The following is a 57,671-nucleotide window of genomic DNA, read 5'->3' as shown; positions in this document are numbered from 1 at the left end:
GTGGAGTGGAAACTGTCCGCAGCGAATTGGGACACATCTGTTGCCTGGTGAACAACGCCGGCATCGTCAACAACATCGCGCCCCTGGCCTGGATGGAACAATCTTCCTGGGAGCGGGAGTTGGCGGTAAATTTGACCGGGGCCTTCAACATGATCCGGGCGGTGATCGGGCCGATGGCCGAAAAGGGTTGGGGTCGCATTGTCAACATGGCTTCTGGGGCGGCTCGCGGCGGGTTGTATCACCAAGTGGGTTACGCCGCGACGAAGTCCGGCCTCCTTGGGTTGACCCGGAACGTCACTTTGGAATATGCCCGCAAAGGGATCACCTGCAATGCTGTTTTACCCGGCTTGATCGGTACGAAAAACGTTCTGGCGATGCCGCAGGCTATCACCGAGCACGCTGTTTCTATGACGCCGGCACGGCGCATTGGAACGCCGGAAGAGGTGGCACACCTGGTGGCCTTCCTGTGCTCTGAGGAGGCAGGCTTCATTAATGGAGCTGAGATTGATATCGATGGCGGCGCGAGGCTAAACACAGTTGTGCTGGGTAGCCAAAAGGAAATTTCAGGTGGAAAGCAATTTTAAAACATGTTTATAGAAACCCGCCTCTGAAATCCACCCCACAAGGGGGTTTTCAGAGGCGGGTTTCTATTAAGATTCGCCCAGAGGACTCCCGCCTCTATAGGCGGGAGAGGCTTCACCTTATTGCTACCATAACGTACTGCAGGAGATAAAATAACATTGACAGATAAAAATTAATATGATAATTTTATATTGAACAATCATTATAAAAAGGAGACTCAAATGCCCAAGGTAGGGATGGAAGAAATACGCAAGCAACAAGTAATCGAAGCCACGGAAAGATGTATTATTGAAAAAGGTTTTTCAAATATGTCGGTAAAAGATATTGCGATGGAAGCGAACGTAAGCACAGGCATCATTTATCATTATTTTAAAAACAAAGAAGATGTTCTTCTTCAGGTAATCAAAAGGTCATTCGCCAAGTCGCATGAAAGAGTTATGGAGACAGTCGAACCTCTTGAAACCTTTGAAGAAAAACTACATAAACACATTGAAAATATTAACTCTGTACCTAAAGACAACCCGGATTTTTATGCGGTTCTTTTGAACTATTTAGGACAGGCAAAAAATAACCCTGAAATAAATATGGTTATAGCGAAATTTTTTAAAAATTTAAGAAAATACATTGAGACATACTCTCAAAACGGTGTAACCAGTGGAAAGGTCAATCCTGATAAAATAAAACATTTACCCGCATTGGTAATTGGCTTGGGTATGGGAATAGGAATACAGTGGATTATTGATCAGGATGCGTTTGATATTGATGATATTGAAAAAGCCTTTATAAATATAATTAATGTTTATATAAACAAATAAAATCTTTCTTTTTGCAGTTATTTATAATGAATGTTCGATATAAAAGGGAGGCTAGAAATGATAACCTTTCATTATTGATATGTCACCAATTGCGGTTTAAAAGGTTGGTTTTCCCGATCATTTGTTAAGCAACGGGTTTTCCTGGTTTGCCGAAGTGTTTGACAATAACTAAAAGGAGAAAATCATGGAAGTATTGGTAGAAAAAAAAGGTAAAGTATATACCGTTATCATAAATCGGCCAGAAGTTAAAAATGCGGTCGATAAAAAAACGGCAGATCAGCTTGCGGACGCTTTTCACGCTTTTGAAAAAGACGACGGTGCACATGTTGCCGTATTGTGGGGAAGCGGTGGTAATTTCTGCTCAGGTGCGGACTTAAAAGCCCTTTCCAGGTTTCACGAAGGGTTGGCCAATCGCCTTGAAACCGACATGTCCAGGAACGGACCAATGGGTCCCACCAGGATGCATTTATCTAAGCCCGTCGTGGCGGCTGTTTCCGGCTATGCCGTAGCCGGCGGGCTTGAGCTTGCCTGCTGGTGCGATTTAAGGGTCGTCGAACGCGATGCGGTGTTCGGAGTTTTCTGTCGCAGGTTTGGCGTTCCACTGGTGGATGGAGGCACCCAACGCCTGCCGCGCCTAATTGGCTTGAGCCGCGCTCTAGACATGATACTTACAGGCAGACCGGTTGCAGCGGAGGAAGCTTACCTCATAGGGCTTGCCAACAGGCTCGTCGAACCCGGAACTGCCAGGGAAGAAGCAGAAAAACTGGCTGATCAAATAGCCAGTTTTCCTCAAAACTGCTTGCGTAGCGATAGGGAGTCAGTTTACCAGGGTTTCGATATGGACTTTGCAAAAGCAATGAAACTGGAATTTATGAACGGTCTACAAGTAATCAATAGCGGTGAGAGCATACAAGGTGCACAGCGTTTTGCTGATGGATCAGGACGGCATGGGAATTTTGAGTGAAAATAGAGGTGCTTTATGGCTTTCGACTTTTCTCCAACTAACGAACAGTTAGGAATTATCAGTATGGTTCGCAGGTTTGTTGCAAAAGAAGTAGTACCGGTAAGATCCTACTATGATGAGGCGGAAGAATTTCCTTGGCCCGTTATTAAAAAAATGGCTGAAATTGGTATCTTGTGCATGTCCGGACCGGAGGAGATTGGCGGTTATGCATGGGACAATCTTACCAGGTGCATGGTTATGGAAGAATTGGCCAAAGGTTGCGGCGGCATCGCCGCAACTCCCATGGCAAACATTCTGGCATCAGAGCCTCTAGAGATAGCAGGCAATGATGAACAGAAAAAATGGTGGTTTTCCGGGCTATGTCAAAACGGAGAACTGGGGGCTTTTTGCGTAACTGAACCTAATGCAGGTTCAGATGTGTCGGGTGTATCAACTTCGGCCCGTAAGGACGGTCAATATTATATCTTAAATGGTACCAAATGCTTTATCAGTAACGGGAGCGTTGCTTCCAAATACGTGGTGTTGGCAACTTTGGACAAAAACAAAGGCGCCAGGGGGTTAACCTTTTTTCTAGTTGATCGTGAATGGGACGGAGTAAGCATCGGCAAAAAAGAAAAAAAGATGGGCAACCGGGCGGCTGATACCAGTGAAGTTATTTTCACCGGCGTAAAGGTTCCCCAAAATTTTCGCCTTGGGGAAGAAGGTGGCGGGTTCAAAATTGCTATGCAGTCATTCAACGTATCGCGCCCGGTGATAGGCGCAATGGCGGTGGGCATCAGTCTTTTCGCCCTGGAGACGGCCAGGGCTTATGCCAAGCAACGTCATCAATTCGGTACTTCCATAGCAAACATGCAGGCCATTCAGTTTATGCTGGCGGAAATGGATATGCAAATAGAAGCGGCCAGGCTACTGTATCAAAAAGCCGCTTGGCTGCTGGACAGTGGCAAGGACGTTATTCGCAACAGCGCAATGGCCAAATGTTTCGGGGCGGACATGGCTCAGCAGGTTACTAGCAACGCCGTACAGATTTTGGGCGGTTACGGTTACATGCGTGAATACCCGCTGGAAAAGGCTATGCGTGACGCTAAATTGCTGCAAATTGTTGAAGGAACATCTCAAATTCAAAAAATGATTATAGCCAGGGAGCTTCTCAAATAATTGATTAAATAAAACAATTATAGGAGAATGACTGACGTTCCACCTCTTGGATAAGCAGGACGAAGGAAATTAGGACGAAGACCCAGGAAGACATGGCAGGTTTGCTGCCGGGAGACGATGTGGAATCCCACTTGGCCATGATATAAAAACATGCGGCCTTTGGTAAGGTCGCCATTGTTGTCCAAAATTACACATTGATGTAAATAACAAAAGATTTAGCTATCCGAACATATTGTGAAAGACTAAAAAAATGAAGATATTTAAAGATAACCGAAGTCTATTAAGGGAGGTTCTAAGGTTTAATGACATTGTTTACTATTAACAAGGTTGGTGTTCTGGGGGCGGGATTAATGGGACATGGTATTGCCCAGCTTGCGGCCCAGGCGGGTTGTGAGGTAATACTGGCTGATACGGCGAAACAAGCCCTTGATAATGGTTACGCGAAAATTAAAAAACTACTTGACAAAGCTGTTCAGGCTGGCAAGCTGCCCCAGGAAAAATGCGCGGAAATAATTGCAAGAATCAAAACCACTACGGACATAAAAGCATTGTGTGACTGTGACGCTGTTATTGAAGCCGTTCCGGAAATCATAGACACCAAAAAGCAGGTGTTTTGCAAACTGGATGAAGTTGTCAAGAGGGAAGCAATACTGGCTACAAACACGTCCCAATTAAGCATTACAGAAATTGCAGCCGCTACTACAAGGCCCGATCAGGTTATCGGTATGCATTTTTTTTACCCTGCACAGGTAATGAAACTTGTTGAGATTCCTGTGGGTGAACATACCTCAGAATGGTGTGTGCAGGCTATAGTTGATCTGGCCCAAAGGATGGGTAAAGAAACCTGCGTTTGCAAAGATACACCGGGATTCATTGTCAACAGACTACTGGCAGGTTTCATGGTCGAAGCCACAAAGGTCTATGATGAAAAACTTGCAAGCGTGGAAGAGATCGATAAAGCAATAAAATACGCCCTTGGTCACCCCATGGGTCCCTTTGAATTATTTGATTTCAGCGGTATAGATACCATGGTGAGAGTTGCAGATGGGCTTGTCGAAGCATTTGGAGACAGGTTCAAGGTTGGTATCGGAGTAAGAAACAAAGTCAGGGCCGGTGACTTCGGACAAAAAACCGGCAGGGGCTTTTATGATTACAGGAAGGACTAAATATAGCTTTTTCGCGTTACATTCGGGTTATATATAACCATAAAGGAAGTGTTATAAATCATGGTGGGCATAGTGGCATATGGTGCATATATTCCCTTTAACAGGCTGGATCGCAAACATATAAAAGAATTTTACGGTATAACGGTGCCACATGGATATAAAGCCGTGGCAAATTATGATGAGGACAGCCTGACCATGGCGATTGCCGCTGCCCTGGATTGCGCCTCGGGGTTTGATTCAAGCACTTTTGATGGAGTTTATTTTGCGACAACCACCCCACCACACGGAGAAAAACAGAGCGCGACAATGATCGCAGGCACCTTGGACATGAAAAGAAATGCCAGGACACTGGATGTCACCGGTTCCCTCAGGTCCGGTTCAAGTGCGATGATCGCCGCTTTCGACGCTGCAGCAAGGGGAGAAAGGATTATGGTTACGGTCAGCGATACCCGGCTGGGCGCAGCGGGCGGGCTCCACGAGAGTTTGTCAGGTGATGGCGCGGCGGCATTCCTTTTGGGTAATGACGACGTTATAGCCAGTGTACTTGGGTGGCACAGCGTTGCTGTGGATTTTTACGATAACTGGCGATTTCAAGGGGATCGTTTTATTAACAGTTGGGAAGACAGGTTCTGTCATACGCAGGGTTATACAAGGTTCACCATGGAAGCAGCACATGCAATTATGAAGAAAACAGGGCTAAATCCGAGTGACTTTGCAAAAGTAGCATTATACGGCCTTAAACCTAAAGATGCAGTGGCTGTTGCCGTTAGAATGGGCTTCAGCCCCGGGCAGGTCCAAAGCAATCTAATTGAAGAGATTGGAAATGCTGGTGCTGCTTGCGCTCCCATTGCCTTGGTCGCCGCGCTGGAAGAATCGCGACCGGGCGATAAAATTTTATTTATTACTTATGGCGAAGGCAGTGACGCTATAGCTTTTGAAGTAACGGAAAGCATTTATAAGTTACCACCCCGCCGGGGAGTTGGGAGTTACCTCACAAGTTGCAAAACGGATATGAGTTACGGCAAGTATTTACGTTGGCGGCAACTACTTTATTTTGAACCCCAGCGCAGACCACCCCTTGTTCGGCCTTCTTTACCCGATCGCCATAGAAATCTGAAAAAAATTTTGGGTTTTTATGGTACTAAATGTAAAGTATGTAGCACTCCTCAATTTCCACCTCACAGGGTTTGCATTCAATGTCAATCCATTGACCAGTTTGAGGATTATAAATTCCTAAATAAAAAGGCTACTTTGACTACATATACCTATGATTATTTGGCCCCTTCCCCCGACCCTCCAACGGTTATGGCCGTGGTAGATTTTGAAGGGGGAGGTAGATTTGTATGTTTAATGACCGATTACGATATTAAAAAAATTCGGGTAGGAATGGAACTTGAGTTGTCTTTCCGGCGATTATTTGAAGCCGGAGGGATAGTGACTTACTTTTGGAAGGCTATGCCGAAAAGGTAGAAAGGGGGGATAAAATGGCCGGAGGCATTAAAGACAAAGTAGCGATAATCGGTATGGGTTGCAGCAAATTTGGCGAGAGGTGGGATTGCAGTTTGGACGATCTGATCATAGAAGCAGTGAGCGAATGCTGCAGCTCTTCCGGAGTCGACCTTAAAGATATTGAAGCTTACTGGTTTGGGACGTTTTCATCCAGTACCACCGGGGCTTTACCATTTTCCATGTGCATGAAAATACCATACAAGCCGGTTACCAGGGTGGAAAACATGTGCGCCACCGGTTCCGACGCCTTTAGAAATGCCTGCTATGCCGTGGCTTCCGGAGCTTATGATCTGGTAATGGCCATTGGTGCCGAAAAATTAAAAGATAGTGGGTATAGCGGTCTTGAAACTCCCATGGTGCATTCGGACCGCACCGCTCCGGAACCGACTGCGCCGGCGCGATTTGCTTTACTGGCGCCTGCTTATGCTGAAAAATACAAAATCGACATGAAAAAATTAAAGGAAATAATGGCCAAAATTGCCTGGAAAAATCACCACAATGGCGCGCTAAATCCAAAGGCACAGTACCAGGAGGAAATTCCCCTTGAAAAAATCATTAATTCACCTATGGTGGCTTACCCGCTGGGTGTTATGGACTGTTCCGGGGTGGCGGATGGAGCATCATGCGCCATAATCTGCAGGGCTGAGGACGTCCATAAATATACAAAGCAGCCCATTTATGTCAAGGCTCTGTCGATAGTTGCAGGCTCTGGTTATGGTGAGCGTCACCGGGACTATGACTATACGGTTGTTTGGGAAACTTACCATGCGGCTCAATATGCGTACCAGGAAGCGGGTATTAAAAATCCTCGCCAGGAAATAAGTTTTGCTGAAGTTCATGACTGTTTCACCATTACTGAACTGGTGCTGTATGAAGACTTGAGGCTAAGCCCCCGGGGTAGTGGTTGGAAAGACGTCGAAAATGGTTTTTTTGAACTGACAGGCATGTTACCCGTTAACCCGGATGGCGGCCTAAAATCATTCGGACATCCAATAGGTGCAACAGGATTACGCATGCTATATGAATGTTTCTTGCAATTCAGGGGTGAGGCAGGAGACAGGCAAATTGCAAACCCGAAACTGGCCCTGACTCACAATTTAGGAGGACAGCCGGCCTACTGTGTGTCTTCAGTGTGTATCGTAGGCAACGAACCGGGTTGAGTTGGAAAATTACCCCGGAACAGCTGGTGCTGATTCAACCCTATTAATATTTATTATGACTAGGAGGGAGAAAATATGAGCAAAGTTCCTCTTGAATTTGGTCAACCAAAAACAAGGTATTCAAATAATCTTGTGGATAGCATGAAAATGAACCTGGCCAAAAACCCGAATATGAAAGCAATTATTTGTGAGGATAGGATGGAAACATGGGCTGAAATGTGGGAACGGACCAATCGCCTGGGTAACGGTCTGTATAACCTGGGACTGGAAAAAGGCGACCGGGTGGCAATGTTGCTTAATAACTGTTTTGAATTTCCAGAAACCTTTGTTACGACCACAAAAAGCGGGTTTATAATGACTCCCTTAAACCGCCATTTGAAGGCTGGCGAGCTATTATATCAACTTAATGATTGCGGCGCAACTGCGGTGGTTATAAATCCGGAATACCTGGAACTCATAAAATCAATTCAAAGCGAAGCATGTAACTTGAAACATGTTATAGTAACAGGGGATAACAAATTTGAAGACACCATATCATATGAACAATTAATCACCCAATCAAGCCCGGAGGAATTGGATGTTCAGATATCGCCTCTTGATATACACATGATATTATACACTTCCGGTACAACCGGCAGACCTAAAGGAGCGGTCAGGGGGTATATGGAAAACTACCATATTGGTGTCACAGTGTGTATCGAATGGAGGGTACGTTCCGGTGATGTGCAACTGGCGGTGGCTCCTTTGTACCATGCAGGCCCTTGCGCCTGGTACTGTGCAACACTTGTATCCGGGGGAACTTTAGTGGTAATGCCGGCTTTTGTGCCCGAAAAAGTATTGCAAAATATCGAAAGGCACCGGGTAAATTGGATGATGATGGTTCCAGTAATGTATAATGCATTATTAAACCTGCCTGAAGACGTTCTAAATAAATATGATATTACATCGTTAAAAATGGTTATTTCCGGTGGAGCGCCTTTGCACACCCCCACCAAGCTAAAGATCAAGCAATACTTTAAAAATTCAGAATTGAACGAGTTTTACGGAAGCACGGAATTGGGGGTTTCAACAACACTTCGTGATGAAGACCAATTAAGAAAAGAACGCTGTGTAGGAAAGCCATTACAAGATGTGGAATTGAGGCTGTTGGATCAAGACGGAAAAGAAGTCAAGAAGGGGGAAGTTGGCTTACTTTACTCCAGAGGATTGGGAGGATTTAGAGGATACTGGAATAACTCAACAGCGACAGAGGAAGCTTTTATCGACGGTGAATGGGCAACAGTCGGTGACATGGCGCGCCAGGATGAAGATGGTTACTATTATATAGTTGATAGGGCAAAGGATATGATCATAACCGGCGGTGTTAATGTCTATCCCTTAGAAATTGAGGAAGTATTACTGAAAATGGATGAAATCCAAGATGCTGCGGTTATTGGAGTACCCGATGAAAAATGGGGTGAAGCGGTTAAAGCCATTGTGGTCCCTAAACCGGGTGTAAAAATTACCCAAGAAGATATTATTGAATTTTGTAAGGATAATCTTGCAGGATTTAAAATTCCCAAGTCTATTGACTTTGCTGAAACAATCCCAAGAACACAAACGGGGAAAATACTGAAAAAAGAGTTAAGAAAAGCTTATTGGGGCGATAATTATATTCAAGTATCGTAAAAATGGTATAGAACGGAGGTTATACATGTGCACAGTAACAAATTCCCTCCCAACCCCACGCTAAAGGAAGGATTTTTCTCCAGGTCTGTTTATGAAGAAGCGATAAATCGCTACCCGACAGTTGTCGAACTGGTTAAAAAGAAAGCCAAAGAAAACAAAGATAAGACCTGGCTTATCTTTGAAGATGGCAGAAGCTTCACTTATGAGGATATAGACATTTTAAGTGACTCGCTGGCTGGAGGTTTTTATGAACTTGGGGTGCGTGAAAATGATAAGGTGGCCATTTATGCATACAATTCACCGGAATGGATATTCTCATATTTCGGCATCTTAAAAACCGGAGCCATACCGGTTACTGTCAACACCGGCTTTATTAAAGATCCGTTGATTTATAATTTATCCGCTTCAAATTCGAAATTTTTAATTATAGATTACAGGCTTCTGAAAGCGTATAAAGATGTGGAGATAGAATTGAATAATATTGATACTGTTATAATCATCGGAAATGGGAATATTTCCTACGGTCATTTGCCCATAAAACCATATGTATATTTTGATGATGTAATGGCCAAACAATCCAGTACAAAATTAGAAATAATGAAGTACGCTAAGGACCCTTGCGCCATGATTTTAACCTCCGGTACTACAGGACCTTCAAAAGTTGTGGTAGATGCCAACGCTCAATTTATATCCACGGCCCTGTTTATGGCAGATGCCGGTGGGGTTACAGAAGATAGCACCGTTTATGTTTACTTGCCACTCTTTCACATTATGGCTTTAGACTTGGCAACTATATCGTCCATGCTGGCTAATGCTAGAATGATACTGGTAGAAAAATTTACGGCGTCTTCTTTTTGGCATGATATTAAAAAATATGACGTTACTCATTTTCACGCAGTAGGCCCAATATTGGAAATGTTATTTAAAAATCCGCCTTCCCCGCTGGAAAAAGACCATGGTCAGCTTGTTGCCATCGCTTATTGTTCAAAAGAAGTATGGAGCTTGGCTAAAGAAAGGTTTAATATTTCAATAACCGGCGGTTACGGAAGTACAGAAGTCGGAATTCCTGTCTCCTCACCATATAACTTGGTAATCAGTGGGCATAACCCGCCGGGAAGTTGTGGCCGTGTAGGTCCTCATGTAGAAGTTAAAGTTATGGATGATAATGGGCGCATTTTGCCAAGCGGCCAGATTGGTGAAATCGTTGTAAGGCCGGGAATGCCCTGGACAATATTTTTGGAATATTATGAAATGCCTAAACAAACAGTGGAAGCTTTTAAAGGACTGTGGTTCCACACGGGTGATGCGGGTTATTTTGACGAGCAAGGTTATCTTTATTTTGTGGATAGGGTCAAGGATGCTATTAGAAGAAAAGGTGAAAATATATCATCTTACGAAGTTGAACAGGTGCTCCTTAAAAATCCTGATGTAGTTGAAGCGGCTGTAGTACCTGCTCCTTCCGAAGTAGGCGAAGATGAAGTGATGGCTGTTATCGCGACAAAACCCGGTGAAGAGGTTAGCCTGGAGAATATATTTAACTTTTGTTTGGAAAACATGCCTTCCTTCTGGGTACCAAGATATATAAGAATAGTTAAGGGTTTACCCAGAACACCTACAGGGAGAATTGAAAAATTTAAATTAAGAAATGAAGGCGTTACTGAAGATACTTATGACATGAAGAACTATATAAGAAAATAAATTGTTAATTGCATAGTTCAAAGAAGTTGCGCCAAAAACACTATACAAGAAGTGCTATTCTCTTTATCTTCGCATTCTTATATGGTATATTTAAAATAAGGTACTTGTCCAAGCTGGAGGACCTTAAAAAAACAGCGACATTAACTGCGGTTTCAACCGCGACATATTTAAATCCTTACAAAAGAGCCGTATTCAACATCTTTGTTGAGTGCGGCTTTTTTTATTTTTTTGCCGAAAGGAGGTCTATTAAATGCCCTGTGACGGTATTGCCGTGGCAAACATGAACGTCAGGCTGGCAAAAGAACTGCTTGCTTCCCCGGAAGCAATAACGGCGGTCGCCAATCTGTTGAAAAGTACCGGCTTGGTTTAGCAAGTTCAGCAAACACTACGGGTAAACGGGTACCCGGTATCAATCAACAACAAAGGTCAGATTACCGGCTACAATGTTCCGCAAGACATTTTAGACGCTGTTAGAGAAGCCTGTGAATCCGTTGCCGGCGTCCTTACTCAGCAAAAAGTGGCCGAGCGAATTGCGCAAAGCTGCCAGGTAAACGAACAGCAGTACACAAGCAACGGCTATCTGGTAATTAAGGTTAATTTGTAAGAGGTGTGCTATGAAAGCGGAAATTGCAATTTCCCCGGACGGCAAGGTGACCGTCGTCACTCGCGAAGGCACCTTCGCAGGGGGAACGGAAAGGTTATCGCAGCTGATTGCGAATTTAAGGAAGGGCGGAATAGAAGTCGAAGACGTTCGTTTTGAGCAGCACCGCCACGATTGTTTTTAACAACGAAAAAAAACCATAAAGAGCGGCAAATTTTTCACAAAGAATTGCCGGGAGCATTTCCAGCGGATAAAATAAAAAAGTGCTTCCCCGATTCCTGGCAGAATCAAATCGAAGGGGAAACACTTTTCACATAAAAGCAATTTGAGAGTATACAATTTTGGCTGTGATGTCAAGACCTACATGCAAATCATATATACGGTGCCAATCGGAATCCACTGCAACACCTGCGGTACGGAGATGGTCTATCATGCCTGTTATACGGTGCAATACAAATCTAATACCCTACAAACTGAAATCGTCATACTTCGATACAAATGCAGGCACTGTAACGTGACGCACGCAATAAAGCCGGAATTTCTGGCATCCCGTCACCAATATGACACCTTCGAACGGCAAGCCTTCGTACTTCAATACACCTACTCCCATGAAACAGAGTGCAGCTTACGGAAGCTCCAAAACAAGCTTTTCCCCCAGGTTCCGGTTTCCCATACCGTTATGTATTATTGGGTACGTATAGTGGAGGTCAAGAAGCAAAAAGTGGAACCCCTTCTCCTGGCTGACCTGCAACAGATACTTCCCCCAAATGACATTGTAGAAGAACTGGCTCAAGAGTCCCAAACGGTGCCACCTACCGTCCGGAACAAAGAATACTCGCGAAAAACAGTGGTACTATTGCAATGGACAAGCCTTTATACCCGTGCCGTTGGTGCCTGGTTACGATTTCCGGCATCCGATATTGCCAGTTGGCCTTACCGCTACCTTAACCGGATTTTAGACTTGCTAAAATCCCACACCTTTTTATAATTTCTCACTGCCAAAGCCGCTGATATTTCCCATAGTTTTCAACCTCAGCCTTCTTATCGCCGGAGTAGAATGTTTCTATTCCAAAATACATGCGACAAGGAGGTAAAATCATGAATAATGACCATGATATGGAACGTGCCTTGTTCCGATACGGTCTGATCCACCCTTTACCGGATGACAGCCTAAAACAAAACGTTTGCAAACCATCTGTGCAGAACTGGGCAGCCAGCTAAAATATTGTTTACCCTACTCTCCCCAAAGCAAGGGTTACGTTAAGACTTTGATTATGTAAAGAAATATGCTTCTAAACCAAAGGGATTCCTGTATTGGGTGTATATTTCTTTACATAATCAACCATCCGTGTTACAAAATAACCAAACATTTTAGGGGATTTGGTTATGGTAATAGATTTTAAAAAGCTGGTTGCTTTGTGTGAAGATGAATTAATCAGTCGTGAGTATGCCAGCATGCATTATCAGAAAATCAGGACAGAATGGAGCAGGTTAAATCAATGGATGGAAGACATCAATACACGGATTTTTCTGAGCCTATTGGCTTTGCATACTGTGATGAGGTTTTTGGGGATCATATCCTGACGGAAAAAATAAGCAAAAAAAATCAGATAAGACTCAGAGCAGTACGAATGCTGATCTCATATCAGAAAGATGGGGATTTTGAATTCCGTACTCCAAGCGTTAAACGGATTTTTTCTGGTGATATTGGTGAAACCATAGAATTGTATCTGTCATATACCAGAAATATCCTGTCTCTATCCAATGAAACGATAAAAAATAAGGAACAGTATTTATACAAATTTCATTCATTTCTCAATGAGCGTGGCTTGTATCTGGATGATTTGAATGTGGACATAGTAGAAGGCTTTTTTGCATCTATGGGATATTCGCTTGCCTCAAGGCATAACGGTGGATAGACTCTACGGATTTCTCCGTTATGCCTATGATAACGCACTGACTAAAAAAGACTGCTGAACCTACCCCGAATCAATAGACACTAAAAACGCATAATATCTAATTATCCCGCAAAATTGCTTAATATTTTATGTTCTGGGGAGATCTGTGATTGCAACCGTTATTTTAGACCGGCTTGTCCGTAACAGTGACTTTTTAATATGACCGGTGAAAGCTACCGCTTAAAATACAGAAATACGTTGATTAGCGCATAAACCCCAAAATCACAGCTTGAGGGAGGAAGGGAGGGAGGGTTGTTCCCCTTCCCAGCCTTACGTAATTTAGGTAACTTAGTCCGGAAGGCCAACCGCGGCAGCGGCGCAGAACGAAGTGAAGCGGCCTTGACTTGGTATGCTATACTTCCATAACCCGACCGGCCTGAATTTAGCTTCAGCCATCGGTCGTCGGTCGGTCGGGTGCCCACCGCATAGCATACAAAGTCAAGGCTTGGCCTGGAGGACGTCGCTTGAGCGGTAGATGTATTGCGATAATGTATCACGCTGCCTTTATAACTTCCATCGGTATTTTGTAACAGTTGCTAGAATGTATGCGCCGTCGGTTGTAGAAGACTTCGATATATTCAAATATTGCTGCTTTGGCTTCGGCCCGTGTCTTAAACCGCTTACCGTACAACCACTCTTGTTTGAGCTTGCCCCAGAACGATTCCATGGGAGCGTTGTCATAGCAGTTGCCTTTGCGGCTCATGCTACATATAAATTTGTTTTTATTCAGTATGGCCTGGTATTCTCTGCTGGCATATTGAACACCACGATCAGAATGCACCAATAGCCCTTCTTTCGCGCCAGTTCTGCCAATGGCCTGGTTGAGGGCTTCTATGACAAGGGACTTTCTCATGTGTTCGGCCATGGCAAAGCCAACGATTGGTCTGCCGCACAAATCCATAACACCGGCGAGGTACAGCCATCCTTTATCGGTTGCAACATAGGTGATGTCACTTACCCACTTTTGATTTGGTTTATGTGCTGTAAATTCGCGGTTAAGCAGATTTTCAGCAACCGGAAGGTTATGATTTGAGTTTGTTGTTGCCTTATATTTTTTTACGGTCTTTGATTTGATGCCGTTTTTTCTCATCAGCCTGTATACGCGATTTTTACTAGGTGCTCCATCGTTCTTTAGTTCGTTGGTTATTCGAGGATATCCGTATATACCGTGGTTCTTCTTGTAGACAGCCTTTATCTTTTCGAGCAGCAATTCATTTTCCATTTCTCGATTGCTTTTGGGTCGCTTTAAATATGTGTAAAAACCGCTCCTTGATACCTGGAGCACCTCAGCCATCTTCGCAACCCGAAATTCGGAGCGGTGCGCCTTCATGAAAAGATAGCGTTCTATTTCTGGTTTTTGGCAAAGTAGGCTGCCGCCTTTTTTAAAATGGCGTTTTCCTCCTTCAGATCCATATTTTCTTTACGAAGCCTACGTAACTCATCGTCAGCCTTGTGCAGGTGACCGCTTCCAGGAAAGGCATTTTCGCCGTGTTTACCGAACTTCCTGATCCACCCATATAGCGTGGTTGGACTTAAATCTAGTTCCCGGGCTACCTCAGCGGCGGATTTTTCGCCCGCCTGCACACGATTGACAGCCATAATCTTGTATTCTTTATCAAACGTTCTCATTTAGGACACCTCCGTGATTTTATTGTATCACACGTTCTGTGTGTCCATAAAATCGCGGTAAGGTCAGTTGGCCTCGCTCCTTTTTGATTGTACTTGTAAGCTTATAATTCTTCGCCCAGGGCCATGCGGCACAGGTCACTGATCAGCAGTGGTTTAAGACCCCTGCCGGAGATCATGTCTTTCATGGTCATATAGCAAAACGGGCAGTTGAATATGCACACTTCGGCGCCGGCGCGCACCATATCGTCCAGGTTCCGCTTGTTTACATCTTCAGCCAACTCTTTACGGCCTTGCATCTTGAACACCGCTCCGCAGCAGAGTGCGTTTTCCCGGTCATACTCCCGGAGGACTCTGGTAACGCCGACAACGTCAAAAAGTTGGTCGAGCAGCGGTTCTTTTTCCGGCGTCAACCGGGAGGAGCATGGACGCTGGTAGGCCGCCTGCAGCCCCAGTTTGCGGATCCGGGGAGCGTTTTCCGCCAGCCGGTCCAGCAGGTAACGGAACAGGTGCACCGGCCGGAAGGGCACGTCGTAACCGTATGCCGGTGCCCAGGAGGCGTAAAGGGCGTAGCACTCGTCGTGAAAACAGACCAGTTCTTCAATACCGCACCCGGCCAGTTTTTCCAGTACACCGGGCACCCGTTCGTTGATCAGGGAGCTCACACCAAAGTGCAGGTAGATGAGGTTGCAGAACAGGTCTTTACTCATCAGCACTGTGCTATCCTCGAAAAGGATGCCTTTCAGGTGTGGTTTCAGGTCGGGAAAAAGGCACAGGTTAACCGCTGTGTTTGTAATCGTCGCGGGTGTAAAATCACCCTTGGGCGCAAATACCCGAACCATTTTTTCATAAAAAGGTACGGGGACCGGGTGAATACCTTTTTGTTCCTGCAGATCAACCAGTTGGTAGAAGGGGTGGTTGCCCCGGGGGCAGTACTCCTCGCAGGCATAACAGGTAACGCAGTCCCGCAGCACAGGGGAGTCCTCTCCCCGGTTCAGTTTTGCCCGTTCCCTGCGGGCGGTTTCTCCGTCGTAGCCCAAGTACCTGCACCTGGTTAAGCAATCTGTGGTCTCACACCCGGTACAGATTTCCGGATCGAATTTTAGATTTCCCATGTTTCGGACCTCCGGCATTTTGGTTTCGTTTTATTTGGACTCACCGTAATAATCGTTAAACTGTTTTCTTAATTCGTGCTTTTTGATTTTGCCTGTGCTGGTGCGGGGTAGATTATCCGTGAATATTATGGACTTGGGCACCTGGAACCCGCCCAGTTCCTGCTTGCACCACTGGATCAATTCTTCCTCGGTTAGTCCGCTGTCTTTTTTCGGCACCACCACGGCGGTTACCGCTTCGATCCAGCGCTGGTGGGGCAGTCCGATCACGGCGGCGGATTCCACTTTCGGGTGAGCCATGATTACAGTTTCCACCCTGATGGACGGTACGTTTTCACCACCGGTTTTGATAATATCTTTCTTGCGGTCTATAAACACCAGCATGCCGTCCTCGTCCATATAGCCCTGGTCCCCTGAATGGTGCCAACCGAACTTCCCGGCTTGTTCCGTAGCTTCTTTGTCCTTAAAATAACCTTCCATGACCCCGGGTCCGCGCCACACTATTTCGCCCACTTTTCCGACCGGCAGCAGGTTTCCTGCATCGTCCATAACCGCGGTGTCGTATGCAGATAGGGACCTTCCCCAAACGTTTCCTTCCTTGCCGGAGAACCAGTCGGGGTTGAAATAGTTGGTGCCGGGGTAGGCCTCGGTCTGGCCGGTGGCCAGGTAAAACGTGGCGTTGATTCTCTTCCGGGCGTCGCTCAGGGTTCTCCTGTCCATGGGTGTCATGGCGTACAGGCAGGTTTCCAGACTGGACAGGTCGTAATTATCAATAACCGGGTGGTCCAGCATTCCCCTGTACATCATGGGCAAGGCGAACATCCAGGTGACCTTTTCATTTTGAATTGTTTTCATCAGCCTTTCGGGATCGAACCCACGTATGACGACAATCCTTGCGCAGGCCACCAGAGCGGTGGTGAGCAGGGCGTGCTGGGCGCAGTGGAATATGGGCATCATTGCAGTGATTACGGCCTTCGAGTTAATCTGCAGGTCTATTGTATTTTGCAGCGCGGTAAAATAAACGTTCAGGTTGGAAATGGTGACGCCCTTGGGCATGGCAGTGGTGCCGCTGGTGTACATGATCTGCACGATGTCTCTGTCTTCGATAATCACGTCTTCCACCTCGGAATCGTCCAGCCCTTTGATGAACTCGTGAAAGTCGATAAAAGGTTCAGACGCCTGGCCGCCGGAGACCGGTATGGAAATATAGTGTTTAATGTTCGGCATTTTATTCAGGTGGTTAGCCAGGAAAGGAACAAACACATCGTCGATAATCAACACCTTGGACTCGGAGTGGTTCAGTACGTAGGCCAGTTCCCTGGGATCCAGGCCGGGATTTACTGGCACCGACACAAAACCGCCCTTGGCAAGGCCGAACATGGAAATGACAAACTCGGTTGAATTCAGACAGATAACTGCCACCCGGTCCCCCTTGGATAACCCCAGCCCGCGGATGCCCCGGGCAAAACTGCAGCAGGCCCGGTTGAACCGGTCAAAGGTCAAACTGTTCCTGGAGCCCCCCCGGTATTCCACCAGGGCTTCCTTGTCCGGCCAACGGCCTGCCGAACGGCGCGGGATGTCTCCCACCGCAACCCTATGGATTAAATTTTTGTCCAACACGGTATCCATTTTACTTATCCCCCTTTTTTAATACTATCCTTTGGTTCAGCCCTCGAGTTTTCCAAGTCCCGCAGTTTCCTCTTCAATACCTTACCAACAGCGCTTTTGGGTAGTTCATTCATGAATTCGAATAACCTGGGGCGTTTGTAAGTAGCCATATTTTCCCTGCAATACCGGTCGATGTCCTCCACGGTGATTTGGTTGCGGCTATCTGATTTCAGTGTTATAAACGCTTTAACCGTTTCTCCGCGGTAAGGGTCGGGTATGCCTATAACCGCCGATTCTGCTACGGCCGGGTGCTTCATAAGCACGGATTCAACTTCGAAGGGGGAAATGTTATAACCGGACGAAATAATCAGGTCCTTAATCCGATCCACGAAGTAGATAAAACCGTCCTGGTCCATGTAGCCCGCGTCGCCGGTATACAGCCAACCGTCCGGGTCAAAGGCGCGGGCCGTTTCATCGGGCTTCTTCCAGTAGCCCGCGGCCACCTGGGGCCCCCGGAAGCATATTTCCCCGACCTCGCCCCGTGGGAGCGTTTTACCGTTCGGGTCGATAATTTTAACTTCACCTGCCACCGGCACCCCGATGGAGTCCAGGTTCTTTTTATTGGGCAGGGACATGATGCCGCCGCAGTTAGTTTCGGTCATGCCCCAGCCATTGGTCAAGTCAACACCGGTCAGTTCCTTCCATTTTTTCTGCAGCGCAGTGGGTACCGGGGCCCCGCAGCCCGTGGCCAGTTTGAAATGGCCCAGGTCGTATTTAGGCAAGTCAGGGTGGTTGATAAGGGCCACGAACAGGGTGGGGGGTGCAAATAAGGTGTTTATCTTGTAGCGGTCGATGATTTTAAGCAGTTCACCCGGGTCGAACATGGGCACAAGGACGACCGTGCCGCCCTGGTAAAGCACCGGGTGCAATCCAAGGAAATAGCCCGAGGTGTGGAACATGGGCATGATCTGTAAATTAACATTCCCGCTGTTCAGGTTCATCAGGTGTGAATGGCTCAGGCAGTTGTAAACCATGTTGTAATGGGTTTCCATTACACCCTTCGGAAAACCGGTGGTCCCCGCCGTGTACAGGATCAAAGCCAGGTCTAGGAATGGTGTTATTTCCGGTCTGGGTACTTCGGATACCGGTGTGTTTAAAATTTCCATGAAGTCCCGGGCGCCGGGGATGGACATCTTGTCGTGTTTAAGCGTTGGCGGCACCCACGCATCTGGGGTGCTGAAATCCTTGAGGTGTACGGTGATAATATTTTTAACCGGTATCTTGGGCAGCAGCGCCTGAAAGAGGGGGAAAAACAGGTCCAGGCAGATAACTGTTTGGGCTTCGCAGTCGTTTAACAGGTAGGCCAGTTCATCGGCTTTGAGCATCACGTTGCAGGGCACTGATACAGCGCCTGTCTTGATTATACCGTGGAAGGCTATGACGTGCTGGGCGCAGTTGGGCAGCATGGTAGCCACCCGATCCCCCTTTTTCACTCCCATGGCGATGAGGGCGACGGCCAAACGGTCCGAATACTCGTCCATCTGGCCGAAGGTTATTTTATGATTCAGGGATATCAAGGCGGTTTTATCCCTATATACCTCCACAAACCGCCGGATTAAATCCTGGAGCGGTATTTCTGGCACGGGGGGCATTGCTTCGTAACCCCAGGCGGGGTTAAAAGCAATATACGAGAGGTCCACAGCCTGATTCATTATTACACCTCCCGAATATTTTTACAATATTCAGATTTTTTCATGGAATATATATTTAGCTTTAACAACCACCGGGAGCCAGGTATTTTTCCTTAAGCAAGGACTTGTGTATTTTACCTGCGGGAGTTAGAGGCAAATCATCCGCAAATTCAAACTGTTTCGGTATTTTGTAATCTGCTAAATTCTGCTTACAATAATTAAACAGTTCTTCCTCAGTCAATACTTCGCCGGGCTTGGTCACAATGTAAAACCGCCCTACTTCTCCAAATACCGGGTCAGGCACTCCGAATCCTGCCGCCATGGCAACCTTTGGATGACGTGTGAGTACGTTCTCTATCTCAACCGGGTATACATTAAACCCCCCTTGTATATACATCTCCTTTTTACGCCCCTTCAGGTAGATGTGCCCATCGTTATCTATATAACCCATGTCTCCTGTATAAACCCATCCGTTCCGGAAATTGTCAGCAGTTTCCTTTTCCATGCCAAGGTAACCGCTGATAACACAATCTCCTTTAAAGACAAGCTCTCCAATTTGCTCGGCAGGGAGTTCATTTCCATTCCCGTCCACAACTTTAACCTTAAAATTATCTATTACCACGCCTATACTTTCGCTTACTTTTTCGACCCCGTCATCCAGGCTGGATAAAACGCAGGCCCCGGAAGTTTCACTAAGACCATAGAGGTTTAGTAATTTGGCACCGGGGAAAGTTTTGGATATGGCTGTACAAAGTTGTGGCTCTACGTTCGACCCACCTGCAATGCAGTATCTTACGGAAGAAAGATCGTATTTATCAATACCTGATACATTCAACATCATTACATACATGGTCGGAACTCCTGCCATTATAGTAATTCCATATTCGGCAGAAGCCTGTAATACCAGGTCGGGCCTGAAACTGGGAATCAGAACCACACTTCCTCCGCAGATTAGGCACGAAGTAACGGCACACGTAATTCCGCCCACATGGTTTAAAGGTAGGCTGCCTATGAACACATCGGTGGCTTGTATATTGAAATGCTCTACCTGTGCGCTGGCAGAAGCCAGAATGTTTTTGTTGCTAATCATGGCTCCCTTGGGTTTTCCCGTGGTTCCCGAGGTGTAGATGATTATTGCCGTATCCGTTTCGTCGACCTCTTGCTTAGCCTGTTCCAATAATGATTGATTTTCTACAACTGTCTTGCAAAGATCCCCCAGAGAAATATCATCTTGAAGTTTATTACTGGTAATATAAATGTATTTCTCAACCGAGGGAAAACGGGACCTGTTCTCTTTAAAAAACTGTCTAAAATCAAACTCACCAAATGAATCAATGCACACAAGGGCTTTGGCCTGGGAATTGTTAAGCATGTAATCAAACTCGGCCAAACGATACCGAACATTTAAAGCCACTACGGGCGCTCCAATTTTGACCGCCGCAAAAAAGGTATAGAGCCATTCAGGCTGGTTTGGAGCAACTACAGCAATCATATCCCCTTTGGATATGCCCAATTGCAGTAAAGAATAAGCAAGGCGATCAGAGATTTCGTCCATTTTTTCATAGGAAACATGGCTATCCTGGTAATAAATAAAAGGTTTGTCAGGCAACGTATTGGCCCTTTTTTTCAGTAAGGCGTGAACCTTAGACTTGTTCCGGTCATTCATAACCAGAACCTCCTTATTCAATATCCACATACATCCGGAGCAAGTTGGCGCCGAAGCACTTGCCCAGGCTGTCGCTGCGTAATGAGCGGGATGCCCCGCCGTTTAAGGCGCCCCGCAAAACAAAGTTGAAGGCTTGTATGTTGGACACTTCGTAGCGGGTTACTTCACCATCCACTAGGCCGGCGAAGTGTTCTTTCACTTTTTCCGCGGTCACTTCCCGTTTAATCAACTCGTAATCCGCTTCCCGGTAAGGAAACAGCCCTATGTTCACCGTGTTGCCCTTGTCTCCCGATCGGGCGTGGGCCAGTTCCACCAGCATAACCCTGGGCACTTTATCCCACCTCCCTGATGCTTATTTGCACCTGTTTCTCAACTTCGTCCCTGGGCACCAGGGCCGACCACATGCCGATCAGTTCCCTGGGTCTGGCCATGCCCCCGCTTCCGGTTGCCGTCGGCGGCCCGTTCAGCGCCAGGGGAGGCAGGAGCCGTGGCATCCTGGCGGCAGTCATTTTATCAGAAGTGCGCATTGCAATTCTTAGACCAACTTCGTTCAGGTCCGCACCGTCTCCCGTGGCCAGTGGGCCTGACAGTGAATTATAACCGACGTACTCAAACAAGATTTCATCGAATGAGATCCCCAGGGCGGCGAACTGTTTCCTGGTAATCTCTTCAGCCTTACGGGCTTTCTTTAGGGCGTTCGGCCAGGAGTATTTAAGTGTACCCTCTCCCATCCAGCCATCGCTGTAGCCGATGGAAACTTTCAGATTTTCCGGCCGTGGTTTGCCTTTCATGCCGGTTATGCGCACCCGGTCAGGTCCTTCCACCACCAAGCGGGGCGAGGTGAAGTCCGCCACCACGTCCGGTGTGATATAAGCCGTAGGGTCATGCACTTCGTAAAGCATTTGCTCTTTCACGGTGCGCAAGTCTACCCGGCCGCCAGTGCCTTCGGGTTTGGTCAGCACGGCATCGCCGTTTTCGTACACTTCAGCTACCGGGTAACCGATCCTCTCCATGTCCGGGATGTTCCACCAGTCGCCGCTGAAATTGCCCCCGGTGCTCTGGGCAGAGCATTCCATCAGGTGGCCCATCAGGATCCCGGCGGCCAGGCGGTCCCAGTCGTCCCAGCTCCAGCCAAGTTCATAAACCATGGGGGCCAGGAATTGAGCCGGGTCCGAGGTGCGCCCGGTGATAATAACGTCCGCGCCCATTTCCAGGGCCTCAACCATGGGTTTTGCCCCCAGGTAGGCGTTGGCGAATACAATCCTGTCCTTAATCGTTGATATGTCCCCGCCGCTTTCCATGTCCGACAGGTCGACGCCCTTTTCCCTCAGTTCCGCCAGCTTGGGCAGCACGTCGTCCCCGGTGATGACGGCGATCTTGAGCCCTTTTATGCCCAGGGAACGGGCCAGTTCAAAGACCATCCGCCCGGCACCGTGCGGGTTGATGCCGCCTGCGTTGGTGAGGATTTTGACGCCTTTCTGCCGACATGGCTGCAGCAATAGTTTAAAAAACAGGTCTTCCACGTACCCTTTGTCCGGGTCTTTTTGCCGGGCTTTTTGCAAAATGGCCAGGGTAAGCTCGGCCAGAGCATCGCAGGCCAGGTATTTTACATTGCCGGATCTTACCACGTCCAGGGCTGGGAACGGGGAGTCGCCCCAGAATCCCTGCCCGGCGCCGATACGTACACTTTTCAAGTTCAACCCTCCATATTTGGGGACATTCCTGTCCCATTCCAATCGGGGACATTCCTCGACCCAGAAGCATTGACCCAAAGGCAGAGGTGTGTCCCCTTACCGATTTCGTTTCAGCAGGTGTATCCCTTTCCCGCTTAAAACGTGCCTTTCTTGTTGACGGCCACTTTTAAAATAGCCGTGCAGCACACCTGGTCGCGCTGGTTTTTGATTTCCTGCTTGACGGTAATCACGCCGAAGGAGTCTTTATCTTTTTTTTCCAATACTTCGGTTTCCACCCTGATGGTGTCCCCAATAAAAGTGGGATTGGTAAAGCGCAGCTTATCCATGCCGTAAAAAGCCAGCACAACGCCGGGCTCCATGGTTACCAGACCGGTGCCCACGCTGAGCACCAGCATTCCGTGGGCTATCCGCTGGCCGAACATGGTATTGGCGGCGTATTCCTTGTCGGTGTGCAGCGGGTACCAGTCCCCGCTGAAGGCGGAAAACATGACGATGTCGGCTTCAGTAATGGTCCTGCCCCTGGAAACGGCTATAGAACCCACTTCCACGTCTTCAAAGTATTTGTCCAGCATGCTCAACCTCCTTAAATATTTACTTGATCAACCGGCCGGCTATGACTTGTTTCATGATGTCCGACGTGCCGCCGCCGATGGTACCGATACGGGCATCTCTCCAGAAACGCTGCACCGGGTACTCCATCATGTAACCGTACCCGCCGTGGATCTGCACTGCCTCATCGGTCACCCGGTTGGCTATTTCACAAGCATATAGCTTTGCCATCGCCACCTCGGTTACCGCGTCCCGGCCCGATACATACAGGGAGAGGGCATGATAGGTGAGGCAGCGGGCGGTTTCCACCAAGCTGGCCATGTCGGCCAGCTTGTGCCGGGTGACCTGGAACTTGGACAACGGCCTGCCGAACTGAACCCTCTGTCTGGCGTATTCGGCCGCCACATCAATAGCCAACTGGGCGGATGCCACCGCTTCCAGGGCCATTACCAGCCTCTCCCAGGCGAAGTTCTGCATGATGTAGTAGAAGCCCATGTTTTCCCGGCCCACCAGGTTTTCCCCGGGCACCCGGCAGTCCTCGAAGACCAGTTCGCCGGTGTCGGAGGTGTTCCAGCCCAGCTTATCCAGTTTTTTGGCTACCGTGAAACCAGGTGTGCCTTTTTCAATTACCAGCAAGCTAATGCCTTTGTGACCGGCCGCTGGGTCGGTTTTGACAGCAGTGACCACATAGTCGGCCCGCACCCCGTTGGTGATGAAAATTTTGCTGCCGTTGACGAGGTAATGGTCGCCCATGTTCCGTGCCGTGGTCTGTATGGAGGCCACGTCGGAACCTGCGTTGGGCTCGGTAATGGCCAGTGCGCCGATTTTTTTACCGCTGATGGTGGGCGGCAGGAACCTGTTTTTTAATTCTTCGCTCCCGAACTTGTAAATCTGAGGCCCGGCTATGGCCATGCTTGCACCAAGCCCGGCCGCCACACCCGCCGAACCGCAGCGGGCCATTTCCTCAAAAAACACGGCCCCGGCCAGGTAATCCTCGCCGCTGCCGCCGTATTCCTCCGGGTACGTCAGCCCAAGGAAACCCAGTTCACCCGCCCGGGCAAACAGTTCCCGGGGAAACTCGCCCGCGTTTTCCCATTCCTCAACGTAAGGTTTGATCTCTTTTTCCACCCAGTTGCGCACTGTTTTGCGTACCAGCTCGTGTTCTTCAGTGAAAAGCCAGTGAGCCATGCTCAACACTCCCCTCGATTATTTACCAGGAGCCATGCCGTGGTACCGTTAAAGCCCCATGGTCTTGGCTATTACTTCTTTCATAATTTCATCTGTGCCGCCCCCGATGCGGTACAGGCGCGAATCCCGCCAGGCGCGCTGCACGTCGTATTCCATCATGTAGCCATAACCGCCGTAAATCTGAAGGGCCATGTCGGCAACCCGGAAACTTACCTGTCCCCCTACCAGTTTGGCCATGGAGATTTCTCTCACCGGGTATTCGCCGGCGGCAAATTTGCGGGCCGTTGAATATACCAGCTGCCTGGCAGCTTCTATTTCGGTAGCCATTTCCGCCAGCCTGTGGGCTATGACCTGCAGTTTTACCAGCGGTTTGCCAAACTGTACCCGCTGGCGGGCATAGGCCAGTGCTTTTTCAAAGGTGTACTGGGCTCCGGCCACTGCCCCGGCGGCCCCGATCAGGCGCTCTCCCTGCAGTTCCCACATGATCTGGTGAAAACCTCTGTTTTCAACCCCCAGCAGATTTTCCGCTCGCACCCGGCAGTCTTCAAACAGCAGTTCCGCGGTATCCGAGGAGCGCATGCCCACCTTGTCCAGTTTTCTGGTCACCGTAAATCCCGGAGTGCCCTTGTCGACCAGGAACAGGGAGACGCCATTGTAGCCCAGGTCGGGGTTGGTCTTGGCCACCAGGGTGATGAAATCGGCCCGTACCCCGTTGGTAATGAAGGTTTTACGGCCGTTAATCACCCAGTAATCACCGTCTCGCACGGCCCTGGTTTGGATAGAGGCCACATCGGAGCCGGCGTTTGGCTCGGTGATGCCCAAGCAGGCCACTTTTTGTCCCTTTAGGGCCGGTACCAGGTACTTTTGTTTTTGCTCCTCGGTACCGAATTGCATGATGGGCGGGGTAGCCATGTCGGTTTGCACGGCCACCGCCATAGGCAGACCGCCTATGCAGCAGCGGGCCATTTCCTCAGCCAGGACCAGGCCCATGAAATAGTCACCGCCGGCGCCGCCGTATTTTTCCGGGTAGCGCAGGGAGAGGAAACCAAGCTCGCCCATGCGGGGGAAAACCCAGTCGGCAAAATAGGCGTCTTTTTCCCACTGTTCAGTGTGAGGCATTAATTCAGTGTCCACAAATTTCCTGATGGTCTTGCGCACCGCCTCGTGTTCGGCGGTAAATATTGAGTAATCCATGTTATCCTCCTTTTCCCCGGCCATGATTATCTGCCACTCCACTGCGGGGACCTTTTTTGCGTAAAGGCCATCGCACCTTCCTTCAGGTCGTCACTCATGAAGTCGATTACCCGCAGTGTGTTTAGGTAATCAAAGGCCTTGTTTATTTCCATGTCCATGACAGTGTTAAAAGCGTTAAGCCCCAATCGCAGGACCAGCGGGCTCCAGCCGGCCACCTCGGAGGCCAGCGCCAAGGATTCGCGGAGCAAGTCTTCCGGAGGGCAAACTTTGTTTACCAGCCCGATTTCCTTGGCCTCGGCGGCGCTGATGGAGCGGCCGGTAAGGGCCATTTCCAGGGCTCGCCTTGGTCCCACAGCCCTGATCAGCAGGGGAAAGATGACAAACGGGAATATGCCCACTTTGATTTCAGGCGTGCCGAACTTGGCTTTTTCGTTGGCCAGCGCAAGGTGGCACATAGCGGCAAGGCCGTAGCCGCCCCCGATGGCGTGCCCGTTTACGGCGGCCACCAGGGGCTTGGTCATTTTCAGCCCCATCTTGAACATCTCGGTGGAGGCCATTCCTTCCTGGTGCAGTACCGGCGCAGTCTTGGTTGACGCCTGGGCAAAATCACTCAGGTCGCCCCCGGCGCAGAAGGAATCGCCCTTTCCGGTAAGCACCACCGCCCCCACGCCTGAATCGGCATCCGCCTCGTAGAGGGCTGCGATCAATTCCGCCGCCATCTTTTCGTTGAGGGCGTTTCTTTTTTCAGGGCGGTTCATAAACACAACCCTAACCCGGTTTTCCTGCTCAACGATTAAATGTTCATATTTCATCTAAGCTCCCCTTTCTTCGGTCTGGATTTCTAACAGTGATAAAAATCTTAATCGTCAAATCTAAAATTTGACCCATGGGTTGAAGTTTGAATAATTGTATTGTAAAATAACTTGTGCCAAAATAAAATACCTAAAAATTTAACCGGTCAAAAAACAAGGGTCGGTGGTATGAAAATAACGGCCAGCAGTTCTTTGCCAAAACCGGTTTATTTGGTTAAAATAATTTATTAATGAATATTTGCCGGAAAAATTTTGGCAGGTTACGCGAACCAAACGTTTAAGGAGGAGCACGGTATGAATTTTCGGGAGCAGAGAGCCGCGGAGAGAAAGCTTAACATAGTTAAGACCGCCGCCCGTTTATTTAGCGAAAAGGGGTACCACGACGCCACTGTGGAGGAAATCGCCAGGGAACTGAAGTACACCAAGGGGAGTATTTATTATTATATAAGCAGCAAGCAGGACCTTCTTTTTCAATGCCATGACCAGGCCATGAACATGCTTCTGGATAACATAAAAAAGATCAAGGATTCGGGTTTGCCCCCGGAACAGATGCTCAAAGAAATCATCAAGGGTCACATCGAAACCCTGGTCAGCGAATTCAACCTGATTACCGTGACCCTGGTCAGTGATTATGAACTGGAAGAAAATTATGCACGGATTATTATTGAAAAAAGGGATCAGTATGAAGATATAATCGCCGGCATTATCAAGGATGGAATAGAAAAGGGTGTTTTTCGAAAGGTTCCGGTAAAGGTTTTGATCAACCTGATCATGGGCGCAGCCAACTGGGTTGGCCGCTGGTACTCGCCGGAAGGCCCCATGACCATGGAGGAGATCGCCTGTTTTTACTCCGACTACCTGGTGCAGCCGCTGCTGGTCAAAGACCCGCAGCCCAAAAAGAAATTATCATAGCTGTAGCCCTCTAGAAAAGGGGACAGGCTGTTTTTTCGCTTTTTGAAAAAGTACCTGTCCCCTTTTTTTGCTGCCAGAGTGTTAAAAGTTAAATGTCAATTTAAAAATACCAAAACTTTTAACAAACCAACTTTTAACACCTGGCACCATTGTGTTTTACTATTGGCTCCAGGGATGCGGACGCTTTTAAACACTCCTTTCAAACCACTTAGTTGTCATATTCGACTGCCCGAAAGTTTATTTGTTTACATGGGTCAAACCTTATGTTATTATTATAAAAACTGACCTCAGGGTCAAATTTATGCGAGGAGGTTAAATTAGATGGATGCAAAGCTGGTTGAGGTAAGGGCTCCGATCGCGGGTGTGTTTTACCGCAAGCCTTCTCCGGAATCGCCGCCCTATGTTGAAGCCGGCGACAGTGTCAAAAAGAAGCAAGTGCTCTGTTTGCTGGAAACCATGAAAGTATTCCAAAAAATTAAATCCCCGGTGAACGGAAAAGTAGTTGAAATAGTGGCCCAGAATGAGCAGCCGGTTTCTGATAACGACGTGCTGCTAATTATGGAAGAGGAATAAGGCATGTTCGGAAAACTGCTGGTGGCCAACCGGGGTGAAATAGCGGTCCGGATAATCCGGGCCTGTCGGGAACTAGGCATTAAAACCGTGGCAGTGTATTCCGAAGCTGATGCAGACGGTCTGCACGCCGCACTGGCTGATGAAAAGGTCTGCCTGCCCGGATTCAAGCCGGTCGATACATACCTGAACATGGAAAAGGTGATCCAGGCGGCGCGGGAAACCGGCGCGGGTGCGGTGCACCCGGGTTACGGTTACCTGGCGGAAAACGAAGCTTTTGCGCTCCGCTGCGGTGAGGCCGGCATTTTCTTTATCGGGCCGCGCCCGGAAAATATCCGGCTGGCCGGCAATAAGCTGCGGGCCAAGAAGCAGGCGGCGGCTGCGGGTTTACCTGTAATTCCCGGCTGCGAGCGGGGAATATGTACTGTGGAAGAGGCGGTGGCGGCCGCCCGGGATACTGGTTTCCCGGTGATACTGAAAGCCACCGCGGGTGGCGGCGGTCGCGGCATGCGCATTTGCAGCGATGAGGAAGAACTGCGGGAGGAGTTCCCCATAGCCAGGGCCGAGGCGGGCGCCTCCTTCGGCGACGTCACCCTGTACGTGGAAAAGCTGCTGCGGAACCCGCGGCACATCGAGGTACAGGTGCTGGGGGACAGTGGCGGCAGAGTGATTCACCTGGGCGAACGGGAGTGTTCTGTCCAGAGAAGGTACCAGAAACTGATCGAAGAGTCGCCCTCTCCTGCGCTGGACGACGACCTGCGGGACAAAATAGGTGCCGCCGCCGTCAGGCTGGCTGAATCAATCAATTATTTCAACGCCGGCACGGTGGAATTTATGCTGGACGCGAACAACAACTTTTATTTCATGGAGATCAACGCCCGGCTGCAGGTGGAACACCCGGTTACGGAGATGGTTACGGGTATCGATATCGTTAAGGAACAGGTCAGGCTTGCGCTGGGTGAACGGGTGAAAACGGGAGTGCAACGCCACCGGGGGCATGGTTGGGCCTTGGAATGCCGTATCAATGCCGAAGATCCAGAAAAGTTCTTTCTGCCGTCGCCGGGTTTAATTGAGTGCTACCGTGCGCCAGGCGGGTTCGGGGTCAGGCTGGATACCCACGTTTACCAGGGTTACCGAGTGCCGCCCTATTACGACTCGCTGCTGGCCAAACTGGTGGCCTGGGGCCGGGACAGGGCAGCAGCCATATGTACCATGCGGCGGGCCCTGGATGAGTTTACCTTGGAACCGGTGAAAACAACCATACCGCTGCACAAAAGGATACTGGCGGACCAGTCGTTTCAGAAGGGCACTTTCAATACAAGTTTGGTAAACAGGTTTGTGCCGGCGGATGACGATGATTAAGCATATTACATGGGGGGTCATTTAATTGGGTAAATGGATGGATGACCATTTAAAAAAGCTTGCGCAACTGCGGGCGGAAAATACTGCCGGGGGAGGGCAGGACAGGGCCGCGATGCAGCATGCCCTGGGGAAAATGACGGCCAGGGAGAGGATCGCCCTGCTGGCTGACCCCTGCAGTTTTGACGAAATCGGCTCCACGGTGCGGGATACCCGACCGCCCTTTGACGGCAAGAACAGGAACAGCCCCTCCGACGGGGTAATCATGGGGCTGGCCAGGGTGAAGGGCCGCCAGGTGCTGGTATACTCCATGGATTACACGGTCATGTCCGGGTCGCTGGGCGACCAGGCGGCCTGGAAACTGGGTGACCTGGTGAAGATGGCCGGCCGGCTGCGGGTGCCCCTTATCGGCATTATTGATTCCGCCGGGGAACGGCTGAGCATGAAAAACGGGGACGTGGGATTAAACGGTCTGGGCTACCTGCTGCGCAACTACTGCCTTTATTCCGGGGTAATCCCCCGCATCACCCTTTTGCTGGGTCCTTGCACCGGTCTTTTGGCCTACCTGCCCGTTCTGGCGGACTTTTTAATCATGAACGAAAAGACTTCTTTCTTATGGTTGGGCGGTTCCATTGAGTCACCCGACGCTGGTTCGGCGGCTTTTCACATGACCAGGAGCGGCCAGTGTGATTTACTCGCCGGTAGCGACGCAGAAGCTATCGAACAGGCTAAAATCCTGCTTGATTACCTGCCGCAGAACTGCTGGGAGGAGGTTTCCCCGGCCGTCGAACCTACCGAATCCGAGGGCGAGGCCGACGAGTTACTGGAAATTATGCCGGACAACCCCAAGTTCACCTACAATATCTACGAAGTTATTGAAAAAATTGTGGACGCCGGGTCGTTTTTTGAATTAAAAGATGAATACGCACCCCACCTGGTTACAGGATTTGCCAGGTTTGGTGGCCGGGTGGCCGGTATCGTGGCCAACAACCCCGAGGAACTTAGCGGGATATTCGAGCCCGATTCATCGGATAAAATGGACCGTTTTATCAATTTCCTGGACGCCTTCGATATTCCCCTGGTGACCATGGTTGACACCACCGCTTTCGTACCCGGGGACAAGTGGGAACGCATGGGGGTAATTCGGCACGGCGCCAAGCTCCTGCATTCTTACGCCCACCTGACGTGCCCTAAGGTAACCATGGTACTGCGCAGGTCTTACGGAGGCGGTAATATTGTGATGGGTTGTTCCGGGATGAACCCGGATTTCATTTACGGCTGGCCCACCATGGAATTCGCCCCCACCGGCCCAGAAACGGTGGTACACGCAGTTTTCAACAAGGAACTGGCCAAGGCTAAGGAAAAGGGAAATTACCAGCAGGTCTTTGATTTCTACTTGGGCATTCTGAAGGAAATGTTCAGCGTATTCCAGATGGGTAAGCACTGGACCACTTACTACACGGTGCACGAGATAATCGACCCCAGGGAAACCCGATCCAGGATCATCAGGGCGTTGGAAGCCACCGCGAACAAGCACGAGGAATGGCCGGAAAAAAAGCGCTCCATTAAACCGGCCTGATGAATTTGAAACGCATGGCTTGACCGAAAAGTTATTTACCAGTTGAGGAGGTATGTTTCGTGGGGAAGGTTATGGAAGAAGCCCTTCGGAAACTGCATGAAATAAGGAAGAAAAACCTGGTGGGCGGTGGAATCGAGGCCGTCAACAGACAGCGTTCCCGGGGAAAAATGACGGCCCGGGAAAGGGTGGACTGCCTGATTGATCCAGGTACTTTTGCCGAACTGGGTTCCTGTGTGAACACCAACACCAGGCGGATTGACGGCAAAGAAGTAGACGCCCCCTGTGACGGCGCCGTAATCGGCACCGGGGAAGTGGAGGGGCGCACGGTGGCAGTTTACGCAAGCGATTTTACCGTGCTGGGCGGTTCCATCGGCAGCCAGCACCTGGAGAAGTGTGCCCGGCTGATAGAAATGGCGGCGGGGTGGGGTATTCCCATGGTCTGGCTTTTAGACTCCTCCGGCGGCAGGCTGGGCAGCAGTACCCTGTTAACGGCGGGAATAGACTGGTACTTTGCCCTGGAGTCGCGCTACTCGGGAGTAATCCCGCAGCTCAACGTGCTGATGGGACCGTGTATTGCCGGGCAAGCCTATGCGCCCACCCTGTGTGACTTCCTTCTTATGAGCAGGCAGACCGGGTACCTGTGGTTGGGCGGGCCGCGCATGGTCCAGGCGGCCACCTCGGAAAAGATAGACGAAAACGTTGGGGGCGCCGATTACCACATGGAATTCAGCGGTACCTGCGACGTAGTGGGCGACAACGACCGGGAGACAATCCTAAAAGCCCGGGCGCTGCTGAGCTACCTGCCCTCCAACTGGCGCGAAAAGCCGCCGGTGGTAAAGGCTGGTGACAGCCCGGATCGTCCGGTGCACGAACTGATGGACGTGGTGCCCGATGAATTTGACAAAACCTACGACATGCGCCGGGTAATTGAATTACTGGTGGACGATGGCCGGTATTACGAAATAAAAAGCGGCTATGCCAGAAATCTGGTTACCTGCTTCTGCCGCTTCAACGGCGAAGTGGTGGGACTGGTGGCCAACAATCCCGCCGAGCCGGGCAGCGTGCTGGAAATAAACTCCTGCGATAAGTATTACCGTTTTCTGCAGGTGCTGGATGCTTACAATATTCCGCTGGTCAATCTGGTGGATACATCTCCGACGGTGCCGGGGCAGGGGCAGGAAATGGCTGGTCTGCTGCGTCACGGCGGGAAAATACTGGACGTATACGCCACCTCCACTATACCCAAGATTAGCGTGGTACTAAGGGAGGCTTACGGCGACGCCGGAAGCATCGTCATGGGCGGGGTGCACGGCATGGGCGTCGACCTGTGTTATGCCTGGCCCACTGCCAGGTTTGCCGTGGAGGCGTCCACGGTGGATTATGGAAAAGTACGGGACGGCCTGGGCATGGAAGAGGACGCTTATACAGGCTACTTGAACCGGGCCAGGGAAAAACTGGACGTTTTCGATGTAGCCAAGTGCTGGACCGCCCAGGTGGTTGATGAGATCATCGAGCCAGCGGAAACCAGGAAAAAGATCATTGAGGCACTGCGGCTAACAAGGAACAAGCGGGAAAAGCTGCCACCCAGGAAAAAATACCACGGCACGCCCCCAACCTGATAGTGTCGGGCTGGTATAAGTCAACGGGCTATAATAGGCCCGTTTTTTGCCAGTAGGAAATTCCATAGATGTACGTGCTTACCCTTTAAATACTACTTAATGAATCTTGCAAAACACAGTGACCAAAAGATACGGTCTGTTACCTTCATCCCGGCTGGAGATGACATTATGGATTCATAGTAGTTTAGTTACACCGTCTGGTTTGCTCTATCCAAGAGCAGTTCCAATATCTTCTTGCGGCGCAGGTTTTTGTTCCAGCTGTACTTATTGGCTAATTCACTAATCTCTGGTAGGTTTAGGGCTCCAAAAACTGTTGCTCCAAAGCTCCTTTTTGAGTTCGGGGAATTCTTTGCGTAATAGCCTGGATGACGCAATCATATGTTTGTTGTGCTGGTCATAACTTACCCGCCTTTCATCCCCTCCGTGAAGGGAGGAGATGAAAGGCGGGTAAGTTAAATTTTTAATTGTAAACTACTGTCTATGTATGTCGTTTTATTGATGACATTAATCACAGGAATTTTACAAATATGTAGAAAATGCTAAGTAAGGAAATTAAGTTATCTAATCCTTCATAAAAGGGATGCAATCCTGTGAAAGAAAAATAAGACCTTTCCATCATCGGCTTTCGGTCATCCTGGCATAGGTACATACTAAATATTTTTCCAGGGTAACAATTATGACGATATATTATTTTTAAAAAAGGTGGTGATAAAAAATGGATAATGATCAACAAGAGTATACTTCAATTAATGGACCTAAAACGTTAGAAAATATAAAGGAATCTACGAAGTAAAACAAGAAGAAAAACATCAAGGTCGTAATAAAAAGCTGACCCTGGTATTTATAATCATATCTTTATTTGCCCTAGTCTGGCAAGGAATTAGTAGTTTCATGTTTAATCAGGAAGTCAAAACTCTTAAGGCCAAATCAAAAGAATTACAGGAAAATCTGGCAAGATTACTGACATTCGTAGTTTGACTTTGGTTCAGGTAGTTGGCGAATTAAAAAATCTGAAAAAGACTAATGAAAATATAATTGAAGAATACCGGAACCTTACTCACCAATACAGGTTTACTCTACCCATTTTAAGAACCAGTTCATTACAGGAAACTCCCAGACAAAAGTTATGTTGGTGGCGCTATTTACATATCAAGGGTACCCAAGCAGCTTCTGATATGCTAAAATAATTTGCTAGGAGTCATGAATGAGTACCTGCATTGTGTATAAAACCTTGTCGCGAAGGCCTGGATTTGGGGAAATCCGGTTGTTACAATGCGCAGTACTTCTTTGGCTCCTTATCTTTTGTCCTGGTTATCTGGTGGTAGCCTGGTACCGGGGATAAGTTGGCGTAGACCTACTTTAATTCGGTTTAGATTGTTTAAAAATCGCCTTACATAAAATTGCAAATGGGATGGAGCCCACCCCAGGTATTTCAAAAGCTTTAAGCAAGACCGTAGAGAATAGTTAGAGTTTAATATATGGCATAAGGCTGTAAAGATTGCCTCTACGGTATATTGAAAATATGGTAGGCAAAAGGTAGGCAGGTAGGAGATGGTTTTGCCGCAATGCTTGCAGTAGTATCGCCGGATTAAGATTCTGCCACTAAAGTTAGCGTCTATGGCATTACGCTTATAAAAACTATGCTTTTGGGGCGGTACTTTAACAAGACATTCCGGATTGGGACAAGAATCGGGTACGGGGAAGGGAAAGTTTTTCCCCATACGCTGATATTCTTCCGGTGTTGCTGTTGTATAGAATATCTGCAGCATTTATTATCACTTCCAGCAAATATTCTACCTTTTTCTAAGGGGGATTTTGGAAGGTAATATCTGTCAGGGACTCACGGACTGACTATTTATTCATACCAATTTAATTTAAGAAGTTTAAGCAGTTTATTTTGGGATTGATAACGATTGCAGATTATTTAATCTGATGATATGGATGGGTTTTGGCTAAATGAAAATGAGATTCTACAGTATGAGCATTGTTATTCCTATACCTTGAATGCAATGGAAGGATTCCATTATTTAATGAAAATAGGTAGACTATTGAATATACTGGCGCTTAACAGCGAGCTTTTGCATAAAAAGTAAAAAGAACTTGAGATACGTTGCTTTATTAGCTATCTAAAGCTTGTATATAGTTGAAGTCCTCTGAATAAAGTGAAGATACAAGAAGCGCGTGAAGCTAAGCAGCTATGGAAACTGAACCTTGTAGCATGAAATGAATACGTTAAAAGAGAACCTGACATTGGAACCATTGGAGATGGTTTATTTGACATGCCATGATTCGTATATATTATTCGTCATTTAGCTCCCGCCTGTATAGGACATAAGAAATATTCGCACAAATGCTTTCATGGCTAAAATTTAAGAGGGTAAATTGCAATGGTTAATACTCAGGTTATTTTTATGCTTCAGCTCTGGATTGATGATATTTCACTTGCAATATTTATTATTTGTGATACAATATTCTATGTAGCATTTTTGGCATGCGCCTGTAGCTCAGGGGATAGAGCGCCGGCCTCCGGAGCCGGGTGCACAGGTTCGATTCCTGTCAGGCGCACCAAACCCAAATTTTATAGGGTCTATACATATTCTGATAAAATACCCCCTAAATACCCCAAAAAATCCGTGGGAGATTCACAAGAGATTCACAAAGGTTTCACTGATTTTCATTTTAAGGGGATATGTAAGAGTTCGGTGTACCTACATAGCTTCGTTATTTTAAGCCGAAATCAATTTCGGCTTTTTTCATGGAAGCTGTCGCTGCAGGGTGGGCGACAGTGGCATAACTAACACCCCTGGCACACACCTGTGACCCGCATTTGCGCGGGTCTTTTTCTTGTTCGCCCGGCATATCTGCCGTGCCAATTGGTTGAAAGAAACCCTGTCACCCAACCAGCGGGAATACAACCCGTAGGCAAGGGCGTCACTAGCAATGGTGGGGTCTGAAGGAAGCCGAAGGGGGACTTGGAACATAGCGCAAGCGAACCGGAGTTGGCCTTCCAGGTGGGTAACCTTGCACAAAATGGGAAAGCCCAATAGCTTGATAACCTGGGAGGTTAGGACGGATGGGTTCAAGTTCAGGCAAGCAGACTTAACCGGGGAAGCCCGGCACCATCATGCTGTCAAAGTAGGTAAACTCAAACAAGAGGAACGCAAGGAAGAGGATACGTGGTGTCGGGTGGCAGATGATGATCCCATAGTAGTGCTAAACCCTTAGCCCGTGAAAGCTGATAACAGACTGGAGGACAAAACTAAGGGGACACGCACCAAGTTGCAGTGGGACATAAAGAGCCAAAAGCCTTTATGCTTGCGAAGGTGTTGTTTCTCACGATAAACTGCCGGGAATTTGCCAAAATAAAATGCCGCCTGAATCCGTGTTACATTTTACACAAAGGACCCCTATATAGTAAATATAGGCAATTTGTAACCTCTAACACCATTCAGTTCACCTTAGTTTCTGGATTAACGGGGATACATCAATATCCAACGGCAAATACTGGCGTTGGTTATCTGAAGTCCTACTGCCGAAGGAAAAATGGTTAATTCGGGGGCTTTTAACGGGTTGCCCAATGAACAAGGAATTAAAGCTGTAATTAAGCCATCATAGAGCTGGTCAACGGGCTTTTCCAGTATAAGGAGGTGCCGGATCCGACCGGGACCCGGCGGTGCTGCGGGAGGCGGTGGAGAATTTGTTGATCCTCTTGGCTCCTTTTGCACCCCACATTACCAAAGAATTGTGGCATGGCATTGGCCACGTGGAAAGCATCCACAAACAGCCTTGGCCGGAATCAGCCCAGAAAAAATGAAAGAACTGGTGCTGGCCCAGCCTAGGGTGCAGCAGATGATTGAAGGCAAACAGGTTCTCAAGATAATTCCGGTGCCGGGTAAACTGGTGAATATTGTGGTGAAGTAAAAACCAATGAGATCCCGTCAATTAAAGGACGGGATCTTTTTATGTTTAGAAAGGAATTGAATTATTCCGGTCAAATTGAATTTAGCATATTGGAATCCTGCCACACGTGTCTGGGGCACCCGAAGCGCCTTATTGAAACAATAAATTAGGAAACAGGTTCCGCAGGCTGCTTCCGTGCGTTAAATTTGGCGAATATTGTGGTGAAGCATGATTGAAAAGAGGGTGTTGTTATGAAAAATAAGAGCTCAACTTTTATTACTTATTTGGTGCAGTTTTTTGCAATTGCACTTGTTATGTTATTGGTTTTACAATGATTTATTGGTTTTTTGGGACAGGAAGGCGGCCAGCCGGCCCTGGTTACCGGTTCATCGGGTGAAAACCTGCCGCCGCCGGTTCCTTGCAGCACGTTTTTGCGGGCCAATGAAGTAACCGGATTGTATGCCTATGCCCAGTGGTCCACGCCCACACCAGCAAAGTGCCACTCTTTTCCCAAAAACAGCCACATGAATTCCCGGGCGCTGAGGTTATAGATGGCCGCAATTTTATGGGTAAAACTATCTTTCAGACCGGCAGCCTGCAATTCTTTTCCGGTATATCTTAACCGGGACTCCATGTTCTGGCTGAGTATGTCTTTGATGGCCGCCCCGTTGCCGGTAAAGGCGCTGAAATCATAGCCAATTCTTTTTGCCACCAGGGCCGGCTATGTCCGGCAAATCCGCAAGCCCAGCGTCCAAATACCTTTGTCCGCCGGCAGTTCAAAATGTCCCTGTTCATCCACTTTGCAGACAGGCCCCGGATTGCCTTTTTCATTAATTGAATACACTTCAAGATTACCGTAATGATGCCCATGGTACAAATTCCTGTAATTTGTAACCGAGCCTTTGTTGGTTGAGGATGCCGTACCCCAGGCAACGAATTCGGCTTTTGGGCTTATGCCGGCAATCGATGCCTGGACAACATTAATACCAAAGCCGGGCAGGCAATATACCGCGACGGCGCCATCAGGTCCGGTTACTGCGGAGATGCTTTTGGCCTGTTTACACTCCCATTTATAAGCACCACTTATAAATCACATCATTACTTGATATTTCCATTCGGCCCTCAATGATGATATGTTTAAACTATAGCTATAGTTTGCTTCCTGGAAGCTTCGGAGGTATTTATAGTTTGATGGGCATCCGGCTGGACATTAGTCAGTTATTGGCCTCCGGCTCCAAAATCATCTTGCTTGATACATTAGTTATCACTTTTACCATCACCTTTTGGGGTGGATGGGGAAGCGATTATCCCTAACCAGTCGCCTGGCCTCTCTCATTGGGGTTGGTATCGCTGTATGCGGGACATTAGCCATTGCTGCCGTAGCGTTCTTAGTACAAGCAGATGATGACGAAACAACCCTGTCAGTTGCTATTATTGCCATACTGGGTACCTTGGAAACACAACCTATACCATGATCCATCCACTCTTACAGTTTAATCCTTATGCTTACGGAGTGCTTACCGGATCTACGTTGTATGGGGTGGGCCACGTGGTGTCCGCAGCTATGGCCGGCGGGAAATTGGCGCTGACATTGCAATTTTAGTAAAATTGGGGCGAGTGGTGCTATTAATCCCTGTAGCCCTGGTAATAGGTTACCTTTTTAAAAAAGGAGGCATTTCTGATGGGCAAACTGAAAGTTCTTTTTCATGTAAACGAACTTGAAAGGTGGCAAAGGACACTTTTAAACGTCATTAATTTTGTTAAAGATGTAGGACAGGAGAATGCGGATATTGAGGTTGTGGCTAACGGTGCTGCGGTTTCTGCTTATAGTGATAAATGCCAAATCGCAGGAGGTTCAGGGGAAACTTCAACGAGTTGTGGAAAAGCAAATGGAGAGCTATATGAAGAAATGAATAAGTTAGCCCAAATGGGAATAAGATTTGTTGCCTGCCGAAACGCTCTTAGGATGCATTCCTTAGATGAAAACATGCTACCCCCTTTTATTACGGTAGTTCCGGCGGGTATAACAGAGATTGCCAAAAAGCAAGCTGAAGGATACGCGTATATCAAAGCCTGAGCGGAAAGAAACAGTTGAAAATTACTCAAACGGCTTCCGCTACTGTAACATTCACCTCTTGGATGAATGTTACAGCTAATCTACGCAAAGTCAACTCCTAAACTTAAAGCTTCCGCCTAAAGACGGAGGTTTTAGACCTGGCGCTTGGGAAATAAAGACGCCATATGATATGAAATCCCGGATATCAATTACTAATAAAGAGGTGTAAAAGTCATTGTCGGTACAAAATAGCAATAATGAAATTATTTTGCAGAACCGGGTTCTTGTCGATGTTACCATAAACCCGATGAGCCGGAAGCATTATATTGAACTGGATCCACCCAGTTTATTAAACAATCAGGCTGATGTTGACAGATTAATGGCGGCATTGAATGACCGGTATCATAACCTGACAGTACCTTTGGACTTGATGAACAAAGTGAGTGAAGTATTACGCCAGGCAGCTTGGCGGGTAACAGTGACGGTGGCCGATTTCGGGGGGAATTGGCAAATGATTGATATCGAGCCTGGTGACAAGACGGAACGCCATTTCGGGCTGGCGGTAGACCTGGGAACGACCACTGTGGTAGGTTACCTTGTAGATTTGACCTCTGGGAAAATGTTGGGTTCCGCTGCTGATTATAATGAACAGGTCCGGTATGGAGAAGATATATTAACCAGAATTTACCTGGCCGGCACGCCGGAGGGCAGAAAACAGCTGCAGGATGCAGTAGTGAACACATTAAATAATATTATTCACCGCCTGGTGCGGAAATTAAAAATAAAAAACATAGAAATTAGTGCCGTCACCGTGGGTGCCAATACTACGATGGCACACTTGCTTTTAGGGCTTGATCCCTCCCGGATCTGCATGGAACCATATGTACCTGTTGTTAATCTGCCAGGCTGCGTTAACGCATCTGAACCCGGTCTGGCAGTTAACCCCAAAGCGCCTCTTTATTGTTTACCAGGGGTTGGTAGTTATGTGGGCGGAGATATAACCGGCGGTATTCTTGCCAGCGGAATGTACAAAAAACCGGAACTGGCTCTCTTTATCGATATCGGTACCAATGGGGAAATGGTATTGGGGAACAGTGAATGGCTTGCGGCGTGTGCCGGAGCAGCCGGCCCTGCACTGGAAGGCGGTGTTGCCCACGACGGCATGCGGGCCGAGCCGGGGGCCGTTTATCAGGTGCGAATTGATGCGGAAACCGGGAAGGTGGTTTATCGAACTATAGGTGGGCAAAAGGCCGTGGGCATTTGCGGTTCCGGATTGGTAGATTGCCTGGCTGAATTGTTGCTGGCCGGAATCATTGATCGGGCGGGGAAGTTCAGGGACAATAAAAAGGAATTTGTCGTAGTGCCGGCATCTGAATCTGCCACCGGAAAAGATATTACTTTTACCCAGACCGATATTGATAATATCATGCGCACCAAGAGCGCTGTTAATACAGCTTTGGAAGTGTTGCTTGAAGGTGTGGGATGCCAATTGGCTGACATAGAAACTTTTTATGCCGCAGGAGCTTTTGGGCAGTATCTGGATCTGGAATCAGCCATAACCATAGGATTGTATCCGGACTTGCCCCGGGAACGAATGATCCGGCTAGGCAACAGTTCCGGGGAAGGAGCCAGACTGGTGCTGATATCCGATGACAGTAGACGGGAGGCCGAGAAGATAGCGCGCAGCATAACGTATTTTGAGCTTAACGCCAGCGAGGTATTTATGAATAAGTTTGTGGGCAGTAAATTTCTGCCCCATACCAATCTTGATTACTATCCCACCGTAAAAGAAAAGATGCTCCGGCGGGGACTATTGCGCGATTAGACCATACTAATAATGGTGACAAAGGAGCAGTTAGAATTGAATAGGAAGGATAATGAAGATAGATATCGCCAAACAGGCGAACGGCAGCATATACAAGAACATCTAGCGAACGAGCGAACTTTCCTGTCCTGGATCCGTACTTCTGTAGCCATTTTGGCCTTTGGTTTTGTAATTGAAAAATTTTCGGCATATTTACGGTTCTTGGAATATCAGGACAGCATGTTTTCCACTCCGGCTAGAGGGGTGGCAGATTATCTGGGAGTGGCTTTTAGCATAATGTCAGGGTTGGTTGTAATCCTGGCTGCCGCCCGTTACCGGCAAACTCGTTCCCAGATTGATCAGGGTACATACCGTCCTTCAATTACGGCTGACTTGTTGCTGGCTGCCACGTTATTATTAGTCACGGTATTGGTAGTGATTTATCTGTTACGCACACCTCTTCCCTTTTGATTCTTTGAGTGCGTAGCCCGGGAAGAGGAGCATGAAAAGCGCTTCCGGGTGCCCGGGGGACACCCTCCGCTCCCTCCGCAGGATCGTAAACATGTTTTGCTTCCCATAGACCATCCCCTGGCTGGCAAGGAGTTTATCTTAATTGATGAACGTGCGGCGTTGCCTTTTATCTTGAGAGAACAAGGGTCGGGTACAAGGAAGATAACCGAAGATAGATTAAAGGAAGCAGGTATAAATCTATCTGAATTAAACGTGGTTATGGAATTAGGAAGTACCGAAGCAGTAAAGGAGGCTGTGGAAGCCGGGTTTGGCGCAACAATTATTTCTAAATGGGCAGTACAAAAAGAATTGAAGTTGGGTACTCTCGTTTCGGTTAAAGTCAAGGAGGTTTCTCTAGTAAGGAAGTTTTCTGTAATTTATAATAAAAACAAGTTCCAAACACCGGTAGTGAAGGAATTCATATCTTTTCTGAGTTCGGTTTGCTCGGTCGGATTTGGGACTCCTCACCGGAACTGACGTTATGTGAAAAAGCCGGGGTTGGCACGTTTCCTGATCGTCTCACCCCCGAAAGTTTTTATGAAAGCATGGCAAAACACCCCCAGGGTCTTTTTGCTTTGAACGAGCTGGGCGGCTGGCTGGGATCGCTTAACCGCAGCTATTCTATATGATTCAAACAGGATATTACTGAGCTCTACGACTGCCCGGTAGAGTTTAGACGAACCGCAAAGATTCCAAGGGTAGAAACCAGTTCTCATCTCTGAGGTATTCCACATTATCACCTGTTGATATTTTTACTTACAAAATAGCATATATTTACCACAAAACAAGTGTTCGTAAAACCTTTGACTAAAGCCATCTAAAAACCAGCCTATTTACTCGGGCTAAAGCCCGGTAACTTGCGGCGGGTTAAAATTTCTGTCAAAATAAGCGCCCGGGTCAATTTTCGGCAACGGCTCCACATCCGGCACGCCGTCCATGACGTTGGGAACATCCAGGCCATGCCAGTGAATACTAGTTGTTATGTAATTTGTTGGCGGGTGATGGTCGATTAAGTTTTACTAGTTTGACCGAATGGCTTTTAATTTTTATTTTAATTCGCTGCCGTGCGCGCAGATTTAACAAATTTGCTTGGCCTAAAAGCTATGAAAGTATTAAGCCAACCTGATCAGGGAATCATGCGGGTTGGCTTAATACTTTAGGTCATCTGTTTTTACTACTATTTGGTTTCCAGGCCCATCATGGATCTTATCCGCTGGTCCTTCATCATAGCTACCAGCGTGTCCTTCATGGCCGGGTCGGCCATAATGTCAATCATTGGCTGGCGCATGGCCGGGTCCGACATGATCTTCACCATGTCAGCTCGAGTCTCTTTGTTGCTCATAATGCCGACCATGTTCTTTTGCATTTCAGGCGAGTGCATCATGTTCATTAGCGCCGGCTGCATCTGCTGGGAGCTCATAATATTGCTCATGGAACTTCTGGTTTCCTGGGAACTCATGGCGCTGGCCATCTCATTGGGGTTCCCGTTAATTGCTTTAATCATGTCACCCGAATTCATCATTTGGGAAGAGGATTTGGAGCTGGAACACCCGGAGGAAACCAGCACAATTAACGCGAGAACAGTTAAGAATAATACCAACTTGCTATTACTTCTCACAACAATCTCTCCTTAATATAAAATTTTAAGTTTAATCGGGGACTAAATTTTATTATCACTCCTTTCATGAAATGATCTAAAAAATTATAGGCCCGCATTAACAATGAGAAATTTTTAACCTAAGCCAGCTTAAACCGCCCGGCAAGTGAGTCCAATTCTTCAGCCATCCTGGACAGATTCTGTGTGGTGGAAGATAATTCATCCATTGTAGCTGTCTGTTCCTCGGACGCTGCCGCCACGTTTTGCACAGCTGAGGCAGTATTCTCAATTGTCGTGTTCACCGACTGGATATCTCCCGCCAGCCCCTGGACGGCTGCAATGATCTTTTCAAATGTTTTACCGACATTTTTGACTACCTCCGTGCCGGCATCTACTTTAGCTGTTCCATCCTCCATAACCTGGACCGCCCTTTGGACATCTTGCTGAATGTTCATAATGAGGGTGTAAATTTCTTTCGCCGCGCCGGCAGACTGTTCGGCTAATTGCCTCACTTCTTCGGCTACCACCGCAAACCCCCGGCCGTGTTCTCCTGCCCTGGCAGCCTCGATGGCGGCATTTAAAGCTAGTAAATTTGTCTGGTCGGCAATCTGGGTAATTAGTTCCACGATCTGTGATATTTGGGCGGCGGAATCGTGCAAATCATTAATTGCCTGGCTGGTGACATGGGTAGCTTTTTGAATCCCCGCTATCTGGAAAGTTACATTTTCTAGGCCATTACTGCCTTCCCTGGCAAAGCCGTCAGCCTGGGTGGAAACGTCAGAAATACGCTGGACATTCGCTGTGATCTGCTCCATATTGCCTGCTACCTGGCTGATGGCTGAGGCGGTTTCCTCAGACCCTGCGGTAACGGCCTCAGTGCCGGCGGTTAATTCGGCGGCGGATGAAGCCACCATTTGAGATTTGGCTTGAAGTTCCCCGGCGATTTCCTTTAGATTTGCCAGCATGATGTTAAAGGACTGCGCCAGATCTCCGGTCTCGTCTTTGGTTCGAAGATTAATCTTTTTGCCGGTAAGGTCGCCGGCGGCAATTTTGGCCGCTTCAGCATTAATCAGACGGATCGGGCCGGTTATCATGCGGGCAAATATGTAGGCGAAGATCAATCCCAGGATAATCATTATAGCCACCAGGGCTATCGAGATCCGAATTGTTTGTTTGACTTTGCTCAAGTTTTGACTGTTTACGTCTGATAGCTGCGACTCGAAATACTTTCCAAGCTCCTCTCCTGCAGCGGTAAGATTTTCAACCGTTTTTCCTTTTGTATGGGATAACTCCATCAATTGCTCTTCAATAGCTATACGATCGCTTCCCCTAGAGTCTTCCCGGGCCTTGACCAAACGAAATGCTTCTTCGCCGTACTGTTTAAAGGCGAAAATTCTCGTTTGCAAATCAGCCATGATCTGCTTCTCTTTTTTCGTCTTTAACAGAGAAACAACCTTATCCACGTAATTATCCCCATCTTTGATTGCTTGTTGATATTGGCTGATATGTTCCGGTTTACCGGAGATGATATAACCTCTTACGTTGGCAGCGGCTTCATTATATTGCGCCAGGGCGGCTTCCATCCAGGCGTAAGCGTAAGCTTTTTGATTTATCAGCTGGTCGTAATCATTTGCTGTGTTTTTGATTTGATAAACAAGATACAGGCAGGCGGCCAGCGCCAGCAGTAAAACAACTGTGCAAGCAAACATTAGTTTACTCATGATGCTAAACTTCACATATATCCCCCCCAATTTCAATTATGGTTTAAAACGTATATGCTCATATGTAAAATGCTTTAATTCACTGTGTTATTTTTGCATGATGGGCTCAATTAAACCTTGCTTATCAGCTAATATAAACGCATTCACCACCCGGCTATCCAATTGGGTTCCCGCTGCTTTAACCATTATACTGATGGCTTCATCCTTACTTTTTGGGGGCCTGTAGACACGATTGCTGGTGATAGCGTCAAAAGTATCTGCAACCGCCAGGATCCTGGCCTCGAGAGATATTTCCTCCCCGTCTTTTCCCAGTGGATAGCCTTTACCGTCCATCCTTTCATGGTGCTCTGATATTCCCCTCAAAACTTGCAGCCTTTCGATGGGTTCAAGGATTTCCGCCCCTTTTACCGGGTGCAGTTTGATCATTTCCCTTTCTGCTGATGTGAGAGGCCCGTCTTTATTTAAAATGCTGTCCGGCACAGCTATTTTTCCTATATCATGCAGCAATCCGGAGATTCGCACATTATCTTTTAATTCTTTATCCACTACCATTACCTGGCAGATTGCACAGGCATATTCGGCCACCCGTTCGGAATGGTTAAAGGTATATTTGTCCCTTCCATCCAGTGCACGTGCAATTGCGGTAATCGTTTGGTTTAGTAACTTTTCAATATCCTGATAAGGCTGGCGTACTGTATTTCCAAAAAGCACATGAAACATAAAGGTATAAGATACAAGTTTATAAAGATGTCCCAGTAAATTAAAGTTTTCGCCGGCGCTGGAATGAAAGGCCAGAGCGACCTCGCCAAAGATGCTGGTAATCATTCCACAAAGCAAAAAAACAAAGAATTTCTCTCCTGTTTTTTTGGCATACTGCCAGAAAAAAAATATAGCCAGTAGAAGTAAAAACACAATAAAACCGCTGAGTAAAGTCTCATTTGTTATAAATGGTATCCTTTGCATCAAAGGTGAGTAATAACTAACAAACAGCAAGATAATACCAGAGGTCAATATTGCTACACCAAAGCTAAAACGTCTGGTAAACTTTATTTTATAATTGGTATTTGCAACCAGGCTACTAAGCAATAAGGCTCCCGCCCCCAGCAGTCTGGTGAAGACCATAAACCAAACCGCTTTTTGATTAGAGCTATCAGTTAAAAATTGCGGCATGCCGGGAAAAGATAACACGTGAAAAAGTTTCAATAAACCGATAGCTAAAAATGAACTGCCCAAAATTTGGAGATAGCCTTGGCTGTATTCATAGGTATACCACAATGTCAGTGCGATTGTGAACGACATAACTATGCTTAAAAATTCAATAATTATATAAAATATTACATATGTTGTCGAAAAATTCAATAAGTGAGCCGTCAAAAACAAAATAATTGAACATACTACAACTAAGGTCAGCAAGTTTGCTTCCAAGACATTCTGGAAATTACGTCCTTTCCTTTTATCTAAAAACAACCGTGAAAAGTTAAGGTTACCCATGCCATATCCCCCAAAAGAACAGCTAATCAGTAAAAGAACACCAAAAGAACAAACTGGTTCATTTGATTAGTTTTAATCACGAAGTTTTTATGAACTGATAAATCTTTGTCAAGACAGCATCCGGTTGTTCCTCAGTGAGAAAATGTCCTGCTTCAGGCAAACGCAGAGTTGGCTGATGATTCGGCAATAACCTTTCGATATCATCAATTAGAGCCGGGGGACTGGAAGGATCTTTGAGTCCCCAAATAATCTGCGTCGGTACCTGCCAACCGTTAAGAGCCTGTCCTGTTTTAAGCAGCAGTTGGTAAACCGGATCAGTTTTCAATATTGGAATTTGTCTTACTGTAATAAGCTGCGCCTTGCGCTCCCGCCAGAACCTGTAGGGATATTTTATCCCTCTACGGGCTTGTGCGCCAAAAGCCTTGCCATTCACAAAAGCCAAAGGCATTACTACATTTTGCATCAAATTAAATCCCTGTACCATTAACTCTCCCAGCCAGGGCAGCCGTAAAGGCCACAAAACAAGGTAGGACCAGGGCGGTATGTATTTGTTTAAGCCCCAAACAGCCGGCACAGAGGCTCTGGTATTTAAAACCACAAGGCGTTTTACCAGTTGTTTATGCCCGGCTGCCCAGCTAAGGCCTATGATTCCTCCGATATCATGGCTTATCAGAGTTATATCTGTAAGGCTCATCTTTTCAACAAAAAGAGAAAACCTCTTTAATTGGGCCTGCAAACTATAGTCTGCAGTAACGGGTTTGTCTGACAGACCAAACCCGAGAAAATCGGGTACAATGCAGCGATAGTCCCGGCTTAGCTGCCGGACAAAGTTCCGGTACAGATAACACCAGGTCGGGTTGCCGTGCAGCATTAGCAAAATCTCGCCCCGGCCCTCGTCGAGATAGTGTATTTTATGGCCCTCTATTTCAATAAAAAGTGATTTAAAGTCAAAATCATCAAGTTTCACTTGCTTTCTCCCAAAGCTTGTGTTTCATCCCGGAATATTTTTATATATTTAGGCAGGCCAACCATATGAAAAACTTTTTCATAATGCGGTTTTAAATTGAATACTACAATGTTCTGCCCTTCTTTGCGGGCTTCCGATATGATGCCAATTAGAATTGCCAGGCCTGAGCTGTTGATATTACCGACCTCGCTAAAATTATACAGCACCCTGTTAAAGCCCTGTTTTGAAGCTTGCTGGTAAGCTTTTAACATCTCTTCTTCAGCCTGCTTGTTCAAATCGCCTGCCAGATCAAGAATAACGGTTCCGTTAGCTACCACACGCTGCCTGATAGTCAGTAAATTAATCAAAAGCAATAACTCCTTTCTCTATGAACGTTTGATAACCAGCCTGATGACATTGTATCGGCCCGCCTTCCTAAATTCCAAGCCATCTACCAACTGGCGCATCAGGTAAAGACCCCAGCCGCGTTTTTTACCGGTCCCCGCAATGCGTTCCTCCAGATTTGGCTGTTTTAATCCCAAACCGGTTGGGAGGTGCTCCCGGCCGTAATCCTGAACTTCTATTTGAAGCCCCGTGGAAGTTTCGGTGATGGTAACCAGCACTGCTGCATTCTTTATACCGCGATTGCCGTGTTCAATGGCGTTGATGCACGCTTCCTGCACTGCCGTGCACAGATCCTCCACGCGCTCGGCAGTAAACCCGGTATTCCTTGCCATTTCACCCGCTGCGCTGAGCACGATTTTTTCATAGCCCAAGATGCTGGGGATTGTTATTTGCACAGTTTCTTGCGGCCATTTTTTCATTGATTTTCCTCCCCGTGCTCAGCTTTACTCTGGATGGCTACCATTGTAATATCATCGTATTGTGCCGAACCGCCGGTATAAGCTGCAACCTCATTGAGCAGCAGATCAATCAGGAGGTCGAGTTCCCGTGGGGCAGATCTGGCCAGTTCCTCCAGACGGGGAAAACCAAAAAAATCTCCCTTTTGATCCGTTGCCTCCACTAAACCGTCACTGTAAAAAAGCAACATTTCGGATGGTTTTAAATAGACATCAATCTCATCATATTCGATATCAGAGAAAACACCCAGTGGGAATCCGGTAATATCCAGGTAATTTGCCGTTCCAGTCAGCGGGTTGATCAATAAGGGAGCCGGTCCTCCGGCATTGGCTATCCGGCAGCGATGCTCCCGGATGTCCAGAATAGCATAAGTCATGGTTAGAAACATCCGGGGCGGCATCATCCGCTTTAACAGCTGATTAAGCCGCATCAGCGCCTGCCCCGGAGAGGGATGCCCCTTCGCCGCGGTATGCAAAATACTGATGGATACCGCCATCATTAATGCAGCCGGTACACTTTTCCCGGCAACATCTCCAACGGCGACACCAATCTTTCCATCACCGAGAGGTATAAAATCGTACAGATCTCCTCCTACTTCTTTAGCCGGAGAAGCCCAAGCACGCATCGTCCAGCCTGCCACAAGCGGTGGTTTTTCCGGGAGAAAACTTTGCTGTACCAGCCGGGCCAGTTCCAATTCATCTGCGATTATCTGCTGGGCCAGTTTTAATTCATTGTAGGCTTGCTCCAGCTCGGCGGTGCGCCTGCGGACTTTGTCCTCCAATCCGGCGGTTAATTCCTGGATAGCCGCCTCACGGCCGGCCAATCCCTGCACCATTTCGTTAAAGCCTGTTCCCAAAACGGCGAATTCATCCGTGCTGGTGTAATATAACTTTGTTGTGAAATCACCCTCCCGGACGTTTTTCATGCCCTCAACAAGTAAGCGAATGGATTCAGACAGGTATTTCGATGTTAAAAAGCCAACAGTCGCAGCATTTAAAATACCAATACCCGCTAATAAAAAGATGACCCATTGGATGTATTTTATACTACTGACAACCTCGCTGGTGTGTATCGCCTGCACCACCAATGCTTCACCGGACGGTGTCCAGGCATAACCCACCAGCGCCGATATGTCTTCCCAATAAAACCAGCCATACTCTTTTTTTTGAACCTCTTTTGCCAGGCGCTGCAAATCAATTATCTTTACTTTTCGATTGGAATAAAGAAGATTATTGTTTTTGTCGATCAACAAAAGATGCCGGTTCATTGTTGTGGGCAAAGTGCGCAAATAACGATAATTTTCTTGCCGGAGAATAGATTCGCCGGCCATTGCCAGGTCCAGAGCGCTTGCAGCCAGGTAATTGCCGGTCTTTTCACGGTCTGCCAGGTCCAGCTTGTACCAGCTGATGCTTGTAATAACGAGCAGGGGAGGAATACCAAGCAACAAAAATGCCAGCATTATTTTTTGTCTTATGTTGATGCGCAGCCGGTTTGCTTCAGCATTTGCCGGCAACCGCCCGGCCAGTTGAAAAAATGGCAAAAATATGCGCCTGACCAATGTTTGGGCCAGAAAAATTTTAACCAGCGCATGGCCAATGCATAAATATGCATTGACGAGAACAAATATGGTAGCTTCGCCTAATGAAAAAACATGGGTAACTTTAGTTTGGTATAGCAGATAGATACCCGGTATCACTGCTACAAAAATGGTATGCCCGAATAATATTCTCAAAAAAAACAATATGGGTAATTTTTTTAGAAGCGATATTGTATTTATATCGTCAAACTGATTGCATTGGCCGTCGAGCACGGGCTCAAATCCAATGCCAATCGGCTTAAGCAGACGCCCTACTAAATAGAAATCAGACAATGCTGCTAACAAGAGCCCTGTAACGAAACCTGAGAATAAATGCCAATACCCTTCCGGGCTGGAAGGAAAAATAACTATGTAAGTTGGTATTCCAATGATCAATAGGGTAATAAGTCCTAAGATTGTTTGTTTGATTTCTATAGCAAAAAATCTCTTAACAACGGACATAAACGATATACTCCTTACCTGCCAGAATTACTATCGTTCCACCAGCAGCAGAAACATAACACCGGTGTAGAATACGGATAAGGTAGTAATAGTAACAAATAAATTTTTTTCTTTCCCCTTTAAATCTTTGCGCACAAACAGCAGGCAAACCAAAGTCAGCATAAAACTGCCGGTCAGAATTAGGATGCGCAGCAGGCCAAGCAGTGAAATCAGGATCAATTGTTTTTCAGACACATCAGGCATTAAATGGTGCAGATAAAGTTGAAGATTTGGCAGCATGGGTACGAACTGTAGTTGATAGGCAAAATGAGCTCCCCAAACCAATGGAACCAAACAAAAAAAGGAGCGGATGAATGGAAGAGAATCTTCTGAGTTTAAACGTTTCCGAATCAAAAACCAAACGGCGAAAGCTGCCAGGCATACCGTTCCCCAATAAAAAGCGGAAAAGCCTGCAATATTCTGTGGTATATTTATACCCCGCTTTTCATAATACCCGATCGGTATCAGTAATGACGCAAAAACCAGTACAAAGACCGCCAGCCCGCGATTAATGTGACTGGTTTGCCAAATTTCCCTGGCGGGCGGGCGGATATTCAATCGAATAGCGTCGTTGGGGCAGTTTAGAACGCATTTAAGGCATAACTTACAGGCTACATTATTATCTACGAATGAAAGATGTTGGAACAATGGACAACCCTGGTGCTGTCCGGTTCCTTTATAACAGTTATAGGTGGTACATTTATGACGGCAGATATCAACGTTGGAACGCAATTCAACCGGTGCGCCCATAGAACAGATACTGACCATCCCCCCCAGGGGGCATAAATGACGGCACCATGTATGGCGGGGGTAAAGTATGGCTGCGGTAACAGCACCCAGTGTAATCGTCAGCAGCAATAATCCCGTTGCCACCGGGGAATGGCGCATATCTGAAATCTCTTCGACCCAGAAAATTGAAGCAAACAGGAAAGAGATTATGATATAGTCGTATTTTTTGACAAACTGAGGTATCGGGCGGTTCAAACTTTTTAAGCTTTGCCCGATGCTCGCTGTACCCGCAAAAGGGCAAATCGAACAGGTTAACCGGCCTGCCAGAGCGGCAGACAAAAGCAACAACGGCCAGCCCAGGGACCAGGCTGATAATAAAACAACAGAACCCAGCAAATTTTGACTGTCTAAAAAGGCAGCAGCAATAAATATCAAGAGTCCCACAGACAAAGCCAGCTGCGGCAAGCGCGGGTAAAATTCTTTTTTGATCAATTGTTTAACGGAATTGTATTGCAGTAGATTCAGCGCCACACCCGAAGTGTCGGCAACTATACCGGTAAAAACATGTTCGGCCGCTATTACTTCGCCATCAGCCAAAACCATGGCCCGCTCCAGAATTTCTTCCAGTTCGGCAACATTGGCCTGGGTATATTTATACGTTAATAACTTCTCCTGAGCTTCCCGGTTTAGAATTGGAACCGGGCAATCATGTTTTTTTGCTAACTTGGCCAGAATAGACTTGGTTAAAAGCGGCAAATCCCGCATTCGGTCACGTAAAGGGGGCAGAACTACCGGATTTGAGAATAGCCGGGTAAGAACTTCCGCTTCCAATTCATTATCAAGGAATTGCGGGCTGAGGGGCTCCTGAGAAGTAGCCATTATTCGGACGTCCATAAAATTGTTTTCTAAAAAGGCGGCCAGTCTGATCATCACCAATGGGCCTAACCGGTCTACATCTTTTAGTAATAAACTGCCGCCCAATGCCAATTCCAGGTAACCAAACCTGAAAAGGCCACCCGCCTGTGGAAAACTGTTCATACTGCCAAATAAACGCTCACCTAAATCATCTTCTATCATTTCAGAACATTCTACTACGATAAATGGCTGCCGGCTTCTCGGGCCTGCCTGGTGGATCAGCCAGGCCAGCAATTCTTTGCCTGTCCCCTTTTCACCTACCAGATAGACCGGCTCGTTATTGATAGCCATATCAGCAATGTGTTGCCGGGCTTGTTTCATTGCCTGGTGGTTACCGGCCAATTCTACATGTTTGTTTCTTTTCTCTTCAGTTAACAGGCGAGCATAAACACTTTCCCGTTTGCGGGCATCCCAAACCTTTTGATAAGATTCCTGCAATCTTTGGGAAAGAGAATTTATCAGATCGTGAGAAAAATCCATAGAAAGCTTAAACAGTTCAAGAAAGTCTTCCTGAGACAACGCGACTGCCTTAACCTGCTCCAGGGCGATTAACTGAAAGCCCGCAGTTTCGCTGAACCCAAACGCTGTTTCTATAATAGGCTCGCCAGGCTCGATAACGGTCAGGACAATACCGGGGTTATCCCTGTCGCTATAGGATAGCTGTAACCGCCCGCTAAGCAGAAAGAAGAATTTTTTATCCGTTTCGGTACTTTCTACGGTCAGGGTTTCCCCGGCATTTATTTCATACAACTGTCCACGTGCCAAAACAGGATTAAGTAGGCTTTGCGATTCAACCAGGCTTTTTATAAACACATCTTCACAACTCCTTGGGAATACCCTTAAAACTATCAGCCGTAAAGCAACCATCGTACATAATTTACGTTATTCTTAATTTACGTTATTCTTAGCGGATAACTTATTTTAGGACATATTTTCAAAATATATAATTTTAAAGTCGAATTAGCAAAGAATTCCACGGAATTGACCGAAAATCCTTTCTCGTTGTTCTAGTTTTTATTTACAAAAATGTAACCAAATTGCGCCGTCAGGTCTATGGTAGTACACGCTAAATAGTGCGTAAAAGGAACCAAAAAAGTAAAAAGCCGGGTGGATTATTAACCGGCAAATAGGAAAATTTGTTAAGGTGGAAGAGCAATTGCATGAAAGCACATAGCTTTTAAGTTGCTAATACGTTAGATATTAAATATAAAGTTCACAAAACGAACTCAAAATGTTATTATTTTACAAGATTAATCATTATAATTTTGTTATACTTTTGTGACAGTTTTGATATATTTATCCACCATAATATATAGTGGGAACTGGGAATTGCCCCGGCTTACCGGGGTATCTTATTTAATAATGCTTTGTTAAAGACTTTTTTAAAAAATCTTTATTAGTTCGGAGGGGTTTTTATATGGCAGACATTCAAGCAGTTACAACCCGGCCTGAACCGGCAGGATTAAAGAAACTAACAGTTAAAATAGCCGGAATGAGCTGCGCAGCCTGTGCCGCCCGCATTGAAAAAACGCTTGCAAAAATACCCGGCGTCGAGAGTGCCGGGGTAAACTTCGCGGCTGAAACCGCCACAGTGGATTATCTCTCTGAGTTGGTAAGTCCTGAGAATATTTTAGACAAGATCAAGGAAGCCGGTTACCGGCCGGTGACAGGACGCACAGAATTGAAACTTTCCGGAATGAGCTGCGCAGCCTGCGCCGCCAGGATTGAAAAAGGCCTTAACAAACTGCCCGGTGTCACCCGGGCGGCGGTGAACTTCGCCACGGAAAAGGCCGTGGTGGAATTCAACCCGGCGGAAATCGATGTGCCGCAGATTAAAAAAGCTGTGGCCGATATAGGATATAAGGCTTCCGAGGTGGACGACAAAACCACGGCTGACCTGGAGCGGGAAGAGAGGGAAAGGGAAATCCGGCGGCAAAAGTTCCTGGTGATTTTTTCCGCTTTTTTTTCCGCTCCACTGGTGGTCTACATGCTGGCAATGGTTTTGAACTTGCGCGGCGTGGTCCCGGCACTTTTCTTCAACCCGTACTTCCAGTTTACCCTGGCTACTCCGGTTCAGTTTATAGCTGGGGCCAACTTTTACAAGGAAGCTTACGTGGCCCTGCGGGGGCGGAGCGCCAACATGTCGGTGCTGGTGGCCCTGGGAACCACCGCTGCCTACCTGTACAGCGTCGCTGCAACTTTTTTTGCCGAGCGGATAGGAAATGTGGAAGTTTATTACGAAACCGGGGCCATTATCATCACCCTGGTCCTGCTGGGCAAAACCCTGGAGACCATCGCCAAGGGGAGGACCTCGGAAGCCATTAAAAAACTGATCGGCCTTCAGGCCAAAAACGCCCGTGTCATCAGGAGCGGCCGGGAGATGGAGATACCCGTGGAGGAAGTGGAAGTGGGGGATCTGGTGGTGGTCCGGCCCGGCGAAAAAATACCGGTGGATGGAGTAGTGAAAGAAGGCTATTCCACGGTGGACGAATCCATGCTCACCGGTGAAAGCGTACCGGTGGATAAAAAGGCCGGGGATGAGATAATCGGAGCTACTATTAACAAGCTGGGCACGTTCAAGTTTGAGGCCACCAAGGTGGGTAAGGACACCGCCCTGGCCCAGATCATCAAAATCGTGGAGGAGGCCCAGGGTTCCAAAGCGCCGATCCAGCGCATGGCTGACGTGATATCCGCCTATTTCGTGCCGGCTGTGGTTGCTTTAGCCCTGGTTACATTTCTCTCCTGGTTCTACTATGGCGCGCCCGGCGATTTCACCAGGTCTTTGTTGAACTTCACCGCCGTTCTGGTGATTGCCTGCCCCTGCGCTCTGGGCTTGGCCACGCCAACATCGATCATGGTGGGCACCGGCAAAGGAGCCGAAAACGGCATCCTGATTAAAAGTGGCGAATACCTGGAAAAGGCCCATAAACTGACAGCCATCATTCTGGATAAAACCGGAACCATCACCAGGGGGGAGCCCGCATTAACGGACCTGATCCCGGCGCCGGAGTATCGCGGGTATGATAAAGTCTTGCTACAGCTGGCCGGCAGGGCGGAGAAGAATTCCGAGCATCCCTTGGCCCAGGCCATTGTGAACTACGCAAAAGAAAAAGGCGCCGTTTTAAATGACCCGCAGCAGTTCAAAGCGATCCCCGGCCACGGGGTGGTGGCGGAAATCGAAGGCGGCACAGTTCTGCTGGGCACCAGAAAATTAATGCAGGAGCACAATATTGACATATCCGGTCTGATTACAGAGGTCGAAAACCTTGAAGAACAGGGCAAGACCGCTATGCTGATGGCGTTTGGTGGCAAGCCGGCGGCTGTTATCGGTGTCGCGGACACCATTAAAGAAAATTCGAAAGAAGCTATCAGACGTTTAAAGGAAATGGGTCTGGAGGTTTGGATGCTTACAGGGGACAACCGGCGCACCGCCGAAGCCATTGCCCGGCAGGTTGGAATTGAGAATGTGCTGTCGGAGGTACTTCCGGAGGACAAAGCGCAGCAGGTTGAAAAGCTGCGCGGGCGGGGCAAGGTAGTGGGCATGGTGGGGGACGGTATCAACGACGCCCCGGCCCTGGTCACCGCCGATGTCGGATTCGCCATCGGCACCGGCACGGACGTGGCCATTGAAGCGGCAGATATTACCCTGATGAGGGGGGATTTAAGGGGCATTGTGGCCGCCATCAGGCTCAGCCGGGCCACCATCAAGAATATCAAGCAGAACCTTTTCTGGGCGCTGGTATATAACACTGTAGGCATCCCTGTGGCGGCCCTGGGCTTTCTCAACCCGGTGATCGCCGGAGCGGCAATGGCCTTCAGTTCTGTGTCGGTGGTGACCAATGCCCTCAGGCTGCGGCGCTTCAAGCCGGGGTTGTCATAAAAGTTGTCATAGAAATTGATATTTAGTTTCTTCAATAATTTCAAAGGAGATGATTTATATGGAGGAGATTCTCAGGACATACAGTCCCTGGCTGCTCTTCGGTGTCTTAATGTTTTTCATGATGCGCCGCGGCGGCTGCTGCGGCAGTCATACCGGGCATAACAACAAAAGTGACCATGACCACGCGGATGACTATCAAAAGGATTCTTCCACTACTAAGAAAAGAGGTTGCCACTAAATTGGATAGGGAGATACAAACGTTATTAGCAAAACCACAGTAGCCAGCACCAAGTTTCAGCCAGGTGCTGGCTACTGTTATGCTTAAATGCAAAACCTTTAAAAAAAGTGGAAAATGGTGGGCGATATTGCTGATGTACGGCCCGGCAGGGTGGAAGTGAAGGGTTCCTAATTGTATGTGGACGATGTTTATGTGACCAATACACTGGGCACGGAAAACGCCCGGAAACTGTTTGCCAAAGAGGGGATCGCCGCCGTTATTTATCCCAGAGAAGAAAACTTTCGTATCGCCCTGGATAACTTCGGCCAGCGGCAGGCCATTATTTTTGAGGCCACCAGGGCACTGGGATTGAAGCGTTACCATTTCACCCGCAAAGATTATAAGCAAGGACGGATAATTATCACCCTGGTTCAATCACCGGCAATGTGGAGAATTTAATCCAATCCATTAAAAATACGCCGCTTTGGGAAAGCGTTAAAAAAAGCCATGCCGTATTAAAAACAAACCTGGTGGGGAGGGAATAGCATGGGACAGGAGTCATCCGGGCGGCCGGACCCGCAAATTCTGGCCGTGGTCACTTTAAATAAAGAGCGGGTACTGGGCGGCAACCAGCTAACCCTTCTGGCGCAAAACAATGAGGAACAAAAGACCATGACCCTGGACCTGGCCAAAGCCATGAAGTCGGAAGTGATGCAGATGAAATCAGGGGATTACTTAGTGATGCGGGTATAAAATCTTTGATAAAAATAACCCCCGCTGTCCGTGAGGGTTATTTGTCAGTATACTTACCCGCAACAACCACCTTTATGCCGCTTGGGCCTGAAGGTATTGCAGCAGGTTCCATCTGACGTTTCCACCTTGTTATCGCCGCTGGACCGAACCTCGATACCATCCGCATGGCATTCATGGGCATCATTATAATGGCATTCCTCACACATACATTTCATTACTCTGGACATACCTGCACCCCCATTACACTTTTGATAATAATAACTCTTAATATATTATCCCTTGTCAAGTTGCAAGATATGAAGTTAATTTTTTACAACCCTGGCTCCCAATTTAAAATTCCCCTTTTTTTAATTAGACTCCAGTAAGTGTAAAAAATAAAACTTTTTTTGCGGTAGAAAAAGTTACTGTCGACTATGGTCCTGACCGGGTAGGAGTGGACAAACTGGTCAAAACCGTGGTTGAACTGGGCTATCAAGTCCAATGTGGCAGGTGGATTTAAAAATCAACGGTATGACTTGCGCCGTCTGCGCCGCTCTGGGCATTAATTTACAATACTCTGGGCATGCCCGTGGCTGCCCTGGGGTTTCTGTCACCAGTATTGGCCGGTGCCGCAATGGCCTTCAGTTCGGTTTCCGTTGTGTCCAACGCCCTTAGACTAAAGCATTTTGACCCGTATCAGGACTTTCGAAGAAAAGAACGGATGGCTTATCGTCTAATGCCGGCACCGGCCCGGCGGCTCAAGTAAATGGCTATGGCATGGATTAATAAACCCGGGTGCCAGCCACCCGGGTTTATTAACAACAAAAACTATCTTTTACTTGGCCTGGGATCCATCGGCATACCCTGAACCCATCATGCCGCCATAGCCGCCGTTAGAGCCGCCCATCATACCCATGCCATACTTGTTATGAAAGTCCCGCATGTAGTTAAAATGCTCCTGCCAGGCTTTGGCCTGGTCTGGTGTCACTTGGCCGTTCTTTTGGGCATTATCCAGCCACTTTTGGTGCCAGTCAAACATTTGATTAAACCACTGCTGATTCTGTGTGTCCTGTCCCTGCGGTGTTTGCACTGTTACTGCCGCAAAAGCGGGAATTGCCAGAGCTAAAACCAAAATACCTGCAACGGCTAAAAGCCAAAACTTTTTGTTCACAAAAAATTCCTCCTTTAAAATATTTGCATTATTGCAGGCAGTTTAACGTCGTACCCGGGACTGTCTATGGCACCCGCCTTTACAGTTAGCCACTTGCCTTAACATCCATTGTTTTCTAAGCATTTGCTTCCCTCCTAACTAAATGTTCTATTTGTTTGTTGTTTTCTTGCTTAACTTCACTATAAACTAAACATTTTACGAAAGTATGGCATAAGTATCACGATTTTGTAACAATGATATTTATTATGTATAATATAGGGTTTGCTGAACCAATCCTAATTTCAATTAAAACACTATAATGACGGTCGAACTAAAGCTAGATTATACCGAAATAGGTGCCGCAGAAAATAGAACAAAAGAACACGGAGTCTATGCTCCAAGTTCATCACCAGGAACTGTAGACAAATCACGCTTTCGGAGGTCTCTTTCAGGCGTGCCATAATACGAGCCAAACTGTAGCGCCGCTTCCCTTCGCCGAATTTACCTTCTACAGCATTACGTTCGCTGGCATCTTGCCGTTCCAGGCGTTTTTGTTCCTTCTCTATCTCTTTGTTAGCCGGTGGTCTCCCTAGCTTTGGTCCACTGAGCCGTATGCCATGTTGTTCG

General features: G+C 47.6%; 55 protein-coding genes, 1 tRNA gene and 3 pseudogenes (1 of these 59 running past the window's edge). 32 read left to right on the top strand and 27 right to left on the bottom strand.

Features of this window, described 5'->3' with window-relative positions:
• The 13 genes from H569_RS20135 to H569_RS0110965 all read left to right on the top strand — a co-directional run.
• Window positions 1-584: the 3' portion of an SDR family NAD(P)-dependent oxidoreductase gene (locus H569_RS20135; protein ID WP_081410981.1), read on the top strand. The gene continues 229 nt to the left of window position 1, outside the view; only the last 584 of its 813 coding nucleotides appear in the window; its start codon lies off the left edge, out of view; it ends in the stop codon at window positions 582-584.
• Between the two features lie 219 nt (window positions 585-803).
• Window positions 804-1,397 carry a TetR/AcrR family transcriptional regulator gene (locus H569_RS0111030; protein WP_034630309.1) on the top strand — a complete coding sequence of 198 codons (594 nt, stop codon included), beginning with the start codon at window positions 804-806 and terminating at the stop codon, window positions 1,395-1,397.
• 184 nt (window positions 1,398-1,581) lie between these two features.
• Window positions 1,582-2,361 carry a crotonase/enoyl-CoA hydratase family protein gene (locus H569_RS0111025; protein WP_027365038.1) on the top strand — a complete coding sequence of 260 codons (780 nt, stop codon included), beginning with the start codon at window positions 1,582-1,584 and terminating at the stop codon, window positions 2,359-2,361.
• A gap of 15 nt (window positions 2,362-2,376) precedes the next feature.
• On the top strand, window positions 2,377-3,519 hold the full coding sequence (locus H569_RS0111020) for an acyl-CoA dehydrogenase family protein (protein WP_027365037.1): 1,143 nt from the start codon (window positions 2,377-2,379) through the stop codon (window positions 3,517-3,519).
• A 302-nt stretch (window positions 3,520-3,821) separates the two neighbouring features.
• Window positions 3,822-4,685, top strand: coding sequence for a 3-hydroxyacyl-CoA dehydrogenase family protein (locus tag H569_RS0111015; protein WP_027365036.1), 864 nt, complete (start codon window positions 3,822-3,824; stop codon window positions 4,683-4,685).
• A 72-nt stretch (window positions 4,686-4,757) separates the two neighbouring features.
• Window positions 4,758-6,155 carry an OB-fold domain-containing protein gene (locus H569_RS0111010; RefSeq protein WP_238492527.1) on the top strand — a complete coding sequence of 466 codons (1,398 nt, stop codon included), beginning with the start codon at window positions 4,758-4,760 and terminating at the stop codon, window positions 6,153-6,155.
• Window positions 6,131-7,354 (top strand): acetyl-CoA acetyltransferase, encoded by a 1,224-nt coding sequence (locus H569_RS0111005; RefSeq protein WP_238492526.1) that lies wholly within the window; start codon window positions 6,131-6,133, stop codon window positions 7,352-7,354. The genes H569_RS0111010 and H569_RS0111005 overlap by 25 nt, the downstream gene beginning before the upstream one ends.
• 75 nt (window positions 7,355-7,429) lie before the next feature.
• Window positions 7,430-9,022, top strand: coding sequence for a class I adenylate-forming enzyme family protein (locus H569_RS20130; protein WP_051273595.1), 1,593 nt, complete (start codon window positions 7,430-7,432; stop codon window positions 9,020-9,022).
• 27 nt (window positions 9,023-9,049) lie between these two features.
• Window positions 9,050-10,720 carry an AMP-binding protein gene (locus H569_RS0110995; RefSeq protein ID WP_027365033.1) on the top strand — a complete coding sequence of 557 codons (1,671 nt, stop codon included), beginning with the start codon at window positions 9,050-9,052 and terminating at the stop codon, window positions 10,718-10,720.
• Window positions 10,721-11,334: 614 nt separating this feature from the next.
• A complete protein-coding gene (locus tag H569_RS22545) occupies window positions 11,335-11,505 on the top strand; it encodes a hypothetical protein (RefSeq protein ID WP_157833517.1) in 171 nt (56 codons plus the stop codon).
• 180 nt (window positions 11,506-11,685) lie between these two features.
• Window positions 11,686-12,309: a DUF6431 domain-containing protein gene (locus H569_RS0110975; RefSeq protein ID WP_220427499.1), complete on the top strand. Its 624-nt coding sequence runs from the start codon at window positions 11,686-11,688 to the stop codon at window positions 12,307-12,309.
• A 110-nt stretch (window positions 12,310-12,419) separates the two neighbouring features.
• Window positions 12,420-12,542, top strand: coding sequence for a hypothetical protein (locus H569_RS23340; RefSeq protein WP_257720103.1), 123 nt, complete (start codon window positions 12,420-12,422; stop codon window positions 12,540-12,542).
• Between the two features lie 278 nt (window positions 12,543-12,820).
• On the top strand, window positions 12,821-13,240 hold the full coding sequence (locus H569_RS0110965) for a hypothetical protein (protein ID WP_027365031.1): 420 nt from the start codon (window positions 12,821-12,823) through the stop codon (window positions 13,238-13,240).
• A gap of 532 nt (window positions 13,241-13,772) precedes the next feature.
• Here H569_RS0110965 and H569_RS0110960 read toward each other — a convergent pair.
• From H569_RS0110960 to H569_RS0110905, 11 genes are all read right to left on the bottom strand, one after another.
• Window positions 13,773-14,908, bottom strand: a protein-coding gene (locus tag H569_RS0110960) for an IS3 family transposase (protein ID WP_114679292.1) whose coding sequence is annotated in 2 segments (ribosomal slippage) — window positions 13,773-14,647 and window positions 14,647-14,908 — 1,137 coding nt in all. Because the reading frame shifts where the segments join, the coding sequence is not laid out codon by codon here.
• A gap of 101 nt (window positions 14,909-15,009) precedes the next feature.
• Window positions 15,010-16,020 carry a (Fe-S)-binding protein gene (locus tag H569_RS0110950; protein ID WP_027365028.1) on the bottom strand — a complete coding sequence of 337 codons (1,011 nt, stop codon included), beginning with the start codon at window positions 16,018-16,020 and terminating at the stop codon, window positions 15,010-15,012.
• Window positions 16,021-16,050: 30 nt separating this feature from the next.
• On the bottom strand, window positions 16,051-17,646 hold the full coding sequence (locus H569_RS0110945; RefSeq protein WP_027365027.1) for an AMP-binding protein: 1,596 nt from the start codon (window positions 17,644-17,646) through the stop codon (window positions 16,051-16,053).
• Window positions 17,647-17,651: 5 nt separating this feature from the next.
• Window positions 17,652-19,337 (bottom strand): class I adenylate-forming enzyme family protein, encoded by a 1,686-nt coding sequence (locus H569_RS20125; RefSeq protein WP_051273594.1) that lies wholly within the window; start codon window positions 19,335-19,337, stop codon window positions 17,652-17,654.
• A 61-nt stretch (window positions 19,338-19,398) separates the two neighbouring features.
• The gene (locus H569_RS0110935) at window positions 19,399-20,982 is read right to left on the bottom strand and encodes a class I adenylate-forming enzyme family protein (protein WP_051273593.1); all 1,584 of its coding nucleotides are present in this window, start codon (window positions 20,980-20,982) and stop codon (window positions 19,399-19,401) included.
• Between the two features lie 13 nt (window positions 20,983-20,995).
• Entirely contained in the window at window positions 20,996-21,313 is a 318-nt protein-coding gene (locus tag H569_RS0110930) for an AtuA-related protein (protein WP_027365025.1), read from the bottom strand.
• A gap of 1 nt (window position 21,314) precedes the next feature.
• Complete coding sequence (locus H569_RS0110925; RefSeq protein WP_027365024.1) at window positions 21,315-22,676, bottom strand: acyclic terpene utilization AtuA family protein; 1,362 nt, start codon at window positions 22,674-22,676, stop codon at window positions 21,315-21,317.
• A 134-nt stretch (window positions 22,677-22,810) separates the two neighbouring features.
• A complete protein-coding gene (locus tag H569_RS0110920) occupies window positions 22,811-23,248 on the bottom strand; it encodes a MaoC/PaaZ C-terminal domain-containing protein (protein ID WP_027365023.1) in 438 nt (145 codons plus the stop codon).
• A gap of 19 nt (window positions 23,249-23,267) precedes the next feature.
• On the bottom strand, window positions 23,268-24,413 hold the full coding sequence (locus H569_RS0110915) for an acyl-CoA dehydrogenase family protein (protein ID WP_034630303.1): 1,146 nt from the start codon (window positions 24,411-24,413) through the stop codon (window positions 23,268-23,270).
• A 48-nt stretch (window positions 24,414-24,461) separates the two neighbouring features.
• Window positions 24,462-25,607 (bottom strand): acyl-CoA dehydrogenase family protein, encoded by a 1,146-nt coding sequence (locus H569_RS0110910; protein ID WP_027365021.1) that lies wholly within the window; start codon window positions 25,605-25,607, stop codon window positions 24,462-24,464.
• 26 nt (window positions 25,608-25,633) lie between these two features.
• The gene (locus tag H569_RS0110905; protein ID WP_027365020.1) at window positions 25,634-26,419 is read right to left on the bottom strand and encodes an enoyl-CoA hydratase/isomerase family protein; all 786 of its coding nucleotides are present in this window, start codon (window positions 26,417-26,419) and stop codon (window positions 25,634-25,636) included.
• A gap of 294 nt (window positions 26,420-26,713) precedes the next feature.
• Between H569_RS0110905 and H569_RS0110895 the strand changes: the two genes are divergently transcribed.
• The 5 genes from H569_RS0110895 (at window position 26,714) to H569_RS0110875 (ending at window position 32,458) form a co-directional block, all read left to right on the top strand.
• Window positions 26,714-27,331 carry a TetR/AcrR family transcriptional regulator gene (locus H569_RS0110895; RefSeq protein WP_027365019.1) on the top strand — a complete coding sequence of 206 codons (618 nt, stop codon included), beginning with the start codon at window positions 26,714-26,716 and terminating at the stop codon, window positions 27,329-27,331.
• Between the two features lie 321 nt (window positions 27,332-27,652).
• Window positions 27,653-27,904, top strand: coding sequence for an acetyl-CoA carboxylase biotin carboxyl carrier protein (locus tag H569_RS20120; protein WP_051273592.1), 252 nt, complete (start codon window positions 27,653-27,655; stop codon window positions 27,902-27,904).
• 3 nt (window positions 27,905-27,907) lie between these two features.
• Window positions 27,908-29,263 carry an acetyl-CoA carboxylase biotin carboxylase subunit gene (locus H569_RS0110885; RefSeq protein WP_027365018.1) on the top strand — a complete coding sequence of 452 codons (1,356 nt, stop codon included), beginning with the start codon at window positions 27,908-27,910 and terminating at the stop codon, window positions 29,261-29,263.
• 25 nt (window positions 29,264-29,288) lie between these two features.
• Window positions 29,289-30,839, top strand: a complete 1,551-nt coding sequence (locus H569_RS0110880) for an acyl-CoA carboxylase subunit beta (RefSeq protein WP_051273591.1) — start codon at window positions 29,289-29,291, stop codon at window positions 30,837-30,839.
• A 59-nt stretch (window positions 30,840-30,898) separates the two neighbouring features.
• The gene (locus H569_RS0110875; RefSeq protein WP_051273590.1) at window positions 30,899-32,458 is read left to right on the top strand and encodes an acyl-CoA carboxylase subunit beta; all 1,560 of its coding nucleotides are present in this window, start codon (window positions 30,899-30,901) and stop codon (window positions 32,456-32,458) included.
• 1,295 nt (window positions 32,459-33,753) lie between these two features.
• Here H569_RS0110875 and H569_RS22965 read toward each other — a convergent pair.
• Window positions 33,754-34,179: a DUF6431 domain-containing protein gene (locus H569_RS22965; RefSeq protein ID WP_238492531.1), complete on the bottom strand. Its 426-nt coding sequence runs from the start codon at window positions 34,177-34,179 to the stop codon at window positions 33,754-33,756.
• Window positions 34,180-34,951: 772 nt separating this feature from the next.
• Between H569_RS22965 and H569_RS0110860 the strand changes: the two genes are divergently transcribed.
• A tRNA-Arg gene (locus H569_RS0110860) sits at window positions 34,952-35,026 on the top strand.
• A 153-nt stretch (window positions 35,027-35,179) separates the two neighbouring features.
• On the opposite strand, the gene H569_RS22540 is transcribed toward H569_RS0110860, so the two are convergent.
• Window positions 35,180-35,317, bottom strand: a complete 138-nt coding sequence (locus H569_RS22540; RefSeq protein WP_157833516.1) for a hypothetical protein — start codon at window positions 35,315-35,317, stop codon at window positions 35,180-35,182.
• A gap of 162 nt (window positions 35,318-35,479) precedes the next feature.
• Here H569_RS22540 and H569_RS0110850 point away from each other — a divergent pair, with 162 nt between their 5' ends.
• Both H569_RS0110850 and H569_RS21840 read left to right on the top strand, forming a co-directional pair.
• Window positions 35,480-35,683 (top strand): hypothetical protein, encoded by a 204-nt coding sequence (locus H569_RS0110850; protein WP_027365014.1) that lies wholly within the window; start codon window positions 35,480-35,482, stop codon window positions 35,681-35,683.
• A 380-nt stretch (window positions 35,684-36,063) separates the two neighbouring features.
• A pseudogene (locus H569_RS21840) lies at window positions 36,064-36,379 on the top strand (class I tRNA ligase family protein); the annotation flags it as partial.
• Between the two features lie 259 nt (window positions 36,380-36,638).
• Here H569_RS21840 and H569_RS23645 read toward each other — a convergent pair.
• Window positions 36,639-36,806 (bottom strand): annotated as a pseudogene (locus H569_RS23645) (S-layer homology domain-containing protein); the annotation flags it as partial.
• Between the two features lie 15 nt (window positions 36,807-36,821).
• Window positions 36,822-37,070, bottom strand: a complete 249-nt coding sequence (locus tag H569_RS0110830; protein ID WP_027365013.1) for a hypothetical protein — start codon at window positions 37,068-37,070, stop codon at window positions 36,822-36,824.
• 476 nt (window positions 37,071-37,546) lie between these two features.
• On the opposite strand from H569_RS0110830, the gene H569_RS23335 reads away from it, so the two are divergent.
• The 6 genes from H569_RS23335 to H569_RS20110 all read left to right on the top strand — a co-directional run bounded on the left by H569_RS23335 (window position 37,547) and on the right by H569_RS20110 (window position 41,205).
• Window positions 37,547-37,672, top strand: a complete 126-nt coding sequence (locus H569_RS23335) for a hypothetical protein (RefSeq protein WP_257720102.1) — start codon at window positions 37,547-37,549, stop codon at window positions 37,670-37,672.
• A complete protein-coding gene (locus H569_RS23640) occupies window positions 37,651-37,833 on the top strand; it encodes a putative sulfate exporter family transporter (RefSeq protein ID WP_081410978.1) in 183 nt (60 codons plus the stop codon). The genes H569_RS23335 and H569_RS23640 overlap by 22 nt, the downstream gene beginning before the upstream one ends.
• A gap of 206 nt (window positions 37,834-38,039) precedes the next feature.
• Window positions 38,040-38,435 carry a DsrE family protein gene (locus tag H569_RS0110815; RefSeq protein WP_027365012.1) on the top strand — a complete coding sequence of 132 codons (396 nt, stop codon included), beginning with the start codon at window positions 38,040-38,042 and terminating at the stop codon, window positions 38,433-38,435.
• Window positions 38,436-38,649: 214 nt separating this feature from the next.
• Window positions 38,650-40,239: an ASKHA domain-containing protein gene (locus tag H569_RS0110810; RefSeq protein ID WP_051273589.1), complete on the top strand. Its 1,590-nt coding sequence runs from the start codon at window positions 38,650-38,652 to the stop codon at window positions 40,237-40,239.
• Window positions 40,240-40,275: 36 nt separating this feature from the next.
• On the top strand, window positions 40,276-40,689 hold the full coding sequence (locus H569_RS20115) for a YidH family protein (protein ID WP_051273588.1): 414 nt from the start codon (window positions 40,276-40,278) through the stop codon (window positions 40,687-40,689).
• Window positions 40,690-40,785: 96 nt separating this feature from the next.
• The gene (locus H569_RS20110) at window positions 40,786-41,205 is read left to right on the top strand and encodes a LysR substrate-binding domain-containing protein (protein ID WP_238492525.1); all 420 of its coding nucleotides are present in this window, start codon (window positions 40,786-40,788) and stop codon (window positions 41,203-41,205) included.
• A 365-nt stretch (window positions 41,206-41,570) separates the two neighbouring features.
• Here H569_RS20110 and H569_RS23135 read toward each other — a convergent pair whose 3' ends face one another.
• From H569_RS23135 to H569_RS0110750, 9 genes are all read right to left on the bottom strand, one after another.
• Window positions 41,571-41,699 carry a multicopper oxidase domain-containing protein gene (locus H569_RS23135; RefSeq protein ID WP_257720104.1) on the bottom strand — a complete coding sequence of 43 codons (129 nt, stop codon included), beginning with the start codon at window positions 41,697-41,699 and terminating at the stop codon, window positions 41,571-41,573.
• Between the two features lie 206 nt (window positions 41,700-41,905).
• Window positions 41,906-42,346, bottom strand: a complete 441-nt coding sequence (locus tag H569_RS0110785) for a hypothetical protein (protein ID WP_034630301.1) — start codon at window positions 42,344-42,346, stop codon at window positions 41,906-41,908.
• 119 nt (window positions 42,347-42,465) lie between these two features.
• Entirely contained in the window at window positions 42,466-44,061 is a 1,596-nt protein-coding gene (locus H569_RS0110780; protein ID WP_027365008.1) for a methyl-accepting chemotaxis protein, read from the bottom strand.
• A 72-nt stretch (window positions 44,062-44,133) separates the two neighbouring features.
• Window positions 44,134-45,537, bottom strand: coding sequence for an HD domain-containing phosphohydrolase (locus H569_RS21370; protein WP_051273587.1), 1,404 nt, complete (start codon window positions 45,535-45,537; stop codon window positions 44,134-44,136).
• A gap of 76 nt (window positions 45,538-45,613) precedes the next feature.
• Window positions 45,614-46,504 carry an alpha/beta fold hydrolase gene (locus H569_RS0110770; RefSeq protein ID WP_027365007.1) on the bottom strand — a complete coding sequence of 297 codons (891 nt, stop codon included), beginning with the start codon at window positions 46,502-46,504 and terminating at the stop codon, window positions 45,614-45,616.
• Window positions 46,501-46,851: an STAS domain-containing protein gene (locus H569_RS0110765; protein ID WP_051273586.1), complete on the bottom strand. Its 351-nt coding sequence runs from the start codon at window positions 46,849-46,851 to the stop codon at window positions 46,501-46,503. The genes H569_RS0110770 and H569_RS0110765 overlap by 4 nt, the downstream gene beginning before the upstream one ends.
• Before the next feature lie 18 nt (window positions 46,852-46,869).
• Entirely contained in the window at window positions 46,870-47,307 is a 438-nt protein-coding gene (locus H569_RS0110760; protein ID WP_027365005.1) for an ATP-binding protein, read from the bottom strand.
• Window positions 47,304-49,382 (bottom strand): SpoIIE family protein phosphatase, encoded by a 2,079-nt coding sequence (locus H569_RS21365; RefSeq protein ID WP_051273585.1) that lies wholly within the window; start codon window positions 49,380-49,382, stop codon window positions 47,304-47,306. Before H569_RS21365 ends, H569_RS0110760 begins: the two co-directional genes overlap by 4 nt.
• Before the next feature lie 30 nt (window positions 49,383-49,412).
• Complete coding sequence (locus H569_RS0110750; protein WP_027365004.1) at window positions 49,413-51,878, bottom strand: sigma 54-interacting transcriptional regulator; 2,466 nt, start codon at window positions 51,876-51,878, stop codon at window positions 49,413-49,415.
• Window positions 51,879-52,482: 604 nt separating this feature from the next.
• Here H569_RS0110750 and H569_RS0110745 point away from each other — a divergent pair.
• The 4 genes from H569_RS0110745 (at window position 52,483) to H569_RS0110730 (ending at window position 55,915) form a co-directional block, all read left to right on the top strand.
• Entirely contained in the window at window positions 52,483-54,945 is a 2,463-nt protein-coding gene (locus H569_RS0110745) for a heavy metal translocating P-type ATPase (protein ID WP_051273584.1), read from the top strand.
• Between the two features lie 58 nt (window positions 54,946-55,003).
• Window positions 55,004-55,183 (top strand): hypothetical protein, encoded by a 180-nt coding sequence (locus tag H569_RS0110740; RefSeq protein WP_027365002.1) that lies wholly within the window; start codon window positions 55,004-55,006, stop codon window positions 55,181-55,183.
• 177 nt (window positions 55,184-55,360) lie between these two features.
• On the top strand, window positions 55,361-55,621 hold the full coding sequence (locus H569_RS21360; RefSeq protein WP_238492529.1) for a YIEGIA domain-containing protein: 261 nt from the start codon (window positions 55,361-55,363) through the stop codon (window positions 55,619-55,621).
• Between the two features lie 87 nt (window positions 55,622-55,708).
• Complete coding sequence (locus tag H569_RS0110730) at window positions 55,709-55,915, top strand: capping complex subunit for YIEGIA (RefSeq protein ID WP_027365000.1); 207 nt, start codon at window positions 55,709-55,711, stop codon at window positions 55,913-55,915.
• A gap of 53 nt (window positions 55,916-55,968) precedes the next feature.
• Here H569_RS0110730 and H569_RS21820 read toward each other — a convergent pair whose 3' ends face one another.
• Window positions 55,969-56,142 carry a DUF1540 domain-containing protein gene (locus H569_RS21820; RefSeq protein WP_081410975.1) on the bottom strand — a complete coding sequence of 58 codons (174 nt, stop codon included), beginning with the start codon at window positions 56,140-56,142 and terminating at the stop codon, window positions 55,969-55,971.
• 308 nt (window positions 56,143-56,450) lie between these two features.
• Between H569_RS21820 and H569_RS22230 the strand changes: the two are divergent.
• Window positions 56,451-56,660: pseudogene (locus H569_RS22230) on the top strand (hypothetical protein); the annotation flags it as partial.
• Window positions 56,661-56,729: 69 nt separating this feature from the next.
• Here the strand turns inward: H569_RS22230 and H569_RS0110720 are convergent.
• Both H569_RS0110720 and H569_RS20090 read right to left on the bottom strand, forming a co-directional pair.
• Complete coding sequence (locus tag H569_RS0110720; protein ID WP_027364999.1) at window positions 56,730-57,065, bottom strand: hypothetical protein; 336 nt, start codon at window positions 57,063-57,065, stop codon at window positions 56,730-56,732.
• 293 nt (window positions 57,066-57,358) lie between these two features.
• The coding region (locus H569_RS20090) for a transposase (protein WP_157833515.1) at window positions 57,359-57,671 on the bottom strand (313 nt) is incomplete at its 5' end.

Origin of the sequence: Desulfotruncus alcoholivorax DSM 16058, assembly GCF_000430885.1 — a bacterium.
GTDB classification, from domain to species: Bacteria; Bacillota; Desulfotomaculia; order Desulfotomaculales; family Desulfallaceae; genus Desulfotruncus; species Desulfotruncus alcoholivorax.
The sequence above is the reverse complement of the archived record's forward strand: the minus strand, read 5'-3'. Positions and strand labels throughout refer to the sequence as shown.

Excerpts from the sequence above, each read along its gene's own strand:
- H569_RS0111030 (WP_034630309.1), top strand. The coding sequence starts at position 804 with ATGCCCAAGGTAGGGATGGAAGAAATACGCAAGCAACAAGTAATCGAA.
- H569_RS0111025 (WP_027365038.1), top strand. The coding sequence starts at position 1,582 with ATGGAAGTATTGGTAGAAAAAAAAGGTAAAGTATATACCGTTATCATA.
- H569_RS0111020 (WP_027365037.1), top strand. The coding sequence starts at position 2,377 with ATGGCTTTCGACTTTTCTCCAACTAACGAACAGTTAGGAATTATCAGT.
- H569_RS0111015 (WP_027365036.1), top strand. The coding sequence starts at position 3,822 with ATGACATTGTTTACTATTAACAAGGTTGGTGTTCTGGGGGCGGGATTA.
- H569_RS20130 (WP_051273595.1), top strand. The coding sequence starts at position 7,430 with ATGAGCAAAGTTCCTCTTGAATTTGGTCAACCAAAAACAAGGTATTCA.
- H569_RS22545 (WP_157833517.1), top strand. The coding sequence starts at position 11,335 with ATGAAAGCGGAAATTGCAATTTCCCCGGACGGCAAGGTGACCGTCGTC.
- H569_RS0110975 (WP_220427499.1), top strand. The coding sequence starts at position 11,686 with ATGCAAATCATATATACGGTGCCAATCGGAATCCACTGCAACACCTGC.
- H569_RS23340 (WP_257720103.1), top strand. The coding sequence starts at position 12,420 with ATGAATAATGACCATGATATGGAACGTGCCTTGTTCCGATACGGTCTG.
- H569_RS0110965 (WP_027365031.1), top strand. The coding sequence starts at position 12,821 with ATGGATGGAAGACATCAATACACGGATTTTTCTGAGCCTATTGGCTTT.
- H569_RS0110950 (WP_027365028.1), bottom strand. The coding sequence starts at position 16,020 with ATGGGAAATCTAAAATTCGATCCGGAAATCTGTACCGGGTGTGAGACC.
- H569_RS0110945 (WP_027365027.1), bottom strand. The coding sequence starts at position 17,646 with ATGGATACCGTGTTGGACAAAAATTTAATCCATAGGGTTGCGGTGGGA.
- H569_RS20125 (WP_051273594.1), bottom strand. The coding sequence starts at position 19,337 with ATGAATCAGGCTGTGGACCTCTCGTATATTGCTTTTAACCCCGCCTGG.
- H569_RS0110935 (WP_051273593.1), bottom strand. The coding sequence starts at position 20,982 with ATGAATGACCGGAACAAGTCTAAGGTTCACGCCTTACTGAAAAAAAGG.
- H569_RS0110920 (WP_027365023.1), bottom strand. The coding sequence starts at position 23,248 with ATGCTGGACAAATACTTTGAAGACGTGGAAGTGGGTTCTATAGCCGTT.
- H569_RS0110915 (WP_034630303.1), bottom strand. The coding sequence starts at position 24,413 with ATGGCTCACTGGCTTTTCACTGAAGAACACGAGCTGGTACGCAAAACA.
- H569_RS0110910 (WP_027365021.1), bottom strand. The coding sequence starts at position 25,607 with ATGGATTACTCAATATTTACCGCCGAACACGAGGCGGTGCGCAAGACC.
- H569_RS0110905 (WP_027365020.1), bottom strand. The coding sequence starts at position 26,419 with ATGAAATATGAACATTTAATCGTTGAGCAGGAAAACCGGGTTAGGGTT.
- H569_RS0110895 (WP_027365019.1), top strand. The coding sequence starts at position 26,714 with ATGAATTTTCGGGAGCAGAGAGCCGCGGAGAGAAAGCTTAACATAGTT.
- H569_RS20120 (WP_051273592.1), top strand. The coding sequence starts at position 27,653 with ATGGATGCAAAGCTGGTTGAGGTAAGGGCTCCGATCGCGGGTGTGTTT.
- H569_RS0110885 (WP_027365018.1), top strand. The coding sequence starts at position 27,908 with ATGTTCGGAAAACTGCTGGTGGCCAACCGGGGTGAAATAGCGGTCCGG.
- H569_RS22965 (WP_238492531.1), bottom strand. The coding sequence starts at position 34,179 with ATGGGGAAAAACTTTCCCTTCCCCGTACCCGATTCTTGTCCCAATCCG.
- H569_RS22540 (WP_157833516.1), bottom strand. The coding sequence starts at position 35,317 with ATGCCGGGCGAACAAGAAAAAGACCCGCGCAAATGCGGGTCACAGGTG.
- H569_RS23640 (WP_081410978.1), top strand. The coding sequence starts at position 37,651 with ATGGGGAAGCGATTATCCCTAACCAGTCGCCTGGCCTCTCTCATTGGG.
- H569_RS0110815 (WP_027365012.1), top strand. The coding sequence starts at position 38,040 with ATGGGCAAACTGAAAGTTCTTTTTCATGTAAACGAACTTGAAAGGTGG.
- H569_RS21370 (WP_051273587.1), bottom strand. The coding sequence starts at position 45,537 with ATGGGTAACCTTAACTTTTCACGGTTGTTTTTAGATAAAAGGAAAGGA.
- H569_RS0110760 (WP_027365005.1), bottom strand. The coding sequence starts at position 47,307 with ATGAAAAAATGGCCGCAAGAAACTGTGCAAATAACAATCCCCAGCATC.
- H569_RS21365 (WP_051273585.1), bottom strand. The coding sequence starts at position 49,382 with ATGTCCGTTGTTAAGAGATTTTTTGCTATAGAAATCAAACAAACAATC.
- H569_RS0110745 (WP_051273584.1), top strand. The coding sequence starts at position 52,483 with ATGGCAGACATTCAAGCAGTTACAACCCGGCCTGAACCGGCAGGATTA.
- H569_RS0110740 (WP_027365002.1), top strand. The coding sequence starts at position 55,004 with ATGGAGGAGATTCTCAGGACATACAGTCCCTGGCTGCTCTTCGGTGTC.
- H569_RS0110730 (WP_027365000.1), top strand. The coding sequence starts at position 55,709 with ATGGGACAGGAGTCATCCGGGCGGCCGGACCCGCAAATTCTGGCCGTG.
- H569_RS21820 (WP_081410975.1), bottom strand. The coding sequence starts at position 56,142 with ATGTCCAGAGTAATGAAATGTATGTGTGAGGAATGCCATTATAATGAT.